This is a genomic window from Sphingobacterium sp. NPDC055431 (genome assembly GCF_053644255.1).
In genome coordinates this window covers 1-56,435 of record NZ_JBSHLH010000024.1, presented here as the reverse complement: position 1 = coordinate 56,435, position 56,435 = coordinate 1, and the positions used below count along the sequence as shown (strand labels likewise).

Genomic DNA, 56,435 nt, shown 5'->3' with positions numbered 1-56,435 from the left:
GATATAATATTTAATCCGATTAATCGAAATATACCTTTAGGTATAGATTAGCAAAACTATTTGCATATTAGTTTCGCTAACCACAATTGTTAGGAGACATCATACCCCGTATAATAATATGAGTGACCAAAAAACAAATTTTCTAATTAATATAGCGAAAGATGATACTCAAAAGGATAATTATCTATCAATTATTTTAGCTAGAAATCCTGATTTAAATTTATCTAAAAAGGAAACATTTTTTGAAATTGTTAGGCCTTTTTATAAAGAATATAATTTAGTAGATAGGCAAACACTTCTGCAATTTGACTCCCCAAAAGAAACTGATTCTGTTTCTAATTGGGAAAATAAAGATTATAGAATATCTCGCATATATATAAGTAATTTAAAAGCCTATCCTAAATCTGAAATTCCTTTCGGAATAGATTTCACAGATATTGATAATAATATAACCAGTCATATTATAATTGGAAGTAATGGTGTTGGAAAATCTACGATTTTTAATGCATTAGAATATACTTTTACTAAGAGAATTGGTGAAGCAGAGTTACGGACAAAAAAAACTCCATTAGAAGATGGAGATAGGTATTTTAAAGATTACTTATGTCATTTTTCTAATACGTATGAGGATTGTGTATTCAAGGTATTAACCAAAAGTGGAGATACATTATATTTAGATAGGGAAAATATTCCCTCGCAAATAAGAAAAGTATTAAATCCAAATAATCATTTCATTAGTGAGTTTGATATATCTTCAAATTGTAAACTTGATTTTGAATCAAATCAATTAGATTCGTTTAACAGTTTAATTGCGAATAACATTGGACTATCAGATCTAGTGGATTTAGACAAGCATATTTATCAATTTTCAACATATAATCGACTTACAGAGTCAAATAATTTAAAAAAAGCAAAAAGTTCATTAGATGACAATAATTCAAAATTATCGACATATATGAATCAAATAAATGAACTCCAAAAAAAACTGAAAATATTACAACAATCCAATGAAAATATAAAAGAAAAGTCAAATTTTGAATTAAAGGATAAATTAAAAAGCTTTATTGAAACTAGTTATGATTTTGATGTTAACTCGAATGAGTTAAGGGAAAAAATATTTTTTTATAATGAGCTAAGAAAAGAAATCAAAAAAATATCATCAAAGATAAATAATGTTTCCGAAATAGATTTTTTACAAGCTGGTTTAAAATTACTCGACCGCAAAGAAGATTGTCCTTTCTGCGAAAATTCTAATTTTTCAAAATATGTGATAAGAGCTCAAGTTGAAGATAAAATTCAATATTACGAAGAATATTCGAACAAAATTAAAAAATTTGAAAATGTATCCTCTGAAATATATGAAAAATTAAATATTATTATTAATAAACTGTTTCAGTTAAGAAATTCATTAGAAAATGAAGTCGAATTCTCCAATAAATTCTTTGTAAAAGAAGGCTATAATGAAACTTTAACTAAATTAAGGAATATACTAATTAATTCTACATCCCATGATTTAATTGCAGATTTTGAGATTAATAAGAATAAATATAATAGTTTATCTTTTCAAAAAAGTGCGTTTGTAGGATTTGTTATTGAAAGAGGTTATGACTATTTATTTGATTATTTACCTACATACGTTTCGGAATTAAGGGAGCTAGATGAAAAAAGGAAATTCTATTTAAAAACTAAAGTAGAAAATCTTTCAAAATATGATATTGAGTCAGATGCAATCGTAAAAAAATCACTTCTTGAAAAAGAACTTGATCAATTAATCTCTCAAATTAATACATTAAAAGAGAATTCGTATAGCCTAGAAAAAAGCTATGAATTAGCCCTTAAAGAACTAGAGTTTTTTAATAAGGTTAAAGATGAAGCTAAAGAGCTCTACAAAATAATCCATAAACAAATAACTGATGAGATATCTAAAGTTTTTGAGCCACTAAAGGATATTATTATTGCTGTTATAAATGATTATTTAATTAATTCTCGAAAAGAAGACATAGAAATAATATTAGATAATGAGCCCGATGAAAAGGACTTAGAAACCGGAGAAATAATCTCTACTAAAATTGTAGCCTATATTCGAATAAAGAAAACTAACGAAAGAATTTCTGTAAATAGATATTTTAATACTTTTCATTATAAACTATTTTCAACAATGGTCGCAATTAGTATTGCTATTGCATCAAGAGAAAAAACTAGAATTAATTTGCCTTTAGTATTAGACGATATTTTTTATTCAAGTGACTTCGGGAACAGAGCAACTATTGAAAGATTTTTAGATAACCTTTTTGAATTATTTAAGAAGTATACTCCTAATCTACCATTACAATTAATAATGTTTACACATGATAATATGATATTTGATTCTGCAATACATTCATTATCTGCATCTGAAAAAAATAACATCCAGTTTGGAAAATTATTCGATTCTTCTGAAAGTATAATTCAAGATGATTACAGAAAAATACTTACAAAAATACCTACGAAATTACCTTTCAAAATTTTATCCAAAGTTTACGCATAATGACAAATAATAAGAAAAAGTGGTATCAATGCCAGTACAGAACGTTTGGAGTAGCACTAATTATTATATTGATATTAACAATACTTGGAAACGTATTTACTTATTATATAAATAACAATCATAACAAGACAAATGAAAAAATAATTTCAGAAATTTTAATTAATGCATCAAAAGATAAAGCACTTTTACCTGATTTTATTATTATTGAAAATCAAGATTCTTTAGGGGAAAATAGTATAAATAATGACTCGATATTGAAGAATGAAATCATAAAATTTATTGCGAACAAATATTCTAAATCCAATAATGAGGGGGTCTTTAATATTAAACCTTATATAAGCTCTTCGGATATTAAAGATGAAGATAAAATCATAAAACATATTGAATTTCTTAATTCAACAGTAATCAAAGCTATAGATGACTCGAAAAGTCAATTAGATAGAGAAATTAGTAAAATAAATACTTGGATTTCTATATGGATAGGTGTAATAGGTTTTCTAGGTATTTTTTTTCCATTGATAATCAACATACGTAGTTTAGATGACATGAAAGAGGTTAAAGACTTGTTAGTAAAGTCTAATGATGATATTAAAATAATTGATGGTAAGATAATATTAAATGAAGAAAGTATTAAATTACTTGATACCAAGACTATTAATATCGAATATATAGTCAAGTCTTTAAAGTTAATATCAAAATTAAAGGATATAGATGACAAGTTTATTATTTATAATAAAAATCCAAATATGTTTGTTGGCGGAATTTTAGAAGAACTTCATAAAGAACTTACTGAGATCAGTCTTCAAGAAAATGAGATTACAATTAAAGGAGTTTTACATCAAATCAGTTATAGGCTTTACACTCTTTCAACGTATAGTTTTATTAATAAAATTAATATGGGAAAAATGTTAACACTTTCAAGTGATATTGTAAATAATTTAGAAAATTTAGATAATGATATCTTAAATTCATTACTAGTAAAATTGAAAGAATTGTCAGTTAGTCTAAAAAAAATATGATATCTCTAAGTGCGTATAAGTGTTTCGCAGCTCAGATTTTAGAATAAAACAAAAAATTTATGACCTTATTTTAGACCCTCTAAAATAGGTCTCTTTACATTAAGAACATCTTTCATCCTTCAACTTGTTATACCCATCCTCACTAACGATTATATGGTCACATATCTCAATTTCCAACATTTTGCTGTATTCAAAAGCTTTCTTAGTAAGGGCTATTTTGAGTGTTCTGGTAATCAATTTGCTGACGGATGAATATGTTCGAGAATTAATTTAGATTTAGTTGCTTTCAAGGTTATAGAAAATATGACATTCATATCAACTAGCACAAAGTCTTTACCTCCATTGCAATTTCAACGACTTTCAAAATCCTACTGCCATTGTTCAATAGTATTACTTTAAACTCTTCCAAGAAAGTCATAAAACCTTTATCCCAGACATTTTCAAATACATGAAAGGCAACCTTAGAACTGGAAACATAAGAACATTCAGATTTCTTGAATTTGGGGTTAAATTTGTATTTTGTTTATAGTAATCTATAAACACTCATCCACCACCCATGGCACTCTACAAGGCAAACTCCAGAAATTCCCGCAATTTTAAGGTGACTCTTGAAAACCAAGAAATAGGCGAATTGCTAATTAAGAAATGGTATTCTTTTGATGCTGATTTAATAATGTCTGATGGCAAGAATTATCAGCTTATCACAAAAGGTTTTTGGGACTCTAAGGTTGAATTAATTGATGGATCTCAGACCTTATTGGACTTTAAGATGGGTTGGAAGGGAATCGTGATCAAGACCTATTTTGATAATCAAGAAAGGCAGTATCTGTTAAAGTTGCAAGGTTTTATTAATAGTAAGTTTATTCTAATAGACGAGTCTGAGCGAGAAATATCGGTTGCCAGTACAGATTTCAAGTGGCTAACCCTCAACTTTAACTATGATATAGAAACGTCTGCAAGCTTTGACCAATTAAGGAATAGGGATTTACTGCTGATGACCATGTTGCATTGTATGAATTATTATATATCCTATCTGAGTGCGGCTACCTAATTACAATGGGTCAGGATATTATACTGTCGCCCTGTTTCAAATGGATTGGCTATATTTAACCTAAGCCATTACAAAATCACCTAAAACGAATCCATCTATGAACAAGCCCAGGTCTGTTTTACTTCTTGTCATTACTCTTCTTTTCTTTGCTAATCATTCATGGGCACAGAAAATACCAGGGAAATTGTCCTTAAAGTCGGCATTTTCTGGGAAGTTTGAGATTGGGGCTGCATTAAACCTGAGGCAGATCTATGAGCGGGATGAACAGGCTGCTGCCTTGATTAAAGCACAATTCAATTCCATTACGGCGGAGAACTGTATGAAGGCGATGTACCTTCAGCCTAAGGAAGGGGAATTTAATTTTAAGGATGCAGACCGATTTGTTGAACTGGGTGAAAAGTACGGTATGCAACTTATTGGGCACACCTTGATCTGGCATTCGCAAGCTCCAGATTGGTTCTTTATTGGCAAGGATGGCAAAGAGGTTTCTAGGGAAATATTGATCGAACGGATGCGCAAGCATATACAAACCGTAGTATCGAGGTACAAGGGCAGGATAAAGGGCTGGGATGTAGTCAATGAGGCCATACTGGATAATGGGGACTGGCGGCAGAGCAAGTTCTATCAGATCATTGGAGAAGGATTTATTGAATTGGCCTTTCAATTTGCACATGAGGCTGATCCGGATGCAGAACTGTATTACAATGATTTTTCCATGTCCCAAAAAGGGAAAAGGGATGGCGTGGTTAGGATGGTCCGCAAACTCAAGGATAAAGGGGTTCAAATAAATGGAATAGGAATGCAAGGGCATTTAAGCCTAGATTACCCTTCCCTTGCTGACTTTGAAGCGAGTATCTTGGCGTTTTCCAGTTTAGTGGTACAAGTAATGATTACGGAGCTTGATATCTCTGTGTTGCCGATGCCTGGTCATTCACAAGGAGCTGAGGTCAGTACCAATTACCAATATGATAAAGTACTCAATCCTTATGCGGAGGGATTGCCGGTGGAAGTGGAAAGTAAATTGGCCAATCGCTATAAGGAGTTTTTTGCACTGTTTGTAAAGCATCATGATAAAATTGACCGTGTTACCCTGTGGGGGGTAACGGATGCTGACTCTTGGAAAAATAATTGGCCCGTGAAAGGAAGGACTGATTATCCTTTGCTGTTTGATCGAAACTATCAGGCAAAGCCTTTTGTAAGGGAATTAGTTGAGATGGCTAAGGAATAAAATTGGTTTCTTAAAGCATCATAAACTTCAACCTATACTCCATAGGTGTCATTCCAATAAAAGTCTTGAATTGTTTATTGAAATTGGATAGGGTATTAAATCCTGAATCATAGCATATCTGGGCAACGCTCTTGGATTCGGCAACGGATAGGAGCTTGCAGGCATGCTTAATGCGCAGCTCGGTGATAAAATAGGAAAAGGTCTTGGAAGTCTTGGCTGTAAAATATCGGCTAAAGGAAGTAGGTTTCATATTGAGCAGAGCGGCTACTTCTTCCAAGGTTATTTTATTCCTGAAATGGTTCAGGGCATAATTATAGACGATATTGATGCGGTTTGTTTCCACATCTTTGGACTGATACTGGAATTCATCATAGTGCAAAAGCGCATAATCCTTCCCCTTAGCCAGTACATTCAAGATCTTGAATAGATGAATGATGCTTTCCATGCCATGCAGGTTGAGGAGTTCATGCATCAATGCGATGATTTCCTTTGCTGTGGCACCTTGAATCTCCATGCCATGTCTCACTTTTTCCAACAGGACCTTTAATTGATTAAACTCCTCTTTTTCAGTGAATTTCTCTAATTCTGAACCATTGAAGTAAATGACCAAGCCTTCGCTACTTTTTTTGGATTGGGGATCAAAGTAAATATCATCACTTCGCCATAGGTGGGGGATATTGGGTCCAATAAAAGAAAGGTCCCCTTTTACAAAGGATTTCATGGTATTGCCGATAAACCTGGTTCCGGAACCCTCTACGACAAGGAAAAGTTGATACTCGGAATGGGCATGCCAAGTGGTATCAAAATGTTTGTCGGAAAGCTTTCGCACAAAGAATATGCGCGAGGAGGGTATCCTTGTTTTCTGGACTGCGGTTTTTTTGAAGTTGATATCCATGGATGGAATATAAATGGTCGTCCCCAAGTCTGCTGGGGCTCATATCAAAAGTAAGGGTTTAAGGGGCAATTCGCAAGGTTTGCAGCGGGTAAATGTCTGATTGTTGTCCAATGTTCTGCTATTTGTCTGTAAACTGTGGTAAAATACAGTCATCATTGGGTATTTAATAGGTATGTAAAATTCTTCATGAATCTTAATTTAGGGTTCTAGGATTAACCATTTTAAACCAACCTTGGATAATGCAATAGGCAAGCTCTATTTCATTTGATCAGGGGCAATGCTAAAGTGTATGGCCTATAAACCTTTAAGAATCATCAATTTATTAAAATAATTATATGCAATTACCTGTAAAATTAGGCGTTAGCACCTGGCTATGGACTTCTCCTTTCCGTACGGAGGATGCTGCTGGCCTGTTTGAGAAAATAGCAAGCTTGGGATACGAAGTTGTGGAGATAGCGGTGGAAGACCCTTTGTTGATCGATACCCAAAAGATTGCTAAGGAGCTTGAAAGGAATGGTTTGCAAGCACTGGTATGCGGTGCGTTTGGACCGACTAGGGATTTGACCAGTGATGATGAGTCCTTGCAAAAGACCGGTCTTCAGTATATCGAGGATTGCCTAAATATTTCCAATGAATTGGGAGCCAGTTTTTTCGCCGGTCCTATGTATTCTGCCGTGGGCAAGGCGCGGATGGTTCCGGATGCACAGAGACAAATCGAATGGAATAGGGCGGTAGATAATTTGGGGAAGGTCTGTGAGATGGCGGCTTCCAGAGCGTTGGAGCTTGGTTTGGAACCTTTAAATCGCTTTGAATCGGATCTGATCAATAATGTAGATGATGTTTTGCGATTGATCCATGACTTGAATCACCCAGCAGCCAAGATCTGTCTGGATATGTTCCATATGAACATCGAGGAGCCGGATCCTGGATTGGCGATCCGAAAAGCTGGAGATAAGTTGATCCATGTGCAGGTATCGGAGAATTATCGTGGTACTCCGGGCACAGGAAATGCCAGTTGGGGCGCCTTCTATGAGGCACTTTTGGCAATCGGCTATAAGGGTGCCGTATCGATTGAAAGTTTTACACCAGAAAATAAAGAGTTGGCAGCGGCAGTTTGCATTTGGCGCAATCTAGCCGAGGATCAGGATGCATTTGCGCGTGATGGGCATGCGTTTTTGCAGAAATGGGCGGCCAATAAATTAGACTAACATAATCAATGAACGAAATGATGAAGAAAGAAAAAATTAATGTAGCTATTATCGGGTTAGGATTTGGAGCGGAGTTTATTCCTATTTACCAACAGCACCCTCATGCAAACCTATATGCTATCTGTCAACGTAATGAAGCTAGCCTGAACGAAATTGGAGATGCCTTTTCGATAGAAAATCGCTATACCGATTATGATGAGCTGCTGAAGGATGAAAATATTGATGCCGTACATATCAACACACCTATTCCAAACCATGCGGAGCAATCGATCAAGGCATTGCGTGCCGGCAAGCACGTGGCCTGTACCGTTCCGATGGCTACGACGGTTGAGGAATGTAGGCAGATCGTGGAAGCGGTGGAGGAAACTGGACTTACCTATATGATGATGGAAACCGTGCTGTATGCGCGTGAATTCCTGTTTATGAAGGAGCTGTACGAGAAAGGTGAGCTGGGCAAGATCCAATTCCTTAAAGCGAGCCATCAGCAGGATATGGATGGATGGCCGAACTATTGGCCGGGTCTTCCGCCGATGCATTATGCTACGCACTGTGTAGGGCCGGTTTTGGGCTTGACACGTAATGAAGCGGAGTATGTGTCCTGCTTTGGCTCTGGTACCATCCGTGAGGACTTGATTGGGCATTACAATTCTCCATTTGCCATAGAATCTGCACATATAAAATTCAGGAACTCTGACCTAAGTGCTCAAGTGTACCGGTCGCTATTTGATACGGCTAGGCAATACCGCGAGAGCTTTGAGGTATATGGATCCAAGCAGTCGGTTGAATGGCCATTGATTGAAGGCAAGCCATTGGTTTTGCATGTGGCCAAACGTCCGGAGCCTGAAATTCCTGAAGAAGTGGACTGTCCGGATTATGCTCATTTGCTACCGGAACCGATTCAGCATTTTACAAGGGCCGGAGTTTATGATGAAGGCGAAAACCAACACCTTTCTTTTCTACAGGGAAGTGGGCATGGGGGTTCGCATCCGCATTTAGTACATGAATTTATCAGTGCATTGGTAGAGGGTAGACAGCCATTCCCAAATGCTAGGCAATCTGCAAATATAACCTGTGTGGGGATTTTGGCGCATGAGTCTGCCCTGAAAGGTGGAGAGATCATTCCTTTACCTGATTTTACTTGGGAAACCAATTAATGGTTTTGCTTCCTGAGGAACCTTTATCTCAATAATATTAAGATGAATAAGATTTTAAAATTTTGCGTTCTGTTCTGTGTTGTTCTGTCGGTACTGGGATGTGCCGATGATAACAAACCTAGAAGACTGGAACTGTTTTTTCTGGGTCATGATAGTAAACACCATGACTCGGAACTATTGGCGGACATCTTGTCAAAAGAGTATTTCGCTGATGGAATAAACATTACCTATTCTATCGATCCCGATGATTTGACTCGTCCGGACCTCAAGAAATATGATGGTTTGATCTTATATGCGAACCACGATACGATCAGTCCGGCCCAGGAGAAGGCCTTGTTGGATTATGTAGCCTCCGGTAAAGGCTATATTAATATCCACTCTGCATCCTACTGCTTTCGGAACTCGGATGATGTCGTGGCCTTGATCGGTGGCCAATTCAAGAGCCATGGAGGTGGTTCTTTTGGTGCTGAAATCATCAAGCCTGATCATCCGGTGATGAAAGGACTTTCGCCATTTGTGACTGAATGGGATGAAACCTATGTGCATCATCTATTGGCGAAGGATATCGAAGTGTTGATGGAACGTGTGGATAGCACGCATAGAGAGCCCTATACCTGGGTAAAAGAGCATGGTAAGGGCCGGGTATTCTATACGGCATTTGGCCATGATGAGCGAACTTTCCGTAACCCTGGATTTTTACAATTGGTAAAGAACGGTATTCTTTGGGCTGTCGGTGATAAGGCAGTGGAGCGCATGAAGAAGTATGAGATTGCGAAGCCTCAATATGAGGAAGCCCGCATGCCTAATTATGAACGCAAAGATCCGGCACCACGCTATCAGCACCCATTAACGCCGGAACAATCGCAGACCCTGATACAGGTGCCTGTTGGTTTTCGCCTGGAGCTGTTTGCCAGTGAACCGGACATAAAAAAGCCGATTGCAATGGATTGGGACGAACAGGGAAGGCTTTGGGTCATCGAAACGGTGGATTATCCGAATACCGTAAGAAATGACAAAGGGGAAGGTGATGATCGAATCACCATCTGTGAGGATACGGATAATGACGGCAAGGCGGATAAGTTTACCGTGTTTGCTGAAGGTCTTAATATCCCGACTTCCTTTGTGTTTTCTGATGGCGGGATTATCGTTGCGCAGGCCCCTCACTTTCTGTTCTTAAAAGATACCGATGGTGATGGTAAAGCGGACGTTCGCAAGGTATTGATTGATGGTTGGGGAACCTTTGATACGCATGCTGGTCCATCTAACCTGAAATATGGAATGGATAACAAAATCTGGGGAACCGTTGGTTATTCTGGATTTGAAGGTAATATTGCGGGCAAACCTTATAAATTTGGTTCAGGAGCATATCGTTTTAATCCAAAAGCTCAAGATTTTGAATTCCTTGGCACCACGACCAATAACACTTGGGGATTGGGATTCTCGGAGGATTTTGATGTATTCCTGTCCACGGCCAATAACGAGCACAGTAACTTTCTGGCTATTCCTGCTCGCTACTATGAAAATGCTAACCTGAATGAGCGGGGGATCGAGAAGATTGATGCCCACTACAAGATACATGAATTAACTAAAGAACTGCGCCAGGTGGATGTATTTGGCGGATTTACCGCTGCAGCTGGCCATAATCTCTATACAGCACGGGCCTTTCCTCAAGAATATTGGAATAGGGTAGCCTTCATTGCTGAACCGACCGGACGCCTGATCCATAAACATATCTTGGAGCCTTCGGGATCTGGATTCAAGGAAAAGGGCGATGGCTGGAACATGGTCGCTAGTTCTGATAACTGGTTTGGACCTGTGGAGGCCAAAGTAGGTCCTGATGGTGCGCTGTGGTTCTTGGATTGGTACAACTTCATCATACAGCATAATCCAACTCCTCAAGGCTTTGACAACGGACCTGGAAATGCCTATATAGACCCATTGAGGGATAGTACTAAAGGACGTATTTACCGATTGGTGCATGAAGATGCGGCCAAGCAAAGGAAGTTTAAATTGGATGGCAAGAAAGGACGTGAATTGGTCGACGCATTGACGAGCGATAATATGTTCTGGCGTACGACCGCTCAACGTCTATTGGTCGAAGGCGCTGATAAGTCTGTTGCCAATGACCTTAACAAACTGATCAGTGATAAGTCGGTGGATGAGGTCAACATCAATGGGGGTGCCATTCACGCAATCTGGACTTTGCATGGTTTGGGTTTATTGTCTGATGGGGAGAACGCTAGCTTTGATGCGGTTCTAAAGGCTCTTAAGCACCCAGCCGCAGGGGTGAGAAGGGCAGCTATTCAGACCTTGCCTAAAAACGCAAAGGTGATCGATGAGTTGATTTCCGCAGGTGTCGTGCAGGATAAGGACTTGAGAGTTCGCTTAGCGGCCATATTGGCTTTATCTGAGGCGCCGCCAAGCCCGAAAGTTGCTAAGGTGATCTTTGATGCGGTACAGAACCCTGAAAATGAAAAAGACAAATGGTTATTCCATGCCTTGATGATTGCCGGTGGTATTCACCAGAAAGATTTTATGCATGAATACCATACGAAGTTTGGACATCCTGACTTTTCAAACGCCAATGGCTCCTTAGCGGAAAGGATCATTGCCGGAAATAACATGAACGTCCTTGCGCTGAATACGGCAAGGAACGGAGTGATTGGGCCAAGGCAAATTCCTGATCTGATGAATAGGGAGATCCATTTTGTGGGTACAGTAAGTCAGAAAGATAAGAAGCCCCTAAATGGAGCCTTGCTTTCCTATGGCAACAAGAAGGATGGATTCGCAGTTTCTTTCAAAGATGGTAGACTGGAATTTAGGGTCAACCAAAAAGGAAATAAAGCTGTCATTCAGTCTGAGATACTAACAAAACCTACATTTAAGCTGAGGACTTCCTTACTGTCTGATGGCAAGATGCTAGTGTTCATTGATGATGCGAAGGTAGCAGAAGGCAAGACATTAGGTCTATTCCCTGAAAAACAAGATGGTTTCCTACTGGTTGGGAAAGCCAGTGCAACTAAGGATGCTGAACAAGGGCCAAATGATAGCCCAGGAGATTTTGCTAAGGATTTTGACTTTAATGGAAACCTAGAGGATGGGCGATTGGTGGCTATGAACAAAACGGTAGTGGCTGAAGGCAGTACCGTAGAGGCGGATAAGGTCTTAAAAATTAAGGCTATCGTTGGGGAAATGAAGTATGATATCACTAATTTTTCTGCGAAGGCGGGATCAAATCTGAAGATCATTTTTGAAAACCCTGACCATATGCAGCATAATCTACTGATCCTGAAACCGGGTAGTCTGGACCGTGTTGGACAGGCCGCTGATAAGTTGGCCACTCAAAGCAATGCAGCCGAGCTACAGTATATTCCAAATACACCTGATGTCTTATTCAGCACCTCCTTGATTGATCCGGAAGGTTCTTATGAATTGAACATTAAAGTGCCTTCGGAGCCGGGAGATTATCCATTTGCCTGTACTTTCCCAGGGCATTGGCGAATAATGAACGGGGTCATGAAAGTGACGAAATAATAGAAAAGGGGAATAAGCTTCAAGGTTTATTCCCCTTTTTTAATGTCTTTGGATTTAGGCTGACATAGTTCCTAGTTGTAGCTAATATGAATAATGAAACGTTTGAATTGTCGTTACTATAGGAATAAATGACCTGATCATAAATCGAATGCCATGATGAAAAAGCAAGATATCCTGACCCTTGAAAACCAACTTTATGATGCCATGAAATCGGCCAACCTCGAAATGTTGGATAAGCTGTTGCATAAGGATTTGCTGTTTATTATACCGAGCGGAGAGATTATTGGCAAAGAGAAGGATTTAGAAACCTATCGTTCTGGAGTTCTTAAAATCATTGATCTCAGCCCAGATGTTGAAAACCTAAATATCATTGATGACGTTGCCATAATCACCTTAAGAATGAGGTTAATGGGAAGTTATTCCGGAGAACCTTTTGAAGCCCAGTTTCGATATATCCGTTTTTGGAAAGAATTCGAAGATGGAATAAAGGTTATCGGTGGAAGCGGAATTGCCCTATAATTTAAGCTTAATCACTTGGTACATAATCCAAGGGCAACATATAGGCTAGTTTAGAATAGCCAACGGCATAGCCGCTCAATATCCAGTTAGCTGTTGGAAAATAGGAGCCTTGTGGCTCAATGATAATTCCATCGGTCTCGACGATGGACAGTTCGGAAACTTCGCTGGCGGCTTTCTGTAAGATCTTGTTCTTGGATTTTGAGAAATCTGCAGGATAGATGATATAGAGATAATCAGCATAATTAAGCTTCATAAGCCCCTTCTCTTTATCCTCAGCTGCAATAATTTCATTGGGCTGCATGATCCCCATCAAATAGCTGATTTTCTCAGGTTGAGTCATCTGCTTTCGTATGGTTTTTACCTTGTCTTCCGTGTAGTCCTTTTGAGAGACATAGAATAGGTTCCAGTTTCCTCGATATTTCTTCTGAACGCTGTCTAATATGGCATTATATTTTTGTCTGGCCTCTAGGCGAACTGCATTGTCTTCCTTTACCAATTTCCTGACGATATAACCGTCCTGTTCCCATTGTTTGTTATAGGTACTCCGCACAAACCTGTTCAGGGACAATAGGTAGGACACATTTCGGTTCTTTTTATATTTAGACCGTCCCTTGCCTACATCCTTAAAAAAAGCATAACCCTCGAAAAGAAACATCCTGCTTGCAAAGTCCATTCTAAATCCCCCTAGGTCGTAGGTCAGCTCATAACCCAAGGCATCATTACGAATCTTAAGGGGCTCGGTACAGATTGCCGTCAAGACATTAGCCTTTTTGTCAAATCGGAATTTTACGACCTCATGGTTGAGGATTTTGCATTCCTCGGCAAAGTCTCCTTGTCCTATTAAATTCTCAATAAAAAAGTCGCCCCATTCCTTCCAGCCATCTTTTAGGTAATTGGTAACCACAACTTCTTCTATAGCTGTAGACTTTTCCTTGATCGCGATGACCAGCTCGTGCTGCAAGGGAAGCTGGATTTCCAAGACCCTTTTTTCAAAGCCCATATTGCTCACCACCAGTTCAACATTCCTGTTCGGCGAATGGAGGGTAAACAGTCCTTCCTTATTCGAGCTGGTTCCCAATGAAGAATTATTGATATAGATTGAAGCACCGGCAATAGGGCTGCGGTCATCTGCATTGATGATTTTCCCTTGGATGCTATGTTGGGCCAATAGGGGATGGGCAAAGAAAATAGACGCAAGAAATAGGTAGAATCGGATCATGTTACGACATTTTCGTAAATATACTGAAAAGCAAGAAGAGATTTCAGTAGCATTAAGGCTTTAATTTGCAGCTAGTTGGTCTTTAATCTTTTTATAAAATGCTATATTTAGTTCTATGAAAAAGGTAGTTTCCCTAGTATGGACATTGCTATTAGCCGTGAATTGTCTAATTGCGCAGGTTCATTATTCCAATGATATTATTCAGACCGGCGCTGAACGCACAGAAAAGTACATGCCACAGCTACAGGGTAAAAGAGTTGCCCTGGTTGCCAATCAAACTTCCATAATAGGGGATAAACATCTATTGGATAGCCTCGTGAATGCTGGGATAGAGATTGTCAAGGTCTTTGGTCCAGAACATGGTTTCCGGGGGAATGCCAGCAATGGAACGTCTGTGGGCGATGAGGTGGATCCGAATACAGGGGTCAAGATCATTTCGCTTTATGGGAAAAAGAAAAAGCCTTCAATGGAGGATCTTGCAGATGTAGATGTGCTGCTCTATGATATACAGGATGTGGGCTGCCGTTTCTATACCAACATAAATGTCTTACGGGATGTGATGCAGGCAGCGGCAGAACATGGAAAGGAAATGCTTATCCTGGACCGACCTAACCCTAATGCCTACTTTATTGATGGGCCTATTTTGGATATGAAGAACAAATCTGGAATCGGGCAGTTTCCAATTCCCATAGTTCATGGACTTACGGTTGCCGAATTTGCACTTATGGCAAATGGAGAGGGCTGGCTGGGTAATGGCCTGAAATGTAAGTTAAGAGTCGTTGAAAATGCCAACTATAAACACAGCCTAATGTATAAGTTGCCGGTTAACCCATCACCGAACCTCAACACTCCTGAGAGCATTCTTTTATATCCGACAACCTGCCTTTTTGAAGGGGTTTCATTAAACCATGGACGTGGTACTGATTTTCCATTCACCGTTGTAGGCGCACCAATGTTCAAGGGAATCTATGAATTCAGTTATACACCGGTTTCTATGCCTGGGCGTGCAGAGAACCCATTATATCAGGACCAAGTTTGCTATGGTCTGGACTTGCGTGGGACAGATTTCGAGGAGTTGGTCAAATCCAAGAAGATTAATCTGAAATGGATGATTGAGCTTTATGCTAAAAGCCCAGATAAAGCTGCCTTTTTTGAAAGGTTTCATCCACAGATCGGTAATATCGACTATCTCGTTGGGGTGTCAGTTTTTAAGGATCAGATCCGTGCCGGTATGACGGAAGACCAGATCCGTAAAACTTGGGAGCCCGGTATTGAGAAATATAAGAAGATGCGCAAAAAGTACTTGTTGTATAAGGAATAGAGATCTTCTTTAGATCCTAAAAACAACATCGCTTTCCTCGTAATCCTCTTGAGTAGCCTGGAAAGGATCGTTTTGGATACTCTCCACAGTCCCGATTTTAATGCCTGCTATCGAACTTTTATCTGTAGCATTCGTGAGAAAGAAGTGGTATTCCAGTTCTAGATAGCCTAAGTCAAGTGCTCTGAACCCTTCCTTTGCCAGGTCGTATCCTAATACCGCCGAGGTTGGTCCTAGGGCGAGAATGATTAATTTATTGGTGCCGTATTTTTTTGCTGCCGATAAGATTTCATTATAATACTTAAAGCTGTTGCTATTCGGGCATTCAATCCTTTCTATGCTTTTAGCATTGTCATAAAAGCCTTGTCCCTTGCCTAGATTGCTGCCTTTGCCCTCGATTATTAATAAATCCTGATCTTCCCAAAGTCTTTTCCAATGCGCTATCTTTTTTTCAATGGCCTCTTGATCCTTGTTTCTGTCATCAAGATAGAACCTGCTGATCTGCGCATTGAGGTAAGTGTAATCCTTCCTCAGAAACGATGATATTTTGTAGAATAACTCGTGTAAATAATGTTGCCAAAATCCTATTGAAGAATCCGTCAACTTGTTGTTATCTAGGTCTACTAAGGTTCGAGGAACTGCAATTTTTAAATTGTATTGATCGGTGCTTCTATCCTTCAGAATTTCCAGCAACCTCTTTTTGAGATCAGGGTCTGCTTCCTGATGCTTTAATGAGACGTTCCTTGGACACAGGAACTCTCCATTTAGCATCAAGGTAAATTCTCCGTCCCCAAATCTGGATAATGAACATTTGGAATCAATCAAAAAGTCAAGGCTTTCATCAAAGGTCAGTACCTGCAGTTTGTTGTTCTGAAGTTCTTTGCTGGACCTGGAAACATTGAGTTTCCAATCTATCTTGTTCAATAGCTTATGAAGGATGTTCATTTAATAATTAGTTTGGTTACTGTGATGCTGTAAATGTACTATAAAACATTCAGGATTAGGGATGAGTACGCCCAAACTATTGTATTTGTAAATGGATATCTAATCTTTTGTTTATATGTCGAACATGGCGATTCTAATACTTTACATGAAAATATAGGACTGGGAAAGTTTATTAAATTATTATATCCACAAGGGATTATCCTGTATATTGCAGGCAAATCATTCCTAAAACCAAAATGAAAAAAGTTGTTTATCCTATTCTGTTTGCATGTTTATTGTTTTCTGGCTGTAAGAGCAATTTATCCCAAAAGGGAAATGCTGATTGGAAACCCTTGTTTAATGGGAAGGATATCGATGATTGGTTTGTCAAGATCCATCATCATGAGGTAGGTGAGAATTTTGGAAATACCTTTCGTGTGGAAGATGGTATCATCAAGATCAGGTATGATCAATACGGCGATTTCAACGATCAGTTTGGCCACCTGTATTATAAGACGCCGTTTTCCTATTATCACCTGAAATTTGAATATAAGTTTGCTGGTGAACTTCAACGTGGGGCACCGGAATATACCTTATTAAACTCTGGCATAATGTTCCATTCTCAAGATCCTCGTGGGAGGCTAAAGGAACAGGATTGGCCTATTTCTGTCGAAATGCAATTGCTTGCCGGACTTGGCGACGGCAAACCTAGACCGACGGGTAATATGTGTTCTCCAGGGACCAATGTGGTTTACCAAGGTAAGATTGCCGAATCACACTGTTTGAATTCGACGTCTAAGACCTATGATAAACACCAGTGGGTCAAAGGAGAATTGATCGTTTATGGAGACTCCCTGATCCAGCATATTATTGAAGGAGATACTGTGCTGCAATATTCTAAACCGCAGATCGGGGGTGGTACTGCAAATGGTTATGATCCGAAAATTAAGATTGACGGCAAACTATTGAGTAGTGGTTTTATTGCTTTGCAGAGTGAAGGACAGCCGGTAGATTTCAGGAATATTTATATCAAAGATCTTTCGAAGTCCTTTTAATAGCATAGAGCGGAATGCCCACGAGGCATAATACTACGGTTGCAATGGCAGCTACCATAAGTCAGCTTTACTGGAGATAAAGTCTAAGGAAAAGAGCAATAGTGCGATTAAAAACAGGGAAAATGCGTACACTTTAAGGCCAAATAGATTCTGTTTTTTATTATTTTGTTCAGTGAGATGACCCCTGCGGCTGCTCTTGACCCATATTTGGCCGCAGAGGCTGCATCTCTTAATACGCTTATACTTTCAGCATCGTTTTGATTTACATCATCGATGCTATTATTGGCGACAGAACTTACAATAATTAAAGGGACATTGATTGAGCGACTGGTCTTATTGTTTGTTCCAACCACCTGCTCCTTTACGGAACCAATGGGCCCTTGGGTAACAGTATGTAGGATGGCCTCCCTTATTTTTGTTTTTTTGTCCTTGCAAATCGTTAATGGAAAACAGCAACGAGAAAATGGTTAATAATAATTGTTAGGATTCTGTTCACTTGATTCTTTTTTATTCGGTAGGAGATTTGGGTTGATTCTTTAATTAAATGGGTCTGATGATTATCTCCTTTATAACCTATTTCTTTTGCCTTTAAAATTATGAATGTTTCCTAATATTATGGGTCAGCTATGCATTGGTTACATTCAAATATAGAAGCACTATTTTATTCTTGCAAATTTATTTTTTAATTAATAGTAATTTTTACCGCTAAATATATCAACAAAGTAAAAAACGTAATGAAAACATTTAAATTAAGCCTGTTAGGATAAATTAAATTTTCTTATTGCGTTAAATGAATGACTTGTGGTTTATTTAGTGTTTTAAGGCGTTATTTTGAACTAGGCGGATTTAGGATTGTTTATCTGTCTTGCTTTGGTATGCTGATATTAAATACTATTTTTAATCTAAACCGTAATGTAACCTATGGGAGAAACAAATTCAAGTACTCTAGCCTTAAGTAACATATGTAGACATCGATATCGATGTCTACTCCAAAGATCTTAGAATTTCCGAACACCTAACACTTTCTAAATGCTATATGGTCTTCAATAACTGCATTCCAAAACCCGGTAGGTCAGGCGGAATTAATTTTCCATCTTTTACCGCGTAGGCTGTGAGGTCCATATCGTCTGAACTGCTTGTTACCCCTTCAATAGTGACGGTATTTCCCAGGCCACCAGCCAAATGCGCCGTATAATTCGTTTTCAGTAATGAGCCCCAAGCATGCGGAGAGGCGAGGGTGCCGGTCTTGACCAGTTCAGGCATCATCCTTCTCCAATTAGTAAAGCCCAGACCTTCGATGTCAGTTAATTGCACGTCCAAGAGCTTCTGTTCAAAGAGTTTCTTGAGGAAGGCTTGGTCTGGATCCGCTTCACCATCGGCCAATAAGGTATCCAACTTTTCCTGTTGGACAAATTCCCGAAGCTTTTTATAGTCATCTACCGTTTCATGGAAAGGCTCTTCAATCCAGAAAAGCTTAATCCCAGCAATCCCTTTTAAATATTGGATAAATTCATCACTTGTAAATCCATTGTTTCCATCCACCAAGATCTCACAGTCTGGAAATGCAGTAGCAACGGCCTTTGTAACTTCAATATCCCTTTGCATACCATCAGCTTTCGGCATCCATTTATGACCACGACCTATTTTTAATTTAAACTGTCTGTAACCCACTCCGTAATCAAATCGGCACTCCTCCAGAATTTTATCAATTCCGGCGGGCTGATCCTTAGGTTCTAGATCGTCAAAATAGATCATGCCGCTATAATACTTGGTAATAAAGGGGTCCTTTTTGCCTAATAGAGCATATACTGGCTTTTGAAGGACGACACCGGCCAAATCATGCAAGGCCATGTCAAAAGCGATATGTTTTTCAGAAAGTGTCCCAGCTTTTGGGGTAAAGAGATCCGATATTTTTTTACCAACTAACCCAGGGACCAACTGTTCGGCTTCTTTTTTTGAACCTCGGAGGGACGCCCAACCCATTGCACCTTGATCCGTCCTCAAGCAACAGATGTCCAGCTCAGGTCCATGACCATGGAGGTCTAATCTGGCATTTTTTCCAACCAGTCTGGGATAGTTTAGTTTTACTTTTGAAAATACTATACTATCTATTTTATGTTCGGCAAGTTCCCTTTCGTCTGCTGCCAATTCGAATAGATCCGCCAAAGGACTACCATATCCATTGGAATTTAAGAGTAGGGAAGAGGCAAAGCCAATACCTAAGGAGTTGATAAAGGTTCTTCTTTTCATAGGTTTTTGTGGTAAGTTGATAATACAAAATTACAACAAAAAACATTTCCTTATGTTTGGTTATTAGTGATTTAGGTTAGGTCTTTTGATCTGCAATTCCTCCAGTAGCTCATCCAGGTTTCCTAGACTGGCAGACATGCCTGCCAAACTAAATCGACCTCAGCATCTGGTTTCGCAAGTATTTTGAATAATTTCTTTTATCTATTTTTCTAAATTTGACTCCATGAATGATCTTTTGCTTGATATCCGGCAAACCCTAATGGACAATGTCGATAAAACCACTTCTGACTCCATGGCTCGTTTCTTTAAAGGAGGAGAAGGTGCAACGCGCTACGGCGTGCCCATTGAAATTGTTCGAAAGATAGGCAAGGAGGTTTATCAGGATATCAAAAAGAAGCCAAAACAGGAGATCTTTACCTTATGTGATGAGCTTTGGAAATCCAAGATCTTTGAAGAAGCCTATATTGCATGTATCATCACTAAATCCATTCGTAAACATTATGAGGGGGAAGACATGAAGATCTATGAAAACTGGGTCAATCTATATGTCAACAATTGGTCGGATTGTGATACGCTTTGCTGTACGACCATTGGCTATAATCTGATTCAATTTCCAGAAAATGTAAAAATGCTGAAGACCTGGGCAAAGTCCAAAAATCGCTGGACCAAGCGTGCCGCAGCGGTTAGTTTAGTGGTTCCTGGCAAGAGAGGCTATTACTTGGCTGATGTTTTTCAGATTGCTGATATCCTCATGATGGATCCTGATGATATGGTGCAGAAAGGCTATGGCTGGATGTTGAAAGAAACCAGCAAAGCCTATGAAAAAGAGGTTTTCGACTATGTAATGAGGCACAAGGCAAGGATGCCAAGGACTGCCCTGCGCTATGCCATTGAGAAAATGCCGGATGACCTTAAGGCTGCGGCCATGAAAAAAGACTAATTCTTTACCGGTTGCTGCAATGAAAATGGTCTTGCTTCTTTACTGGTTCCTCGGCTTTTATTTGGAGTACCGCTCATCTCAAAGACCATTTCACCGCCTTTATTGATGTCATCAAAAGTAATATAGTTCTTGTCCAAGGGTTTGCCGTTCAGTTCGGCCGATTGAATATAGACATTCTCTGCATTGTTGTTCTTTGCCTGGATAACAAAAGTTTTTCCATTCTCTAAACTGATAGTTGCCTTTTCAAATACGGGGCTCCCGATCACATATTGGTCCGTTCCTGGGCATACACTATAGATTCCTAAGGCACTAAGGACATACCATGATGACATCTGTCCTTGATCTTCATCGCCTGGATAGCCTTTTTCCGTGGCATTGTATAATTGCTTGCAAACCATTCGCACCTGTTTTTGTGCTTTCCAGGGCTCTCCGCTAAAGTTGTAAAGGTAAGGGACATGCTGGGTAGGTTGGTTGCCATGTGCATATTGCCCCATCTTGGCCAATAGCATTTCTCGCATTTCATGGATCTCCTGCTTATAGCTGCCGTATTTTATGCTTTGATCCATCGTGAAAAAGGAATCCAACTTGGCATTAAATCTCTCTTCGCCACCTATCATGCCGATTAAATCCTCAATATTGTGCAAGACCGACCAGGTATATTGCCAAGCATTTGCCTCTGTAAATGGACCTCCCCATTCAACAGGATCAAAATCTGGCCTCCATTCTCCATTCGCTAATCTCCCTCTCACAAAATTGACCTGAGGATCAAATACATTTCGGTAATTGTACATCTGTCTTCCAAACACATTTTCGAAAAAGGTGTTACCGGTCAACTTCGCCAATTGATAGGCACAAAAATCATCGTATGCATATTCCAATGTTTTTGCAGTGCTCTCATGGATGTCACCGTAAGGAATATATCCTAGGGTATAATACTCTTTCCAGCCTTCTCTTCCATTTGATCCTCCATAAAATCCTTTGTTGGTGGTTTCATGGTAATAGGCTCTCAGAGCTGAATCAGGATCAAAGGTCCGGATTCCTTTCACCCAGGCATCGGTCAGTAAAGAGATGGCATGGTTTCCGATCATGACACCGGACATGCCCGGATTGGACCAAGTCGGGTAAAAACCTGCTTGCTGCTGTGCATCCAATAAAGATTGCATATACCTTCCTTGCATTTGCTGATGTAGAATGTTGCTCAATGGAAATTGAGCCCTAAAGGTATCCCAAAATCCATTGTCCGTATACATGTATCCAGTGTGGATTTTGCCGTCATAAGGACTGTAATAATAGGGATTGCCCTTGGCATCTATTTCATAGAACTTCCTGGAGAATAGGTTTGCCCGAAACAGGCAGGAATAGAATGTGGCCTTGTCCTCCTCGGAACCACCTTCCACCAAAACCCGATTCAAAAGCTCATTCCAAATCTCAAATCCCTTTTTCTTGGTTACCTCTAAATTTTTATGGTCAGCTAATTCCTGTGTTAAATTGAGTTCTGCCTGGTTCGGACTGATATAAGAAGACGCCATCTTGACTTCTACCTTGGAACCCGGCTTAAACTCCAAAAACGCTCCTACGCCTTTACCTAGATCCTGCTTATTATTGGCTTTAATCGTCCCTTTCTCGTTTTCCCAAGTGCCGTAAGATTTAAAATCTTGATTGAACTCAAGGACAAAATAGCTCTTAAAGTTTTCCGGTACTATCCTTCCATTGTTTACATAGCCAATTATTTTCCTTTCTTCTGGTATGATCTTGATTTCACAGTCTTTGGTATAACCATCAAACACCAAGTTTGCTTTTCCATTTTTTGGAAAACTGAAGCGCATGTGTGCCCCCCGTTCCACCGGACTGATTTCTGTCTATATGCCGTTGTCAAATTTTACAGAATAGTAATGTGGTTTGGCAACCTCATTTGCATGTGAAAATTTTAACGCACGCTGATCTTCATTGACGGTCAATTCCCCAATTCCCGGCATCAATGAAAACACCGCATAGTCATTCATCCAGGGTGAACATTGATGCACCTGCTGGAAGCCCCTGATTTTATCTGCTTGGTACTGATACTTCCAGCCATCGCCATTTTTTCCGGTCTGCGCAGAAAAGAAATGTACCGCAAAGGGTAGTCCTATGGTCGGGTAAGTGTTTCCATAAGAAAGGGCATATTCTGAATGTGTCCCTTGTAAGGTATTGACGTATTTTACTAAATCTGGTTTTTGAGCCAAGAGAGAGGCTGCATGGAATAGAAAAGTCAGGAGCGATACAAAAGATTTAAGCTGCATGGGATTTTATAATTGGTGATTTTTGATGATTAAAAATAATCATTTTTGGAATGGGAATGTTGATGGAAATGAAATAATGTTTGGGCACTAGTTTTCCATCACAAATAAGGGTTATGAGGAATATCTGTTAATTTATATCCATCTTTCTTTAATGCTCTTCTCAACTCGGGAGAAGGAGTGGTTTTAAAAACTGCGATACAAAGGGTTTGGCTAGGAGCCAAGCCAAACTTGGTCAACATATCCCGGAAAAACTTTTTTATTTGGATTGCCATAAATTTATGATTTGTATTCTTAGCTTGTATTTTTTCGCAGCCAAGAAACCAAAAATTAGGATTTAACTGTTTTACAGCAATACATGGGAGGTTGAGTGCTGCTGCATATTTTTCAAATTCTCGCTCAGAAACTTTATAGACATAATTGCCAACAGGTTCGTATGAAAATCGGTTTTTCCATATTTTATTGATCATGCCTGGGCTTAATTTTTCCAATATATTCGTGATGAATAATAATGGAGACATTCTAGAAATAGGATCTTGGGGTTCAATTACAATAAAACCATGGTTGGCTACCCTGATCATTTCGTACAAGGCAGCATATGGTCTTGGGAAATGATGATAACTTTCCTTGCAAAGGATATAATCCACGCTATTATCTTCCATTAATATACTTTCTGCATTCTCTGATTTATATTCTGTAATCAACCCAAGCTTTTTAGATATTTCCAATAAGTCAGTCGAAAGGTCTGTCGCAATCACTTGCTTCACTCCACTTTTCAGCAAGAAAGCGGCGTCATGTCCATATGCGTCGCCTAAAGTCATCCAAATTTTTTCCTTATCAATAAGAAGGGGTGTTAGGCTGTCAAAAAATATAGACTGTAACCAATGATTAATACTACCACTGTATTTGATAAACCTGTTCAATACTTCGTGTTTCTTTTCCGGAGATGGAAAGGTGTTTTTGTACCAGTCCGCATGATTGTTATAGCTGTCCTGATGAAATGGGGATACTGGCATATTGCAACTAGATTTGTATTCTAAAGTAAATAAAATTTAGTAAAAAGAAATACCTTTGTTCTGAGTATCTTCTGAAGAATTAAAATTTAATTTAAGAGTTGTTCTTTGGCTGTGTGTCTAAAGGCTTAGATGAGAGTTTTTAATGGTTAACATTCCTTAATCTAAAACTCAACCAATACCTCATACGACTTCGTCAAGGAGTCCTTAGGACTATCGATATAAAAAGTCAGCTTGACTTTATCGTTATCCAGCAAATCAATCACCGAAAAACCTTGTTTATTATAGCCATATTTCAAGGGTTCCCTTTGATGGATATCCGATTGTTTCGACCCAGAACCACTGACCACCTGTCGAATTTTGTCCTGTTCGATATATTGTAGACCATGGTCATGACCTGCGACAAACAGCACTTTTGGATGTTCTGCAGTGGCATCTGTCACCGTTTTGATCAAATCTTGATAGATAGGGTGTTTGAGGTCTTCTGCAAATTTGACTACATGCGTCCGTAATAAGGGGTACAGAGAGCCAATACCGGGTAAAGGGATATAGAGAGAGGACTTCACATCAGTTAACGGGAAGATATGGTCTTTCCAATTATATATTAAGCTATGGTCACCAAAGGATACCATGGGGTGATGCGAAATCATGAGGACCGTTTTATCCCTGTTCTCCTCCAATATCTTCTTGATATCGGCAATGAACTGATCTTTTTCCGCTGTTACATCACGGTTATGATGAGGAAAGAGCCAAAATTCACTGTCATATAAAACGGCTATGGTTTTTGGATTTAGCGTAAGTACAGTTGGACCGATTTTTCCAGCTTCCGGTAAGTATTTTAGACCAGGGTCGCCATAATTATTCAGAAAATCAGCTTGGGCCTTAATTTTTTCCAGACCTTCTTTTCCAGATCTATCCCAATCATGGTTTCCAGCTAAGAAATAAACAGGAACCTGAAGTTCCCTAAAGCCTTCAAATTGTGATTTTAGGATTTCCTGTGTTTCTTCTTTTTTCTTGCCGCTGAGGGCCATCCCTGTAGGGTAGATATTGTCCCCTATAAAAAAGGCCTTGGTCTTGGTTGGGATTTGAAGTCCATTGGCATTCTTGATCAGAAAACTCTGTTTGTTGTTGATTTCTCCGGCATCCCCAAAAATGATCAATCTTTGCTCAACTTGCTGGGCGATAGCAACTTGGATAAAGAACAGAAAGGCAATAAAAAGTATTTTTCTCATGATTATTTCATGTTGATCTGATAAATAAATGCATTGTCTGCTTTTCCTTTTTCGCTGCTGATAAACATTTGATCTTGATTGTTGAAGCTGATGCCTTCAGGTTGTTCAAACTGTTTCTTTTTAAAGTGATGAACTTCCTTGGCTTGGAAGCTCTCATCGAAGATCAGTATAAGTCGGTCAACCGAGGAGAGGAGAAACCACTCATCCGAAGAGTTTCGCTTGCTTAAACCTGAAGGTTTCAGGGAGTCTTTTATTTTAGGGGCAATGTTCGCAATGCTGTTCAGGTCGATGTTAAACTGTTTATTAAGGCTTAGGTCACCTTGGTCCAGAACGTTTAGAACATATCCTGTTAGCCTTGTATTTCCTTTATCGGCTTTGCAGGATTTGCAGAAAACAATAAGATTGTTGTTCTTCTGGTCATAAGCCATAGACTCATATTCCCCTTTTTCTAACTGACCTCTGAAAGTACTGACCTTTCCTTGGTCAACATCCATGCTCACTGGGAAACTATGGATATCGCCATTGCTTTCCAGCACATAGAAATAATTTCCATCCGTCGTGATTTCCTCGTAATCGCCTGCGGGGCCGAATTCAAATTGAGAACTGATGTTGCCGTTTTTGAGGTCGTAGGTGAAGACAATTCCTTCTTCATCTTGCAGCACATAAGCAATGTCTTGGCTGTTTGGAAGAAATGTCAAGCCTGATATTTCATTTAATTCTGTGGGTAGGGTATAGGTCTTTTTTGCATAGAGCTCTGCTGAACTGGATTCTGATTGTTCTTCTTTATTATCTGTGTTCTGTCCTGTTTGGTTCTGGCAGGAAATAAAGGTAGAAAGCAATAGCAAAAATGGTAATATTTTATATATCATTGTTATTTCAAGTGAATTTTGATCATTTCAGCAAATTAAGCTACGGAAAATTTCAAAAAGCTGGATAATCTATTGGTAATATTTATTCGAATTTGGAAAACACTTCTGGACGTAGATTAGATATTATATTGACCTCATTCGAGACATATTCCGAATTTTCCGAACGTGTCTCGAATATGGGTAAACTAATATTCAAGAGATCTTCTGAAAATTATGGTTGTAGACAGCCGGAATATGGCTCTCAATAGAGAAGATTTTAACCATATAGGAACAAAAAAGGACTGCCTCATGAGGCAGTCCAACTATTTTGAGAGATGTATTGATTTTGTTCTGATCTCTTATTTATCAATCTTAATGAAGTTTCCATCCAGATCGAAATCAAGGTCCGTACCATCTGTCAATTCGATTTCATAGCCATCATCTTCAATTTCGATGCTGTTTACACCTAAGTTGGGGTAATTTAGGGTCACATAAGCAAGGATCTTTGCAGGAACAAATTCATTTGGGATGGTTCCATCGTCTTTTACGGCTTCAATTTCTACCCAATTGCCATCTTTGTCGAATTCTACTTTGATTCCATTGTCAAGGATAACTTCGAATTCTTTCTTGGTTTGGTTATCATTCACCTTGGATAGTTTTACGATGCTAGCACCTTTGAACCTGGCTGACAAAAAAGTGTTTGCTTTGCTCGGTAATACTACTTCATTTACATTGTCATCTTTGCTACAAGAAACTGCAAATACTGCAATGGCCAATAGGAACGATAATCCCAATAATAACTTTTTCATAGATCTTTTTTTTGTTATCAATAATTGTTTTTAATGATTGATCCCGCATGTGTTATTGTCATACAGAATCAACCTAGGCTATCGATATCAATGCCAGTGCTCAAGACCTTACCACTTATCGATATTTAATCATTAAACTATTTTTTAGAAAGTTGTTAAAACATTGAATTATAGCGGTTATGCGTTTAACAAATAATTTAATCCACTATTATTGTAGTGTTAAATTAATGTTACGCCACTCCTAAAAGGCTGTCCTTATTAATATTCAAATTGTATCATTTTGAATACAATCGGACGGTTGGCAGGTCAAAAATGCTGTTTTTGAGCGATAGAGGCCTTTTTGGAGATTTAGCCTACTGCTTTTTCCTTTTAGCAAAGAGAGGCTGCCTTTCAGGGGCAGCCTCTCTTTTTTAGCTTATGTGCTTCATGTTATTTTTCCCACCATACTTTGGTATGGAAGGTATCACCGCCCATTTGCTGGACAGCTTTTGCATAGTTGTCCGGATTAAATCTTCGGACTTCATTTTTATACATAAAGCGAGTTGGCATGACAGCATCATGCAACATAAATTCTGTTTTTGGCAGTTTTGGGAATCCAGTTCTGCGGTATTCAAACCATTGTTGATAATCGACCATAAACAGGGAAAGGTATTTTTGGAGCATAATCCTTTCGAGCGTACCATTGAAAGCTGCAGCTGGATTGTCGAAATAATTCGCTGGCATCACACCACCATATTGTTCGATAGAAGCTTTCACCCCTTTTTCATAGGCTGCTTTCGCCTCTGCGGTCAACCCCAAGGCATTATAGGTTTCTGCTTTGATGAATTCTACTTCGGCATAGGTCATGATCAATTCCTTGATCGGGGTGCCAACCACTTCCGGATACATCAAATCCCCATTTGGTGTACTTGGGCTATAGCTGATGCCTGAAAGATCGCCAGAGTGACCGGCAGGGATACCTTTATATCCGATAGGGACAATTTTACCGTCAACCAATTCCGTTGCTTGGGTCATGATAAACGGTCTTCTAGGATCTTCTAAGCTGTTCAAGTTATCAACAAAGAAAGAAGCCATCGCAGTAAAGTTTACATAATCTTGGCGTCTACCCCATGCATAGTCGTAAGGTGAAAGACCGGTGATACTCAAAATCGCTGCATCATCATTGGAAGTGAAGATCGGGTATTTTTCAGGATCATCTAAAATGGTCTTGATCTTCGCATATACATTCGAACGTTTTGAGGTTCTTAAGATATAGCGCAATAACATGGAGTTGTTGAATTTACGCCACTTATCTTTTTTGTTATTGTACAACAGGTCGTTCCCATTCATTTCTGAAGGGTCGGTATACTGTAGATTGGCTTTTTCTAGGGCAGCAATCATGTCCGTGTAGATCTTTTCCTGTGTGTCAAAAACAGGTTGGTCCACACCATCTTCCGCTTTCATGGCCTCAGAAAGAGGGACATCACCAAAACTATCGGTCAGGATGCCTGCTATATAGGCTTTCAATGTAGTTGCAACTGCCTCGTATACCGGAAGCTTGGTGTTGCCATTGATAGCTGCACTTTCCATTTCACGGATATTCCTAAGGTACCTGTAGCAATTGTTCCAAGTTCCATCACCAGATTGTTCCGTAAAATAATAGCGGTGGATACCATTGGCAGCGCTGGGATTTGCAAGGCCATCCTGCATGATTTCCCAAGTGAAGTCATTGCTTCGAACGGTAAAATAAGTGGCCATTCCATATACTGTTGGAGTTACCAAGGTGCCGGGAGCAACAAATTCCAATTTATTGGGATTATTGTTGGTCTCGTCAAAGTCTTTCGTACATCCTGTCAATCCTGCAGAAAGAACAAGAGCGATAAGGATATTTTTATAGTTGATTTTCATTGTTTTTCAGCTTAGAAGTTTACTTTCAAATTCATTCCAAAGGTTCTTGTACTTGGCATTTGGCCCATCTCTACACCAGGCATAATGGTGGCACCATTTAATGCTGCGGTTTCTGGATCGTACATTGGGAAGTCGGTGATCATGAAAAGATCACGTCCAAAGAATGCGATGGAAGCATTGTTCATTTTCCATTTTGAAACCAAAGATTTTGGCAAGGCATATTCAAACCTCACTTCACGAAGCTTTAGGTAAGAAGCATCGAAGCTATTGGTTTCTACGTTTGCTCTCCTGTAGTAATCACCATAGTAAGTGTTGATCGCTACTTCTTTGGTATTGGGACTGAAAGAACCATCTGCATTTTGGATTACCCCATCACCTACGATCTTTCCGGTTTCACGCCCACGAAGGGTGTGCTCCAACTTACCTTGTTCAGACATTTTGTGGTGTGTCTGTGAATAAACGATACCACCATACTGCCCATCGATCAATGCACTTAAGGTAAAGTTCTTGTATCTGAATTCATTGTGGAATCCACCTCTCCAATCGGCATAGGCGTTTCCAATTTTCACTTTATCAGCAGGGCGAACCGGCAAGCCTGTTTTTGCGTCATAGATTACCTGACCTTGATCGTTGCGTACCAATCCGTAACCCCAAAGGTCACCTGTAGAACCACCGACTGTCGCGATGATTTCCGCTGCACCCGATCCGCTCGATGCAATGACTTGTTGTGGTGTTTCCACACCTTCACTTAACTCTAGGATCTCATTGTTGTTCTTTGCCCAGTTTGCCGTAACGTTCCATTGGAAGTTTTCGTTTCTCACTGGCGTTCCGGTCAAGCTGACTTCCCAGCCTTTGTTCTGGATCAGACCTCCGTTGATAACTTCAGAGCTGAAGCCTGTAGTGACGTCACGCGGAACAATGAGGATTTGGTTTCTGGAGCGGTTGAAATAATAGTTAACATCGGCAGTCAAGCGATTGTTAAAGAAGGCAACATTCACCCCCGCTTCTGTAGAGGTTGAAATCTCTGGTTTAAGGTCTGCATTATGCAAAAGGGAAGGAGCTTCTGCAGAACCAGGGAAAATGGAATTGTTGAAATACTTGATCGTCTGGTAAGGATCGGCATCATTACCAACCTGGGCCCAAGATAGGCGAAGTTTGGCAAAGGAGATCTGACTTGGCATTTCCATCATCTCGCTCAGTACAAAACTACTGCTCACCGATGGGTAGAAGTAAGAACGGCTGCTGTTTGGCAGGGTAGATGACCAGTCATTTCTAGCGGTCACATCGACAAAGATCATGTCTCGCCAGCCTAGGTTTACCATTCCGAACACACTCTGGATCTCTTTCTGCGTCGCTGTATTTTCAGCAACAGGAGTCGTCAAGGCATTCGCTAATTTGTACACCCCGGGGGAAGTCAATCCTCTGGCCACACCTATATCTTCCTTGATGTCACGTTTCATGATGTTACCACCAAGGGATGCACGGATATTGAAATCTTCATTGATCTGATCATTATATGAAAGCAATGCATCGGTATTGGATTCCATGTAGAACAGATCCTGTTGTTTATAATATCCTTTCGGGAAGTTGGCGGTATCCCATGGACGACGCTGTTCCCTGATATCCGAACGCATGGAAAGACCCGAACGGAGCATGATTTCCCATTTAGGGTTGAAGGTATAAACCCCCTGTAACATACCATCGATTCCATGGCTCTTTAAGCTATTTGTCATTTCATAGGCAATGACAAATGGATTTTCTATATAGGAGCTGAATGGATGGATCTGTTCGATATCCTCTCTGTCCTTTTTCCACATCGGTCTGTACCAGTCTAGGCTGATGCTAGGATTTTGGAAAATCATGAAATAGCCAATGGATTGGTTGTTATAACCTGTTCCTGGAAGGTTATCACTGCCTTTGTTTGTATAATTGGCTTTCATGTTGATCTTCAATTTATCACTTAGTTTTGCAGCTGAATTGATAGAGGCCACCAATCTCTCAAAACCGGTATTAGGCATGATCCATGAGTTTTTGGTATGGGTCAATGAAGCTCTTGTGGTGAAGTTTTCATTTCCGCCATCGAATGAAACACTGTTCATGTAGGTTTCTCCGACGTTGAAGAAATCTTTTACACCGCCTTTATATGGAACCCATGGCGTTCTGCTGGTGCCGCCCATTTCGGTGCTTGGGTCATATTGAAAATATTCCTGACCGTCGAATTTTGGTCCGAAGGCACTGGAGGTTGATCCCGTGTTCTTTCCGTCTTCTGTCAATCCGTATGAATAGTATTGTTCACCTGCAGCATTACGCTCCAAGTTTCCTTGTCCATATTCATATTGGAATGCAGGCCATTTCAGGACTGATTGGAAGCTGGTATTGGAGTTAATGGAAATACCGATTCCTTTTTTGCTATTTCTTCCTGATTTGGTGGTGATGATCAATGCCCCGTTACCGGCACGGCTACCGTACAATGCGGTAGCGGCAGCACCCTTCAATACCGAGATGGATTCAATGTCATCGGGGTTGATATCGCCCAGGCCATTTCCAAAGTCGATAGGAATATCTTTATCTGCACCACTGGAGCCTGCGCCGTAAGCATCTGTTACACCCGAACTGAAGCGTCCAGTCACCATCGGTATACCATCCACCACGATCAGCGCTTCGTTTTTGCCCGGATCTAAGGAACGGTCCCCTCTTAAATTAATTCTTGCAGTATTTAAAGGGCCTGAACTCGCTTGTGTGATGTTCAATCCGGCAACCTTTCCTTTCATTGCGTCTACCCAGTTGCTTGGGGTAGCTTCGGTCATTTGCTCAGCAGTTACCTTACTGACTGCATAACCCAAGGATTTTTCCTCTCTCTTTATCCCTAAAGCAGTTACTACCACTTCTTGGATGGATTCATCAGAAGGAGTCATGTTGATTCGAACTGATTTTGAATCGCTGTTCCATTGTTGGCTATGCGTCTGGAAACCTAAGCTTTGGAAGCTGACCGGTTTTCCTGCATCCACCTGAATGGAAAATTCTCCATTTTGATTACTGGTTCCTATTGCTTTCCCATCAGCAATAATGGTTACACCACTGATCGCTGTATTGCTGCTCTGATCGTAGATGATACCTGAAACTGAAATTTTCTGTTGTTTGTTCCATTCAGCTGTTGTTGCTGTTGAATGGAAGGAATAGGACATTGCTGGTGAAAAACCAAGTCCGAGTAGGAGTAAGAAAGTACATGAGGTTCGTTTAGAACTTCGATGAAAAGGAGTAAATACTTTTTTCATATTTTTTTCGATGTTAGATGTCGAGGAATCATGGGTTCTTCCTCGGATGGTCAAAATTAATTAGGCTATGTTAACGTAATGTTACGCCATGGTTAACAATTAATAAATCAATAACTGTGAAAAATGTTTCTTATTCCAATTCATTTAATTTTTAGGGGTATTGGGGAAGTAGTTTTACGCTGATATAAAATAAATGTTAAAGGGAATTGCTGTTTATTTGAATGCCGGGAGCAATAACGGACAATAAAATGAAGGCTATTTTACTGTTTATCGCCTGTTAAGCGAAAGGAGATATACATGCTGTTTTTGATGGGACTATCAAAGACAGCAATTGTTGGACAAGAATGATTGGTTCTCGCTAAGGGATGTGTCTTTTAGAAAATGCAATAGGGAAAATAAAGAGGGGAGGTTCAAAACAACGGAGCTGATCAGGATAGGACTTGATCAGCTCCATTGTTTAATTACAATAATCGCGCTACTATCTTATTATAGATTCTTTTTAGAATCGGTTTTTTCCTTTTAGATTCATCATAATTATCCCAAGCCATAGAGTCTTCGCTTGAATTTTTTCTTTTGACGAAGATTGAATTGTGGCCATCTTTGAAAGCGACAGCTTCAGCCTCAGGTCTTCCATAAGAATAAAAATATAAAGCCAATGATTTCCGGCTCATGTGCTCAGGGCAATTCAAAGGATTTGGTAGGCCATGGTAAGATACAGAAGTGGTAGAAAACATGGCAATGGAATTGAAATTCGGAGCAAACTTATCCACACAACCGTTCATCTCTTCATCCCAAAGTTCAAAATGACCCCCATATTCATCTTTCCAATCTTTATTTAAGTAAACAATTAAGTTTACACGACGGTCAAGACCATTGATAGGGTGCTTATTGAAATCGGCATGTACCTTTAACAAACCACCACGCTTGGTTTCATGAAGTCCCGCTCCAGAGAAATAAGGGTCTCCAAATAGGGTTTCATCAATACTGGTTACTTCCTTAACAAAATTCAAAAAAGGTTCTGAATTCAAGAAATGCATCAACAGTTTGGTTTTGGGACCAAAAAGTTCTTCTCCGTTTCCTGCTAATTTTTTCTGTAATGGATCATTATAGACAATATTGTTGCCTTTGGAAAGGTCTGGGAATTCTTCTAATACCTCAGTTAAAAAATCTGGATTGAAGAAATTGTCAAATGAAATAGAAGGGAATGGGTTAGCATTCTTGTACTTGGCCTTATGCTTCCTAGCATAATCCATAAGATCTTGATTGTGGGAATTAAGATAAGGATTCATCGTAGTAATTGTAATAAAGGCGGTTAGCCAATTAAGTTAATAATGATTTGATAATGTAAAGTTCGATAATATTATTTCTTCCGATTGTGATATAGCTATACTAAACTTAGAAATGTCGATTTTTTACTACATCGGGCGCAGGATAAAATTAACCGAAGTTTAAATTTTGTCGGAAATCGTGAAATAGTTGACTTTTGGCTATAGTTGCCTATCGTTTAGGTAGTTTATTTTAAATAAAAACATTTGTTGTCACAAACTGTTATTACACAAATTATAAACTTTTAAAACATCAAATATGAAAGGAAATTGGATCATTAAGTTTCGTCCAATGGCAGTTTTAATGCTGTTGTTTGTGTCTCTTCAAACTTGGGCACAGGACAAAGGGTTAGATATCAATGTGGATATCGACAAAGGAGATGAAGGTATGTTTTCAAAGCCTTGGGTATGGGTAGTTGGAGGGGCTGTCTTTATTTTGCTATTGGTTGCCTTGTTGAGAGGTGGCGGAAAGAAATAAGCATAAACGGTAATAGACAAAGGCCTCCAAAGTTGGGGGCCTTTGTTTTTATGAATTAACTTATAAACAGTTCGTGATTTCCCATCCGAAAGATGAATTTACTTTTCTAGTCCTTTCCGTTGGGTTTTGTTCCATTGCATTTTCATGCTGTGATTGGTTGGTCCGTTCACCTATAGCCTGAAAATAGATCAAGGTTTTGGACCCCATGCGTTCTAGGCTGCTCTGAAAGTTAAAGGATTGTGCCTGCGATGCCGTCAAAAGAAATGAACCCATCAAAATAAAAACATTCAATCCTTTTCTGTGATTTATTTTTCTCATTGTATTTCTCCTCCATTGTACTCGCTAAACCAAAGATGAAGGAAAGATCCACGCCTATCAAATAAAGGGTTTGTGGAATTATATATAATGAGGAGAAATAGCGTTGAATTGCTGTTTAAATTATATAAATTGAATAGAAAGGGAAGCCAGAAGGCCGTTTGATGGCTTTTTTATTATAATGCTGTAACCGATACGATCCTGACTCCATTGAAAGGAACGTCTTCATAAGGTTTTAATTTTATCCCTACCAAGGAGATTATTCCCTTATTGTCCGTTTCAAAGATGGCTTCGCTATCTTTGGTTGGAACCAACCAGGTGTCTTTTGCTTTTTGATAGATTTGGTCGATGGTCATCGCAAGATCCTTGGGGTCATATTTTCCTAAATTATTTTGATCCTCTTCCCAATCCATATTGGCAATAAAATCGGCTGTAAGCATCTCCTCGATTCGTGCATTGTCCATGTTGGTAGAAATCAACGCTTCTCGTATATTTTCTTTGGTCCAGCCTGACTCTGGCCGTTGGACCGCAAATAGATCCATTTTATATCCGCTCCTTTTCGTTAATATTCCATTTTCTACCGTTAGAGTGATCCTAGAGGGGGGTGAGGAAAAAAATCGATAAGTTTCAATGACATAAGTATAGCTGTTATTGCTTTCAGACTTGAAGGTTTCCCATTTTTTTAGACTCTTTTTATAGGCTGATTCGTGGTCAATGGACAAGGAATTATCTTTGCTGCAGGAAAAGAATAGCAACATCATGGAAATTAAGGTGAGTAGGTTTTTCATAATTACGTGTTTATTGGTCCGAGGATAATCTCGTTTTTAAGAAACGACTATTATTTTCATTCCGCTACGTTATTTGTTAAAATGTTTTGAATCTGTATTTTGTGATAATTTCATTAACTTAAATGAGCAAATGCTTATGAAAATCTGAATTGTCCTTCTAAAACCTATACCATGAGAATTACAACTATCTTTAATTTAAAAACATTCCTTATCTCCTTCTTGTTCATTTTTATTGCACAATATACTGTGCTTTCCAAACCATTTCCAACAGATTCTGCTAAAGTTAAGATCATATTTGACACGGATATGGGGCCGGATTATGATGATATCGGAGCCATTGCACTGTTACATGCTTTTGCCAATCAAGGCAAGGTAGAAATTTTGGCTACGGTTTCTTCCGATGGCCATAAGGACATTCCCGGGACCATCGAGGTATACAACAGATATTTTAAACGTGGGGATATCCCCGTTGGACAGACTTATAGCCCCTTGGCTCCCAATTTTACGGCGGCAAACAATTGGAATGAACAGATCATCAAAAAGTTCGCTCCAGAGCTCTTGACTAAGAAGTATGAACCTTCAGTTTCGATTTATAGAAAGGTATTGGCAGAACAGCCGGATAATAGCGTCACGATAGTCACCGTTGGGTTTATGACGAATATCAGTGATCTTTTGCAGTCAAAAGCAGATAAATATTCAAATCTAAATGGAATGGAGTTGGTGAAGAAAAAAGTGAAGAATTGGGTGGCGATGGCAGGTGGCTTTCCGCAAGGCAAGGAGTTTAATGTCCACAAGGATGCTGAATCTGGGGTTTATGCCTTCGAGCATTTTCCAAAACCAATCTTGTTCTCAGGGTTTGAAATAGGGGACAAGATCAAAACGGGAGGCCTAATAGCAGGAAAAAAGCTGGAAAGCAGTCCTGTTTCTGTTGGTTATCAGATCAATTTAGCGAGCTATGCCAAGGAAGAGGTAAAGGCAAGGAGTTCATGGGATCAGACAGCTGTGCTTATTGCTGCTGAAAATCCTGAAAAGTACTTTTATTTAAGTGGACCTGGGACGATGAAGACTGAAAAGGATGGGGCAAATTATTGGGAACCATCGGTAGAAGGGAAGCACAAATTCATAATCCATAAATATCCGTATAAGAAGTTGGAGGAAGCTATCGATGAATTGATGTTGGAACAACCAAAATAAGCTTTGGCAAAACTATCCCCAATCCCATCATTTTGGGTGATTTTATGCTGAAAGCTGTGATAGTGAATTCAGCAAATTGGACTCTAGAGTATTGATCGAAGACTAATCTGAAGATCAAGCACCAGGCGATGGATTAATCTGAGAATCGGTCTGACAATAAATAGATAATAGAAAGTTTGATTGTAAGGATTTAACGAGCGCTAGTGTGAAAACTCATTAATCTCTTTCGCGTAATACATAAGAGGATTTATGGCATTGATTGCACGAATACCTCTTGACCGGCAAGAAAAACAAAAATGACTTGACCCACCACGGTCTACGAACTCGAGAGTAGAGATATGCTTCTCCACAATGAGGACATAAAGGGTGAGATTGACTCATAGCAGTCGTTTTTAAACTAATAATTTTCATACAATAGTTTCAAATAGTTTTGTGAATTAATTAATTAAACATCATCCCAGAAAAGAATGGTTTAGGGTCTAGTACTCAAATAAACGGCCAAACCTTGTTTTTATTTTGTCTTCTATAGGGAGATAAAAATAACATGTATCGACATGTGGGGTTAAACTCTTTGAATGCTAGTGGTTTAACCTGTCGAAAGTTACTTCTTTGATATTAATACCCTGTTAAGAAATCTGTAATGTTAAATTAATTGTTTTTTGTTAAAATAAGTTTGGTTACAGAAAGTGTGTGGCGGAATAGTATTGAAAAACAAATGTTTAGCCAACTATTCCTAGCAATTGCAAATAGTTTTGTGTGATTTTGATAATACTTTTTAAAAATAACAAAAAACAATGAAATTTGTTCTGTTAACAATTAAAATAGATTAAAGATATATGAGAAAAATCCTAATAGTCCTTGTCATGTTGTTTTTAGGGCAGCAATCTGGCTTTTCGCAAGAAAAGAGCAGGAAAGCAGATGGTTGGATTTTTGGTCCTTCCATCGGTTACCAATATCAGAGCGGTAACTTCTTGAAAGCGTCAGCTTGGGGGTTATTTGCGCCGAACCAATCTCAGTACATCAAGTTTGATGCTGGTGCCAACTTTACTTGGATGATGGATCAGTCTACTGTAATCCCTGAATTTGGCGTAACATATTACCTCAATAACGTTGCTGTTTGGCCATTCATCAAGGGGGAAATTACCCCGTATACCGCTACGGCTAAGGCAGGGATCAGCGTTTTTTCTATTCTAGAACTTTCAGCTGGCTATGGATTTGATATCAATACCAAAAAATTTTAAGCCAATCGATGGGTTTACCTTTGGCGTTGGCCTTAATATTCCCTTGAAATTCCACCTGTACTAAGGTTATTCCAACCATTCTTTAAAGTCGCTGACTCTTTCTCGGCTTACGATAAGTTCCTGTGAAGGGCAGTTGTTCAGTTGTACCCGCAGTCGGGAACTCGAATGGACCGATATGCTCTGAATGGAATTGATGTTCACGATGTTTCCTCTGCTTATCCGGAAGAATTTATCAGGGTCCAAAACTGTTTCGATCTGTTCCAATGTTTGGTCCAATAGATATTGGCTGTTATTGTCGCAATAGGCGTATGTGCCCTTGTTTTCTGAAAAGAAACATTCGATTTCTTCAATGGGGATCAATTTGATGTTATTGCCTACCTTGATGCTAAACCTTGTCTTATATTGATTTTTATCGGGACTGATCAGCTTTTTTATTTGCTGTAAATCGATGCTGGGCTGCTGATTCCTTAATCGTTCAAACTTACCAATTGCAATTTCAAGTTCTTCCTCGGCAATCGGTTTCAAGAGATAGTCGACGCTGTTCAACTTAAACGCGCGGATAGCAAATTCATCATAGGCAGTAGTAAAGATAATGGCGCTATTGATTTCCAATCCATCAAAAATCTCAAAAGACAAGCCATCAGATAATTGGATATCCAGAAAGATGAGGTCTGGAGCCTGATTTTCCATAAACCATTTTCTTGCCCGTTCAACCGAGTGCAGCATCTCGATGGCCTGTATCCCTATGCTGTTCAATTTCCTGGATAATAGCCTGGCTGCAGGTTTTTCGTCTTCAATAATTAGGGTTCGGTAATCTTTCATGAAACTAGGATTGGCAATTTAACGGTGAATTTCTCTTCGGATTTGATGATTTGGATATCCTTCTTGCTTGTCAGGAGATATCGCTCCCTGATGTTTTTGAGTCCAACCTTGGTAGAGGAGCTTTTGTTTTCTTTTTCTTGAAGATTGTTCTCTACAACCAGTAAATCGCCTTCCTGAAAGATTTTAATCTTCAATGGATTTTGTTCAGTGGCCTTATTGTGCTGTATACAGTTTTCTAACAGGAGCTGTAAGGCAAGGGGGATTGTAAACTCGTTTTCCTGAAGGTTTTGCACTTCCATTTTGTATTCTATGGCATCTTCAAAACGGATTTGAAGTAGGGAAATATAGTTGTTTGCAAATTCCAGTTCCTGCTTGATGCTAACATATTCCTTGTCCTTATGCTCAAGGATATAGCGATAGATCTTGGAGAGCGATTTGGTGTATGCAATAGCGTTCTTTTGATCTTCCTCGATCAAGCCGATCAGCACGTTCAGGCTGTTGAAAAGAAAGTGGGGGTCAATTTGGTTTTTTAACGATTCGAGTTGAGCCGTTGCTTCCCCAGCGATCTTTTTCTGTTGTGCAATCTGTTTGTTCTTGGATTGTTTGAAATAGTAGAAGGCATAGAATCCTAATCCAATCAGGATGGATATTATGGTCAAAGGAATGTAGGCAAACCAGTTTTCATCGGATACAAACTCACTGAAAGTTTTATTCAGCATCAGTTTTGATATCAGCATGTTGATGATGAAAATAACGATTGGCGCTTGGATGCAGGTAAGGATGATGAAACCGAAAACCCGATTGAAAACTTTGGTTTTGTCCGGAACAAAAAGATTCAAAACACGGTCTGAAGAACTTCCGGAAAGGAATAGGCAGATGCCATAAGCCAGGCCAGCAATGGATTCTGGAGCTTTGATAAAAGACATTTCTAAGCTCCCGGTATGGAACAGTACATAGATGGCAATGCTGCTGTAGATCGCCAAACTGATGATTACTGCCAAGATGATGGATCTTAGAAATGGCTTCATTTAGTGTTTATTTACATTCTTTTAGGAGTGCCTCTGCTCTTTCTTTTCCCCATGAAGGATAGAAGGCAGGCTCAGTTTTTTTAGTGTCAAATAAAGGTAATGCTTTTTGAATACTTTCACATTCCTCCTTGGTGTCGCCGCCCATAAATTTCTTTGATTGCATGCTGAATTCAGCTAATCCAATGATAGCACGTGGATTATTAGGATCCATCTTGATTGCAGTTTCATAATCAGCCATGATAGAAGGGCTCAAGATAGCGGCTTTGCTCATAGGGTCGGTAATCATATCGGAGGTGGTAGCCAATGCCCTTACAACCAACCATTCTGAATTGAGGTCTTTCTCGTCTTTCGGAATTAATTCACCGATTTTCTTTAATGCATTAGCCTTTTCCGTCTCATCTTGCAGATGAAAAGAGCTTGTCACCAAGGTCAGTGCCTGGTAGTATTTTGGAATCCAGTTGTCTTTTTCTACTTGTGCTATTCTCTCAAATTGAGCGCTTGCTTCCTTTACCTTGCCATCTTTCCATGCCTGAAGGGCTTCACCCATTGCTTTTTCATAATTGCCTTGTGCAAATACGGAAAAACTAATTAATGTCAATAAAGTGCAGATTAAAGTTTTCATGTCGTGTATATTTTAGTTTATATAAAAATCAGTTTTTTGAGGTTTCTCATAAAATCCAATGGGATGAACTGTTGAATTCACTGGATGAACGGTTATAATTGATCCAATTGGTTGTCTTTTTTGTTCTTGCTGATGGTCCAAAAGAAGCCTACAAATGCAAATCTTTTGGCGGTTGGAATCATGGCACGCCCTTCGAACTGTCCTGTAGCGTTGCGAGATGGGCTATACTCATAACCATAGATGGGATTGTTTCCCAAGATATTGGTGATAGAGAAAAAAAGGATTTTTTGCTGGGTCAATAGAAATGACCAACTGAAAGATAGGTCATTTTGAGCTTTGGTCATCGATTGCATAAATCCGCTTAGGTTGGGATTGTTATATGGTCTTCCTGAAATGTAGGTATTTGTCAGGCCAACCTGGGATCGCCAGCTGGATATCCAATATTTACCAACGATGGAGAAGTAATGCTTGGCCAAATAACTCGGCTGCACGGCATATTCGTAGTTTCTTTCGAGTTTCTTGGGGTCGGTATAGGAGTAAGATATCCAATATTGAAGGTTCGGGATGGTATTGCTATCCTTCCAGAAAAAGTCGATTCCCTTTACTTTTCCGTAGCCATTGTTGGCAAAGGTTGAGTTGTATTGCGGAATTAAGCTGTTATAGGTAATTAGGTCGTGATAGTTTTTTAGGAAGCCTTCTAAGCGCAGCATCTGCCCTTTTTGATTGAAGGTGTAGTTAAAAATATAATGTTCTGCTGATTGCCATTTCAGGTCTGTGTCGAACTTGAAAATGTCCGGATTAGGATCCTGATGATATTTGCCATAGGAGAGAGAAAGCATGTGGTTTGTTGATGGAATATAAGCCAATGCTGCCCTTGGCTCCAGAAAACGCTGGTTTTTGAAGTTGTCTACATATCTCAAGCCAAGGTCTAAGGTCATTTTTGAAAACAGCCTATATTGTCCTTCCGTGAATATAGCTGCAGTAGACCGATTGAATCCGTAAGAAAAGGGATTGTCTTCATTTTGCTGGAACTTTTCATCGACCGCATTGTAAAAATGTTCTGCTCCAAACATGAAATTCCATCGATTCGCATTCTTCTTGAACAAGGCCTTAGCATGGCTCCCTTTTTCCTTTGTTGGTATGGTGAATTCATGGAAATGCAAGCTGCGGTCTAGATAGCTTATCCCTAAACCTGTTTCCAATTTCCAGTTTGAAGGCAGATAATACACTAAATTGCTGTTCAGATAATAGTTGTTGGACTTGATCGCAGTTTTGATATCCTGGGAATATTGAACGCTATAATCCGTAAAACTGAAGTCTTCAGCAGCAAATGATGCATAGAGATTAAAAAAATGATGTTTGCCCTTGTTTCTGAAGATGGCCTCTCCAGAAGCCTGCTCATAAGGTTTATGCCAAGTAATGTTCTGGTTGATTAAGCTGTTATATGGCTTGAGATTGGTATAACTGGCATTTAGGCTCAGGGAACTGTTTCCCCATTTCTGCGAATTGCTCAGCCCTAGACCCACTGTAGAAAAGGAAAGTTCAGTTTTAGGCTCTTCAATAACCTGGGGGCTTGTCAGATTCAGTATTCCTGAAAGAGCATTTCCAAACTCCGCACCATAACCTCCTGTGGAGAAGTTGGTCCCTTTGAAAAGGAAAGGGGAGAAGCGGCCACGAACCGGAACGCCATTGGCTGATGCGGTGTAGGGCTGGCCGACCAGTATGCCATTGATGTAAGTCTGGGTCTCACTAGGATCGCCACCCCGAACCATTAGCCTGCCGTTTTCCCCTGCAATCTGAGCTCCCGGTAATTTTCCTAAGGCCGCCACTATATTTCCCATGCTCCCCGCTGTCGTTACGATATCCAACGGTGAAAGAACTGCGCCGTTCTGGTTCCCAACGCTCAACTGACCTGCCCTGACCGTCACTGCCTCGATCTGATTGTCCTCGGCAGCCATGCTGACTTCGATAAAAAGACTGTCTACAATCTCAATTTCAAGAGATTTGCCTATGTAACCAACCGAACTGAATTGCAAAACTTGTTTTCCTGTTGTTTCAGTCTTGAAGGAAAATCCACCAAGGGAGTCTGTTGAGGCTCCGTCATAACTGCCGACTATAAAAACATTTACATTAGAAATAGGCTTTCTTTTCGTGTTAATTACTTTTCCGCTAATGATTTGTGCCTTTGAACTCGTGGAAATAAGGATGAACAGGGCTAGGGCTATTAATGGTTTCATGAGCAGTTTTTATTTCAATTTTAAGCCTATTCAAACAAATGGAAAACAATAAATAGCTGAACGGTTGGAAATAAAGGATGAATCGTAAAAATGGGAGTTTGAAAGGTTTTTGTACATTTGCTTTCTGATAACATTTGCCATGACCTCCTTTAGAAATCTTCAACAAACTACAGGAAGAATTATTAGCCTAGACGGTACAGATTACCACTTTTTTGGTGGTACGGCCTATCTTGGATTACTGGATAATCCAGAATACATCGAACTTTACAAAAAAGGGATCGACCTGCTTGGGCTCAATAATGGAACCTCCAGGACCAACAATGTCCAACTAGGAATCTATCAGGAAGCTGAGTGCCATTTGGCAGATCGTTTTGGCTTTGAAGCGGCAGCCTTGCTTTCGAGTGGTTATCTTGCTGGGCAGGTGGCGGTTCGTGCCCTCTCTAAAGGCAAGACCGTTCTTTACGCGCCAGGAAGCCACCCCGCACTATGGCTAGATGAAACTCCTCTAGTGGATGGGAGTTTTGACGAGTGGGCTAAGGCCACGGTTGAATTTATTAATGATGCCGAGCATGATGATGTCCTGGTAATTTCCAATTGTATTGATAACCTAACCCCTTTACATTTTGATTTTTCTATCTTCAGGGAAATAAAGCCAGACAAAAAGGTTCTCTTGATCTTGGATGACTCCCATGGGATCGGCATTTTAAAGAAGAACCAAGTTTCAGCTGATCTATCAGCTTTGAAATTCGACAATATCGAAATCGTTGTTTTAGCATCATTGGCAAAAGGTCTTGGAACTGATGCCGGAGTTGTTTTTGGAAACAAGGGCACTGTAGAAAAGATCAAGAAACATCCTATTTTCAATGGAGCTTCGCCGACAGCACCGGCAGCACTCTATGCGCTGGTTCATGGGCAAGATCTTTATGAAAAAGCTTTTGAAAGGATGCAATCCAATACGAGTTTGTTGGCATCGATTACCCGAGAAACTTCATTGAACCATATAGAGAAATTTCCGGTTTTCAGCTCGACCCAGCCGTTACTTTACAAGCATCTGTTGCAGAAAAACATTGTGATATCCAGTTTTCCATATCCATTAGCGACAAGTCCCCTGTTAAATCGGGTTGTTGTATCTGCTTTACACTCAGAAGCTGACATTCGTCATATAGGAGAAATATTGTGTTCAGAAAGTTCATTAATACTTTGATAGTCAATAAAATAATTGTAGCTTTGCAAGCCTTTTGAAATGTAAAATTGGGGAGTGTTGTACTAAATCATTGAATGATAGTGGTTTGGATTTTAAAAAATCACAAAAATATTTCCATTACTCATTTTAAAAAGATACTTTTGCATCCCCAAACGGGCTGATAGGCTTAGGGTATAGATTAATTAGAGTAAAAATAGATATGACTAAAGCAGAAATTATTGCAGAGATCTCTAACAAGACTGGTTTAGAGAAGGTTGATGTACAAGAAACCGTTGAAGCATTCTTCAAAGTAGTTAAAAGCGCTATGATTGGCGGTGAGAATGTGTACGTAAGAGGTTTTGGAAGTTTTGTAGTAAAAAAGAGAGCTGAAAAGACAGCACGTAACATTTCTAAAAACACAGCTATTATCATTCCTGAGCACTACGTGCCTAGCTTCAAACCTGCAAAAGTATTTGTAGAGAAAGTTAAGAACGGAAATAAGAAATAATTCATTTTCATGAAAAACACCAAGCAAATCCAGATCATCGTTGTAGCAGCAGTAGTCCTTGTTATTGGATTCCTATTGTTTAAACCTGTGAAGGGCTTGGTAGATGAAGAAGAAAAAAATGCAGCAGCTACAACTTCTCAAGCTGAAGCTGCTGCATCTCAGTTTAATCTGAGTTCTGTATCTGAAGCGGCTAAGCGTGGATTGAACCCAGCTATTGTCAATGAAATCACAGATCTAGAGGCAAAAGCCAATAAAGCAGAAGGTTCCGAACGCGTGAAAATCTATCAGCAACTTGCTGATAAATGGAACGACGTGGAAAAACCTGCTCCTCAAGCTTATATCTATGAGGAAATGGCTAAGATTGACCCTAAATTTGAGTTCTACTTGAAATCTGGAGACAATTTCCGTAAAGGATATACTAATCTTCAAGATACCGTCCTAGCAAGTGCCTTAAACCAGAAAGCTATTGAAGTTTATCAAAAAGCTGTAGATTTAAACGGCTCGAGCTTAGATGCAAAAACAGGATTAGGGGCTGCAATGGTTACTGGAACCAACAACCCGATGGCTGGTATTGCTATCTTGAGAGAAGTTGTTCAAGCTGATCCAAAAAACCTGGAGGCTAACAAAACCTTAGGTTTGTTCTCATTACAGTCTCGTCAATTCGACCGAGCAATCGATCGTTTCAAAATTGTAATTGAACAAAAACCTGATGCCGAAGCATATTTTTATTTGGCAACAGGCTATGAAAATATAGGGATGAAGAACGAAGCTATTGCTGCTTTCCAAAAGAGCAAAGAACTGGCTGCCGATCCTAGTCTCTCCCAGTTCATCGATCGCAGGGTTGAAGAACTAAGTAAGTAATTAACAATTTTTTTTAAAATCATTTAAAAACATTAAAGCTATGCCAAGCGGAAAAAAAAGAAAAAGACACAAAATGGCTACTCACAAACGTAAAAAACGTTTAAGAAAAAATAGACACAAGAAAAAATAGTTATAGGGCATTAGCCTTATAAATCATGTGATACAATCTATGATCGATTATCCATCATCATAGATTGTTTTTTTTCATTAAACGGTTTTATGTTTAACCGGACAACATTCGTTGTGGAGCGAGTCCACAACTGTCCTTAATTAAGTAGCTGTTGGTAAAGGAATTAATTATCGATTCAGTCCCCGATAAGGGGGTGACTATTGCTTTACTACAGGACAAACAACTAGTTGAACTAAACAGGGAACAAGCTGGCAATCATTATGCCGTGGGTGATATTTACTTAGGGAGAGTAAAGAAAATCATGCCCGGACTGAATGCCGCATTCGTAGATGTAGGCTACGAAAAAGACGCTTTCCTGCATTACCTCGACTTAGGGCCTCAAGTACAATCCTTGATCAAATTAACAAGGGTAGTAAAGAATGGCAGTTATCAAGAGAAACTGCTCAATAGTTTGAAGCTTGAAAAGGACATTGACAAGGCTGGAAAAATATCTGATGTTTTAAGCCGTAACATGTTATTGCCAGTACAGATAGCGAAAGAACCTATCTCGACTAAAGGACCAAGGTTAAGTTCCGACTTATCCATCGCTGGTCGATTCGTCGTCCTGGTACCATTTTCAAGTTCGGTTTCCATTTCCAAAAAGATCAAAGGCAGTGCCGAGAGAAATAGACTCAAGAAAATTGTAGAGAGCATTAAACCTGCAAATTTCGGCGTCATTATCCGTACGGTATCCGAAGGTAAGGGAGTTGATGAACTCCAAAAAGACCTTCTTGACCTGATCTCCAAATGGGAATTGTTTACCAAACGCCTTAAAACAGCTGAACCCCCTCAGAAAGTACTGGGTGAGTTGGACAGAGCGTCCACCATCCTGCGTGATATCCTCACCGATGAATTTACTCATATCTATGTTAATGATAATGAAATCTACGAGGAAGTAAAATCATATATTCAAGAGATCTCTCCGGATCTGGAAAAGATAGTCAAATTCTATAAAGGAAAAGAACCTATCTTCGACCATTTCGGAGTAGAAAAGCAAATTAAGGCGTCGTTCGGCAAAACTGTAAACCTGCAAGGTGGTGCCTACCTGGTGATTGAACACACCGAAGCACTCCACGTCATCGACGTCAATAGCGGAAACAGGATTGCCAACAAAGAAAATCAAGAAGATAACGCGCTCCTTGTAAACAAGGAAGCAGCAAAAGAAATTGCCCGTCAGCTTAGGCTGAGGGATATGGGCGGCATCGTCGTCATCGATTTTATCGATATGCACAAAGCCTCCAACCGGAAAGAACTGTATGGTTTCTTGAAGGAATGTATGGCCAGCGACAGGGCACGTCATACCATTCTCCCTCCTAGTAAATTCGGATTAGTCCAGATCACTAGGCAAAGAGTCAGACCTGAAATGAGCATTGTGACCAATGAAAAGTGTCCTGCTTGTGACGGAACCGGCGAAATTAGATCCAGTATCGTTTTATTGGATGATATTGAAAACAATTTGAGTTTTATTCTTCAGGAACAGAACGAAGTAGGGGTTACCCTTTGTGTACACCCTTATATCGCTGCCTACATCAAATCTGGTTTTATCTCCAGAAGAATGAAATGGTTTCTAAAATATTGGAAATGGATTAAAGTGAAGGAAATGAGCTCATATCATTTGACCGAATTCCACTTCTTTAACTCCAAAGACGAAGAAATAAAATTGTAAAAAAAGCTGGTTGCATTCCGCAACCAGCTTTTTTACTTTATAGCAGGTCTATCCAATGGATCTTCAGTCCATCTTTCTCCATTTTCCTAAAGTAGGTCATCTGCCGCTTCGCAAACCGATGGATCTCTGTCCTTAGCTTTTCCTTGAATTCCTCCATGGTCAATTCACCCTGCAAATGCAAAGAAGCATATTTATACTCCAGTCCAAACCATTGCAATTGTTCATGGCTGATCCCTTGGGCCGATAGACCTTCAACTTCAGCCAACAAACCTTCCTCCATCCTGGTTTCCAGGCGTTGATCTATCCTTGCTCTCCTTGTTTCTCGATCGGGCGATAGCCCTAGGATCAAAAAATCCTTAACGGTATTAACTTCCACTTCCGGCTTAGGATGGTCTTTCAGGTAGATCAATATTTCCAGGGCCCTGACCAATCGCTTATGGCTGTTCCAGTCTATATTGAAATCTTCAGGAATGCTATATTCCTTTATCCTCGCTATGAGAATCTCTTTTGGCAATAGGGAAAGCTCATTTTGCAGGTCTTTATCCTTAGGGATCTGACTATAGGGCTGCTCTTGCAATAAACTCTGTATATATGAACCGGTACCTCCACAAAGGATGGGAAGTTTTTTTCGACTTCGGATTTCTACAAATGCTTGTTGAAAGGCCTTCCTGAACAAATCCACATTATAATGCTCATGTGGATCAACAATATCGATAAGATGGTAGGGGATATCTTGGTATTCGATCAGGTCCTTTCCCGTACCGATGTTCAACTGCCTGTAAACTTGCCTGGAATCGGCAGAAATGATCTCTCCGTTCATGGCTTGGGCTAGTTTGACTGCCAATTTGGTCTTTCCGGAGGCCGTAGGCCCTAAAATGATCAAAAGAAAATCAGGCGAAAGAAACTCTTCCGCCTGATGTATAGATTCAATAAGTTCTTGAATATGGGTTATATCACGAACTTGGTCCATTTTTCATTACTTGCGTTGCTAGCTACAACGGTATCAATAAATGCCATACCGCGAACTCCATCGTTTACATTCGGGAAATCCAATTGCTCCGGAGTAGGGGTTTTACCGTCCTTTTTAGCCGCTACAGTTGCGGCAAAATTACGGTAGATATTGGCAAACGATTCCAATAATCCCTCAGGGTGACCCGCTGGAATTCTAGTGTTATGAGTTGCAAATGAACTCAAGGTATATGGTGCTGCATAGGCATTTCCAGTACGGTAATACTGTCTCGGCTGATCCAACATTTTCACGATCAGGTTGTTAGGGTCTTCATTTGCCCATTCAAAACCACCTTTTTCGCCATAAATTCGCATTCTTACTGCATTTTCCTCTCCAGCGCAGATCTGCGAAGCCGTCAACACCCCTTTAGCACCTTCGGTGAAGTGCAACAATACCGAACCGTCATCATCCAATTGGCGGCCTTCGACAAATGAAGTTAAATCAGCACAAACCTCCGTGATCCTAAGTCCAGTCACATATTCAGCCAAGTGGGCTACGTGTGTACCGATATCACCCATGGCCAAAGATTTTCCAGAACGTTTCGGGTCTGTACGCCATGCTGCGCCAGCATTTCCTTCGCGCTCCGTCAAACGGCTTAACCAGCCTTGAGGGTATTCAACCAATACTTTGCGGATCTTGCCAAAGTGACCATCTTTAACCATAGCCTTAGCCTGTTTTACCATTGGGTAGCCAGAATAAGTATGCGTCAAACATAGTGTACGGCCTGTACGTTCCACAATCGCCTGCAATTCCAATGCTTCTTCTAGGTTTAAGGTCATAGGTTTCTCAACTACAACATCAAAACCATTTTCCAAAGCAAGCTTTGCTGGTTCAAAGTGCAAAAAGTTCGGTGTTACGATCGTCACGAAGTCCATGCGCTCTCCTTCTGGAAGCTGTGATTCCTTCTCGATCATTTCTTGGTACGTCAAATAGACTCTTTCTTCAGGAACAAATAAGTCCTCGCCCGATTGTAAAGAAATCTCTCTATTTATACTGAATGTACCACATACTAATTCTATTTTGCCATCCATAAAGGCAGCAATTCGGTGTACAGCTCCTATAAAGGCATCGTTTCCACCACCGACCATGCCCATGCGAAGTTTTCGTTTCATAAGGAATAAATTTCGATTGATTAAGCAATAAATATAATAAAATAAAGCTGTTTTTAAACAGCCAATACTAATTTAATGCTTCCTGAATTCTGGGATAGATAACCATTGGGATGGTTCTCAGCCATTTCCAACAACTGCTCCTCACTTTCTATCAGATGCTGCTGCTGCTCGGCAATCCAAAATCTCGCACCTTCTCGGGATCCCATTTCCTGGAAGCCAATGGTCTTGAGCGATGAGTCCTGGGACCAATCCTTGTCCACATAGGTCATGATATCGCCTGGATGGAAATCCTTGATAAAGGCTTGGATCAATTTGGAGAGCCCCCCGATAATGAGCTGGTCAGATTTATGGCAAAAACGTAACAGTTCAAACGAACGATAATCCTCTGGTTTGTCCTTCATCCGGCGTCCGCCGCTAAATACCGCTATGGAAACCAACTCACCTTCATAGAAAAGACCGTATCTATATTTGCCCGGCAAGGGCGCCTGCAAATGATGCTCCTCCAGAAAGGACATACTTTGGTTTTTGTCCAATCGCGCAACCACGGTCGACCGTGCGTGTAGCTTTTTGGCCTTTCCGGCCAGTACTTTCAGTCTGTGCTGTATTTTGGAATCCTCCTGCTCCAACTGTCCCAATGAAATCAGGATATATTTCTTCATCGAAGTGCTCGGTATTTCCATAAACTTTTTGTAGACATAAATGTCAAAGGATAGGGAAGGGCAGATGAGTTTCGAATAATGTTCCAGCTCTTCCTGATGTGAATCAGGATCTAACTCCTGTTGAATATAGCCTAGTAGCTTGTTGGTAGCTGGATTTTCCATCTTGCAAAAATAAGGCAAATCATTCAATATGCTAGCTGTGCTAAATTATTAATACCTTTGTACCGTAAACAATAACAGATGAAATTACCAATAGTAGCATATGGAGATCCGGTTTTGCGTCAGAGAACGGAAGAGATCGATGAGGATTATCCAGAATTAAAACAATTGATAGATAATATGTTTGAAACCATGTATGCAGCAAATGGTGTAGGCCTTGCAGCTCCGCAAATTGGTTTGCCAATCCGATTGTTTGTCATTGATGCCACTCCTTTTGGCGAAGATGATGAAGACGGACCGGGTGACCCAACGGCAAAGGATTTTAAACGTGTTTTCATCAACCCCATCCTGGTGGAAGAAAGTGGTGAGAAATGGCCATTCTCTGAAGGATGTTTAAGTATTCCGCATATCAATGAGGAAGTATTGAGAAAGAAAGACGTTGTCATCAATTATTTAGATGAAAACTTTGAAGAACAGGAAGAGGAGTTGACTGGTTTGGCTGCCCGTGTTGTTCAGCATGAATATGATCATATCGAAGGAAAACTATTTATCGACAAACTGGGGCCTTTGAAAAAAGCCATGTTAAAGGGTAAATTAGATTCTATTTCAAAAGGACAGATAAGAGTTTCTTACAAAATGTCCTTTCCGCAAATGAAAAAGAAAAGATAAAAGAAAAGCCAGATCCAGATCTGGCTTTTCTTTTAATAGGTTATTGCAGGTCCTCAAAATAGTGAAAGGCATCGATGATATCCAGGTATGCCCCATCAAATCCAGCATCCAATATATTTCTCAGATAGCTCTTATCATTTCCATAGATGATGGACTGCCATTCCTTATCCCAATATTTCACCTTAAAATTCCCCTTCCAGTCCGGGTTTTCTGCAACGATCCAACTTGGCCGGTTCTTTTGCCAAGACGCATCCCAATAGGGTCGGTAATCTTCTGCTTCCCCAATGGACATATAGGAGATCAATAAGCGACTCCCGCCGTTTGCCTTTTTCCTGAGCTGTGCAATTTCCTGATTATTGAATTTCTGTCCATCCGTAAAGTACAGATCCATGATCAGTACATCATAGTTGGTTGCCGTTACGGCCTGAATAAACGCTTGCTTGGAAGTAAAACCATTCGGATTGATGAGATAGAGGAAGTTTTTGGCTTCTGAAAGATTTTTGATGTTCAGTTTGTTCTCCTCCTGTACAGCGATTTTTGGGATAATATTTAATTCCCGTTCTGTTGCCGCAAAGGAAATAAAGCCATTCTCCCGGTTCCAAGAATAGGAATTGCTGATGTTTTTTGCTGTAGAGCAATAATCGCTGACCAAAATGCTGTTGCCAGCTTGTTTTGAGATATTTAAATATTTGATCAGCCTATTGGTTTCCGCCGGATCAGTTGCCCGGTCATCTTGGTCATAACCAAAGAATAGATCTTCTTGTCCATTGCCGTCAATCGCCGCAAGGTAATCATTGGCCGCAGGTCCAGTAGGCTCTCCGCTTTGGGAGACCAATTCAATTCCATTCTGCGGTATGATCAGAAATTCAGGCCTCGTTTGTTTCGCATATTTACTCAGCCCCATCACAAATTTTCGCATCTCCTGTCTAAAATCTTGATCAGGTTCCGGTGTAAAGCCTTCGTCTTTTGTGCAAGAAGTCAATAGACCTAAGCCCAAAAAGATAACTAGCAATGGTTTCTTTATCCTCATGAATGATTATTTATTCGGTATTTGAATTAAACGGAATAAATAATGATTTAATATAAATGGACTAAAAATATAGCTTTTCTTAACAAATTAATTTATGGGCCGAACCGTTGGTAAGGAAAGATTGTAACGAACCGAAAGGAAACGGATGCCGAACACGACCGTTGCGCTGATAAAGGCGTTCAAATTTTGGTGTAGCGGGACAAAGGTGAGCAGCACATAGGTTATGGCGCCCGCCAAGCAGGCCGAAGCATATATCTCCTTCCTCAATATCAGCGGGGTGACATTCATCAGCACGTCACGGATCACTCCGCCCATACAGGCTGAAAACATCCCCAGCATCACCGCTGCCATCGCACTGCTCTCATAGGCCAAAGATTTTTCAACCCCTACCACCGTAAAGAAACCGATCCCTAAAGCGTCAAATAGGAACAAAGTGCGGGCAAAACTGTCCAGATGTTTGTTGAACAGAATGGAAATAAAGACCCCTACAAAGATGGCAATGAGATAATTTCCATCTTCTACCCAGACTGGCCGGATATTCAGGAAGACATCGCGCAACGAACCGCCCCCAATTGCTGTAACAAAGCCCATAAAGGTGGCACCAAAAATATCGATCCCATATCGGTTTGCGGCCATTGCACCTGAAATGGCAAATACCATGGTCCCCAATAAATCAATGTAATAAATCAATTCCATTCCATTCCGTTTACATCCGTCTGCAATAATACATAAAATATGAAATTCTCTAAATTAAATAAAAAAAGGCCTCGAGCGAGGCCTATTAAACTAAACAACGAAACAATGATTTCTATATTAAATTTTGGAAAGTCCTTTTTTAGCTTTCAACTCCTCGAGTTCTTTCTGGTATTTTTTGTTGATCTCTTTGAATTCTTCTGAATCCTGCAGCTCTTTCCACTGTTTGGTTTTTTCTTTCCATTCAGGGCTGTTGAAATACTCTTGGATCTTCTTGCCGTCCTCCTGTAATTTTTGTATCTGTCCTTTCCATTCAGCTGAATTGAAATGGTCTTTCAACTTGGCAGATTCCTTTTCTATGTTGGCCATCTGTCTCTTCCAATCCTCACTTTCAAAGTATTTCGAAACATTGGCAGACTCTTTTTGAATGCTTTCCATCTGTTTTTTCCACTCCGGAGAATTGAAATATTCATTCACTTTGCTGGATTCCTTTTCGATATTGGCCATCTGTCTCTTCCATTCTGGGGAATTGAAATGTTCCTTTACCTTGGCAGATTCCTTTTCAATTTTAGCCATCTGCTGTTTCCATTCTGGGCTTTCAAAATAGGCACTTACCTTTTTACTTTGCTCTTCAATATTTTTTACCTGGTCTTTCCATTCCGGTGAACTGTAATATTCTTGGATCTTTTTGCCCTGTTCCTGTACAGACCTGATGGTATTGCGGACATCTAAAGGCAGTTCATTGGTGTCCCGGATCACGTTCCCTTGATAGACCAGCTCCGATTTTACCTTGGCTGGTACAACTGGTTTCTGTGCCGGTTGCGGGCTTAGCGGTTTTACCGTATCGATGATCACATCAGTCGATTGATCGGTCCAACTCCAATCATCCTTTATTTCCTCTGCCTTTGCCTCATTCGTTGGGATAACCAACGCTAAGGTTAGTATTGCCAAACCGCTAAGCAATACAGCCAATAATTGCGGCCTTACGTTTTTATAATTAGTTTCCATTTTGGTGATTCTTTTAATTCGGTTCAATAAATGATTTTTGTTCCCGGTAGCTGCCAAGGTTAAACTTGGATTCATGCTCATGCGCAACTCTTCCAACTCAACCAATGCCTGGGCATAGGAAATAGGGGTGGATACATGTTCTACGACCATGTCATCACATGCATGTTCCCTTTCTCTTTCCAGTACTTTGGATAGGGCCCAGATAAATGGATTGAAGAACATGACCGTTTCAATACCGACCTTCAATAGGTTGAACAGATAATCCTGGCGTTTTACATGGGCCAGTTCGTGCAATAAGATAGCTTCCACCTGTGCCAGCTCCATTTTATTGGCATAAGCAATGGGGAAAAGGATAAACGGTCTCAGATGACCCAAGGTTATCGGTACGCTGATCTTATTGGAAAGATAGATCCCAACGGACTGTCTGATATCAAGTTTCTTTTTTGCTTGGTAATATAGGTTAGTCCATGATTCCGGAATGGAGTCCAGACCTTTATATTTTAACCTCTTCAATTGGATCAAGCTATTGGTCAGCAAAATTAATTGAACAATAAATCCAAAAATGTATCCTGCCACGACATAAGGTAATAGACTTTCTAATCTAAAGCCATCCTGTTGTATGTTGGCCATAATGTTTTTCAGGTCTTCCGGATTTAAGGTCCTTAGGTCGATGAATTGACTGCTGTTTTGGAAGAAGTAGATAAAAGTCGCAATAAAGCTGATAAATATAGATACCTGGGTGCCTAATGCTGCGTTATGTTTCGCTTTGGCACTGATGTTTGATTTTGAAAGTGTATATATACTATATATAATATACCAAATTGCAGCTTGCCATATAGAATGCAGAATGCTCCAGCCTAATGCATTGCCTATATTGAGTGTTAGATTTTCCATGGCTAGTTTTGTTCAAGTTTCTTTAAAAATGCTTTGATTTCGTCAAGCTCTTCTTTGCTGGCCCTTTCATTTCCCAGTGCCTGCATGACAAGTCTTGCGGTCGATCCATTGTAAACCGAATCGATCATCCTGTCCAACATCTTTTCCTGGATTTCCTCCTTCACCAATTTCGCTTTGTATAGATGGGTCTTTGAACTGGTGTCTCGAGTCACCATCCCTTTGTCGTGCATGATCTGCATCAATTTCAGGATTGTTGTATAGCCCACATCTTTTTTGTCCAAGGTTTCAAATACGTCCCTTACACTGCTTTGCCCCTTGTTCCAAAGGACTTGCAATATTTCCATTTCGCTTTCTGTTGGTTTCATACGATGATTGTTAGTATCTACGAATGTTTTCGTATTCAAATGTACGAAGCGTTTCGTATAATCCAAATATTTTAAGAAATATTTAACATTTAAATACCATAATTAATTGATAACTAGCCTTTAAAATTCGTTTTTATCTGGTTTTTTAAATCAAAAATGTTAAATTGAAAACAATAGTCGCCATCCTTTTATCTTATTTAATGATATGAAAGCTATAGTATATAATGAATTCGGAAGCTTATCCAAAGGGGAGTACAGCGATGTAACTGCTCCGGAATTAAAATCGGGCACCCTGAAAATTAAAGTAAGCTTTGCTGGGGTAATTCCTTTCGACCTCAAGGTCCTTGACAAAACCATTCCCATGCCGCAGTTAAAATTTCCCTTTATCCCCGGCGCGGAGTTCGCCGGAGAGGTTGTGGAGCTGGCTGATGACCTCAATGGATGGGAGAAGGGCGACTTGGTCTGTGGTAATCCTAAGAAATATGGCGGAGCATTTGCCGAGGAGTTTGTGGTCAAGGCCGACGAGATATGTAGGGTGCCTACTGGAATGTCGATGTCCTTGGCAGCTGCCTGTCCCGTTTCGGCTCTCGCCGCTTGGCATGGGTTGTTCGATGCTGGCAAATTAGTTGCGGATCAAAAAGTGCTGATCGTAGGTGCATCTGGAAATGTCGGCTCCTTCGCCGTACAGTTTGCCAAACAGAAAAACGCAACCGTCTATGCGGTCGGCTCTTCCCGGTATAAGTTTGATGTACTCGACCTGGGCGCTGATCATTACCTGGATTATAAGGATGAAGGTTACCTTAATGACCTACCTGCCTTTGATCTGGTCCTCGATATGGTTGGTGGGAAAGATCAGGAGAAATTGATTCCCTTATTAAAGAAGAATGCAACGATCGTTAGCCTAGTTCAGGAACCAGATGCCGCCTTGATTAAGGAATATCAGGTCCATGCGCACATGCTGAATTCAGGACCTAATCCAAAGGAACTTGAAAGGATACTGGAACAGGTCAGTAAAGGTATTATCAAGGTAAACGGTATTGAGGAATATTCCCTTCAAGCTGCCGTTCAGGCTTTCGAGGCAATGAATGATAATAAAAGTAATGCTAAATACCTACTGAAATGCTAAGGAAGGATGGATTGGTTCTTTGCATGACAGCTTTACCCTTATATAATATATATGGCATACGATGAAAGATTAGCTGACTCGGTCCGGGCATATCTTGCTGAACACACCTCATTAGAAGTTGAAGAGAAGGCAATGTTCAGTGGAATTGCTTTTTTAGTCGATGGCAAAATGTGCATCAATGTGGGAGATGACCAATTGATGTGCCGTTTCGACCCCCAAAAAACAGAAGAGTATAACAAAAGACGTGGCGTGCAGCCGATGGTCATGCGCGGTAAGCTGCTCGATGGTTATTGTTATGTTGATCCAGAAGGCTATAAAAACAAAGAAGATTTTGAGTTCTGGCTGAATACCTGCCTAGATTATAATCCCCTGGCCAAAGTCTCGAAAAAGAGGAAGGCCAAATAAACCTGTACTCCGTACCTATATCATGGATTGATTTGAGGTGTTTTTTTGGAGGTTTCCTTCGGGACTCGTTCGGGGCTTGTTCGGGAATGGTCCGGAGAGAACAGGTAAACCGGCCGGAGCGTACCCGAGGGCGCACAGGGGATTTGGTCGCTTGCTTTGCGAATTTTCGGAATGTGGGTCGAATGAGGTCAGGTGGAAAGGGGAGGGTGTTGGACCGGGATCAAGGGGATGGGAGGATGGGCCAAGACCATGGAATGGCCCGGGAAGCCTCCCGGTTGCCCCCTTTTGGCGGTATTTCCCCGCCTTTTGGAAAAATTATCTGGCAATGCTACAGCGAGTTAGCTGGCGGCGGTAAAAATACTTTGGCCTCCCCCTTGGAAGTGAACGTATTTTGTCCCTATCTTTGCACCACTCCGCAAGGGAGGGACGGCCCCACGGCCACTGAAACACGGGAAGGAAAAGGGATGAGGAAGGGCCGCGACCGGCACGACCGAAACCGCCGAAAAAAGGGCCTCGAAAATTATTTTAAAAAAGATTTTGCGGTTTCGAAAAAGGTTCCTACCTTTGCAGTCCCAACCAAGGGAAACAGCGAGGGACGCGATGTCCGGAGCGAAAGAAAATGACAGATTGCGACCTTCCGATGCGGAAGGGAAACAACATAAAAAAGCCGAAGCGAGATGCCCAGGCG

At 40.1% G+C, this 56,435-nt stretch carries 46 protein-coding genes and 1 pseudogene; 21 read left to right on the top strand and 26 right to left on the bottom strand.

What is annotated here, in order from left to right:
- The first annotated feature begins 118 nt into the window (after nt 1–118).
- The 4 genes from ACWIB3_RS16840 (at nt 119) to ACWIB3_RS16825 (ending at nt 5,825) form a co-directional block, all read left to right on the top strand.
- Nucleotides 119–2,527 (top strand): AAA family ATPase, encoded by a 2,409-nt coding sequence (locus ACWIB3_RS16840; protein WP_454292195.1) that lies wholly within the window; start codon nt 119–121, stop codon nt 2,525–2,527.
- Nucleotides 2,527–3,546: a hypothetical protein gene (locus tag ACWIB3_RS16835; protein ID WP_454292194.1), complete on the top strand. Its 1,020-nt coding sequence runs from the start codon at nt 2,527–2,529 to the stop codon at nt 3,544–3,546. The genes ACWIB3_RS16840 and ACWIB3_RS16835 overlap by 1 nt, the downstream gene beginning before the upstream one ends.
- Nucleotides 3,547–4,102: 556 nt before the next feature.
- Nucleotides 4,103–4,597, top strand: a complete 495-nt coding sequence (locus ACWIB3_RS16830; RefSeq protein WP_454292193.1) for a hypothetical protein — start codon at nt 4,103–4,105, stop codon at nt 4,595–4,597.
- Nucleotides 4,598–4,694: 97 nt separating this feature from the next.
- Complete coding sequence (locus ACWIB3_RS16825) at nt 4,695–5,825, top strand: endo-1,4-beta-xylanase (RefSeq protein WP_454292192.1); 1,131 nt, start codon at nt 4,695–4,697, stop codon at nt 5,823–5,825.
- 10 nt (nt 5,826–5,835) lie between these two features.
- Here the strand turns inward: ACWIB3_RS16825 and ACWIB3_RS16820 are convergent, their stop codons facing one another.
- Nucleotides 5,836–6,720, bottom strand: coding sequence for an AraC family transcriptional regulator (locus ACWIB3_RS16820; RefSeq protein ID WP_454292191.1), 885 nt, complete (start codon nt 6,718–6,720; stop codon nt 5,836–5,838).
- Nucleotides 6,721–7,055: 335 nt separating this feature from the next.
- On the opposite strand from ACWIB3_RS16820, the gene ACWIB3_RS16815 reads away from it, so the two are divergent.
- From ACWIB3_RS16815 to ACWIB3_RS16800, 4 genes are all read left to right on the top strand, one after another.
- Nucleotides 7,056–7,928 (top strand): sugar phosphate isomerase/epimerase family protein, encoded by an 873-nt coding sequence (locus ACWIB3_RS16815; protein WP_185212689.1) that lies wholly within the window; start codon nt 7,056–7,058, stop codon nt 7,926–7,928.
- Nucleotides 7,929–7,945: 17 nt separating this feature from the next.
- The gene (locus tag ACWIB3_RS16810) at nt 7,946–9,082 is read left to right on the top strand and encodes a Gfo/Idh/MocA family oxidoreductase (protein WP_454292190.1); all 1,137 of its coding nucleotides are present in this window, start codon (nt 7,946–7,948) and stop codon (nt 9,080–9,082) included.
- 42 nt (nt 9,083–9,124) lie between these two features.
- Nucleotides 9,125–12,616, top strand: coding sequence for a PVC-type heme-binding CxxCH protein (locus ACWIB3_RS16805; protein ID WP_454292189.1), 3,492 nt, complete (start codon nt 9,125–9,127; stop codon nt 12,614–12,616).
- A gap of 153 nt (nt 12,617–12,769) precedes the next feature.
- Nucleotides 12,770–13,135: a nuclear transport factor 2 family protein gene (locus tag ACWIB3_RS16800; protein ID WP_454292188.1), complete on the top strand. Its 366-nt coding sequence runs from the start codon at nt 12,770–12,772 to the stop codon at nt 13,133–13,135.
- Between the two features lie 7 nt (nt 13,136–13,142).
- Here ACWIB3_RS16800 and ACWIB3_RS16795 read toward each other — a convergent pair whose 3' ends face one another.
- Nucleotides 13,143–14,354, bottom strand: coding sequence for a carboxypeptidase-like regulatory domain-containing protein (locus ACWIB3_RS16795; protein WP_454292187.1), 1,212 nt, complete (start codon nt 14,352–14,354; stop codon nt 13,143–13,145).
- A 115-nt stretch (nt 14,355–14,469) separates the two neighbouring features.
- Here ACWIB3_RS16795 and ACWIB3_RS16790 point away from each other — a divergent pair, with 115 nt between their 5' ends.
- Complete coding sequence (locus ACWIB3_RS16790; RefSeq protein WP_454292186.1) at nt 14,470–15,675, top strand: exo-beta-N-acetylmuramidase NamZ family protein; 1,206 nt, start codon at nt 14,470–14,472, stop codon at nt 15,673–15,675.
- Nucleotides 15,676–15,684: 9 nt separating this feature from the next.
- Here ACWIB3_RS16790 and ACWIB3_RS16785 read toward each other — a convergent pair whose 3' ends face one another.
- Nucleotides 15,685–16,617: a GT-D fold domain-containing glycosyltransferase gene (locus ACWIB3_RS16785; RefSeq protein ID WP_185212684.1), complete on the bottom strand. Its 933-nt coding sequence runs from the start codon at nt 16,615–16,617 to the stop codon at nt 15,685–15,687.
- A 236-nt stretch (nt 16,618–16,853) separates the two neighbouring features.
- Here ACWIB3_RS16785 and ACWIB3_RS16780 point away from each other — a divergent pair, with 236 nt between their 5' ends.
- Nucleotides 16,854–17,651, top strand: coding sequence for a 3-keto-disaccharide hydrolase (locus tag ACWIB3_RS16780; RefSeq protein WP_454292185.1), 798 nt, complete (start codon nt 16,854–16,856; stop codon nt 17,649–17,651).
- Nucleotides 17,652–17,758: 107 nt separating this feature from the next.
- Here ACWIB3_RS16780 and ACWIB3_RS16775 read toward each other — a convergent pair whose 3' ends face one another.
- Nucleotides 17,759–18,004, bottom strand: coding sequence for a TonB-dependent receptor plug domain-containing protein (locus ACWIB3_RS16775; protein ID WP_454292184.1), 246 nt, complete (start codon nt 18,002–18,004; stop codon nt 17,759–17,761).
- A gap of 679 nt (nt 18,005–18,683) precedes the next feature.
- Entirely contained in the window at nt 18,684–19,901 is a 1,218-nt protein-coding gene (locus tag ACWIB3_RS16770; protein WP_454292183.1) for an enolase C-terminal domain-like protein, read from the bottom strand.
- Between the two features lie 223 nt (nt 19,902–20,124).
- On the opposite strand from ACWIB3_RS16770, the gene ACWIB3_RS16765 reads away from it, so the two are divergent.
- Nucleotides 20,125–20,841 carry a DNA alkylation repair protein gene (locus tag ACWIB3_RS16765; RefSeq protein ID WP_454292182.1) on the top strand — a complete coding sequence of 239 codons (717 nt, stop codon included), beginning with the start codon at nt 20,125–20,127 and terminating at the stop codon, nt 20,839–20,841.
- Here ACWIB3_RS16765 and ACWIB3_RS16760 read toward each other — a convergent pair.
- From ACWIB3_RS16760 to ACWIB3_RS16725, 8 genes and pseudogenes are all read right to left on the bottom strand, one after another.
- Nucleotides 20,838–23,120, bottom strand: a pseudogene (locus ACWIB3_RS16760) (GH92 family glycosyl hydrolase). The gene ACWIB3_RS16765 and the pseudogene ACWIB3_RS16760 sit on opposite strands and share 4 nt — an antisense overlap.
- A gap of 98 nt (nt 23,121–23,218) precedes the next feature.
- Nucleotides 23,219–24,040 (bottom strand): class I SAM-dependent methyltransferase, encoded by an 822-nt coding sequence (locus ACWIB3_RS16755; RefSeq protein WP_237235596.1) that lies wholly within the window; start codon nt 24,038–24,040, stop codon nt 23,219–23,221.
- A gap of 254 nt (nt 24,041–24,294) precedes the next feature.
- A complete protein-coding gene (locus ACWIB3_RS16750; RefSeq protein ID WP_454292181.1) occupies nt 24,295–25,362 on the bottom strand; it encodes a metallophosphoesterase in 1,068 nt (355 codons plus the stop codon).
- Between the two features lie 2 nt (nt 25,363–25,364).
- Nucleotides 25,365–26,231, bottom strand: coding sequence for an SdiA-regulated domain-containing protein (locus ACWIB3_RS16745; protein WP_185212678.1), 867 nt, complete (start codon nt 26,229–26,231; stop codon nt 25,365–25,367).
- A 338-nt stretch (nt 26,232–26,569) separates the two neighbouring features.
- Nucleotides 26,570–27,019, bottom strand: coding sequence for a PepSY-like domain-containing protein (locus ACWIB3_RS16740; RefSeq protein WP_185212677.1), 450 nt, complete (start codon nt 27,017–27,019; stop codon nt 26,570–26,572).
- A gap of 429 nt (nt 27,020–27,448) precedes the next feature.
- The gene (locus ACWIB3_RS16735; RefSeq protein WP_185212676.1) at nt 27,449–28,906 is read right to left on the bottom strand and encodes a SusD/RagB family nutrient-binding outer membrane lipoprotein; all 1,458 of its coding nucleotides are present in this window, start codon (nt 28,904–28,906) and stop codon (nt 27,449–27,451) included.
- An 11-nt stretch (nt 28,907–28,917) separates the two neighbouring features.
- Nucleotides 28,918–32,181: a SusC/RagA family TonB-linked outer membrane protein gene (locus ACWIB3_RS16730; protein WP_237235595.1), complete on the bottom strand. Its 3,264-nt coding sequence runs from the start codon at nt 32,179–32,181 to the stop codon at nt 28,918–28,920.
- 461 nt (nt 32,182–32,642) lie between these two features.
- Entirely contained in the window at nt 32,643–33,434 is a 792-nt protein-coding gene (locus ACWIB3_RS16725; RefSeq protein ID WP_185212675.1) for a 2OG-Fe(II) oxygenase, read from the bottom strand.
- A gap of 331 nt (nt 33,435–33,765) precedes the next feature.
- Here ACWIB3_RS16725 and ACWIB3_RS16720 point away from each other — a divergent pair, with 331 nt between their 5' ends.
- Nucleotides 33,766–33,984 (top strand): hypothetical protein, encoded by a 219-nt coding sequence (locus ACWIB3_RS16720; RefSeq protein ID WP_185212674.1) that lies wholly within the window; start codon nt 33,766–33,768, stop codon nt 33,982–33,984.
- A 60-nt stretch (nt 33,985–34,044) separates the two neighbouring features.
- Here ACWIB3_RS16720 and ACWIB3_RS16715 read toward each other — a convergent pair whose 3' ends face one another.
- Both ACWIB3_RS16715 and ACWIB3_RS16710 read right to left on the bottom strand, forming a co-directional pair.
- Nucleotides 34,045–34,302: a hypothetical protein gene (locus ACWIB3_RS16715; protein ID WP_185212673.1), complete on the bottom strand. Its 258-nt coding sequence runs from the start codon at nt 34,300–34,302 to the stop codon at nt 34,045–34,047.
- Nucleotides 34,303–34,475: 173 nt separating this feature from the next.
- On the bottom strand, nt 34,476–35,087 hold the full coding sequence (locus ACWIB3_RS16710; protein ID WP_185212672.1) for a hypothetical protein: 612 nt from the start codon (nt 35,085–35,087) through the stop codon (nt 34,476–34,478).
- 171 nt (nt 35,088–35,258) lie between these two features.
- Between ACWIB3_RS16710 and ACWIB3_RS16705 the strand changes: the two genes are divergently transcribed.
- Complete coding sequence (locus tag ACWIB3_RS16705) at nt 35,259–36,281, top strand: nucleoside hydrolase (protein ID WP_185212671.1); 1,023 nt, start codon at nt 35,259–35,261, stop codon at nt 36,279–36,281.
- 836 nt (nt 36,282–37,117) lie between these two features.
- Nucleotides 37,118–37,522 carry a hypothetical protein gene (locus ACWIB3_RS16700; RefSeq protein ID WP_454292180.1) on the top strand — a complete coding sequence of 135 codons (405 nt, stop codon included), beginning with the start codon at nt 37,118–37,120 and terminating at the stop codon, nt 37,520–37,522.
- A 66-nt stretch (nt 37,523–37,588) separates the two neighbouring features.
- Here the strand turns inward: ACWIB3_RS16700 and ACWIB3_RS16695 are convergent, their stop codons facing one another.
- The 4 genes from ACWIB3_RS16695 to ACWIB3_RS16680 all read right to left on the bottom strand — a co-directional run bounded on the left by ACWIB3_RS16695 (nt 37,589) and on the right by ACWIB3_RS16680 (nt 42,231).
- Nucleotides 37,589–38,344: a LytR/AlgR family response regulator transcription factor gene (locus ACWIB3_RS16695; RefSeq protein ID WP_185212669.1), complete on the bottom strand. Its 756-nt coding sequence runs from the start codon at nt 38,342–38,344 to the stop codon at nt 37,589–37,591.
- On the bottom strand, nt 38,341–39,372 hold the full coding sequence (locus tag ACWIB3_RS16690) for a sensor histidine kinase (protein WP_185212668.1): 1,032 nt from the start codon (nt 39,370–39,372) through the stop codon (nt 38,341–38,343). Before ACWIB3_RS16690 ends, ACWIB3_RS16695 begins: the two co-directional genes overlap by 4 nt.
- A gap of 7 nt (nt 39,373–39,379) precedes the next feature.
- The gene (locus tag ACWIB3_RS16685; protein WP_185212667.1) at nt 39,380–39,994 is read right to left on the bottom strand and encodes a tetratricopeptide repeat protein; all 615 of its coding nucleotides are present in this window, start codon (nt 39,992–39,994) and stop codon (nt 39,380–39,382) included.
- 92 nt (nt 39,995–40,086) lie between these two features.
- Nucleotides 40,087–42,231, bottom strand: coding sequence for a TonB-dependent receptor (locus ACWIB3_RS16680; protein WP_454292179.1), 2,145 nt, complete (start codon nt 42,229–42,231; stop codon nt 40,087–40,089).
- Between the two features lie 139 nt (nt 42,232–42,370).
- On the opposite strand from ACWIB3_RS16680, the gene ACWIB3_RS16675 reads away from it, so the two are divergent.
- The 4 genes from ACWIB3_RS16675 (at nt 42,371) to ACWIB3_RS16660 (ending at nt 46,618) form a co-directional block, all read left to right on the top strand.
- Nucleotides 42,371–43,435: a PLP-dependent aminotransferase family protein gene (locus tag ACWIB3_RS16675; protein ID WP_185212665.1), complete on the top strand. Its 1,065-nt coding sequence runs from the start codon at nt 42,371–42,373 to the stop codon at nt 43,433–43,435.
- A gap of 199 nt (nt 43,436–43,634) precedes the next feature.
- Nucleotides 43,635–43,922 carry an HU family DNA-binding protein gene (locus tag ACWIB3_RS16670; protein ID WP_093099732.1) on the top strand — a complete coding sequence of 96 codons (288 nt, stop codon included), beginning with the start codon at nt 43,635–43,637 and terminating at the stop codon, nt 43,920–43,922.
- A gap of 9 nt (nt 43,923–43,931) precedes the next feature.
- The gene (locus ACWIB3_RS16665; RefSeq protein ID WP_454292178.1) at nt 43,932–44,783 is read left to right on the top strand and encodes a tetratricopeptide repeat protein; all 852 of its coding nucleotides are present in this window, start codon (nt 43,932–43,934) and stop codon (nt 44,781–44,783) included.
- A 281-nt stretch (nt 44,784–45,064) separates the two neighbouring features.
- Complete coding sequence (locus tag ACWIB3_RS16660) at nt 45,065–46,618, top strand: Rne/Rng family ribonuclease (protein ID WP_185212663.1); 1,554 nt, start codon at nt 45,065–45,067, stop codon at nt 46,616–46,618.
- A gap of 37 nt (nt 46,619–46,655) precedes the next feature.
- On the opposite strand, the gene miaA is transcribed toward ACWIB3_RS16660, so the two are convergent.
- The 3 genes from miaA to ACWIB3_RS16645 are packed head-to-tail and all read right to left on the bottom strand — an operon-like array spanning nt 46,656 to nt 49,560.
- Nucleotides 46,656–47,588 carry a tRNA (adenosine(37)-N6)-dimethylallyltransferase MiaA gene (miaA, locus tag ACWIB3_RS16655; protein WP_454292177.1) on the bottom strand — a complete coding sequence of 311 codons (933 nt, stop codon included), beginning with the start codon at nt 47,586–47,588 and terminating at the stop codon, nt 46,656–46,658.
- The gene (locus ACWIB3_RS16650; RefSeq protein WP_185212661.1) at nt 47,567–48,739 is read right to left on the bottom strand and encodes a Gfo/Idh/MocA family protein; all 1,173 of its coding nucleotides are present in this window, start codon (nt 48,737–48,739) and stop codon (nt 47,567–47,569) included. Before ACWIB3_RS16650 ends, miaA begins: the two co-directional genes overlap by 22 nt.
- A gap of 53 nt (nt 48,740–48,792) precedes the next feature.
- Nucleotides 48,793–49,560 carry a hypothetical protein gene (locus ACWIB3_RS16645; RefSeq protein WP_454292176.1) on the bottom strand — a complete coding sequence of 256 codons (768 nt, stop codon included), beginning with the start codon at nt 49,558–49,560 and terminating at the stop codon, nt 48,793–48,795.
- Between the two features lie 78 nt (nt 49,561–49,638).
- On the opposite strand from ACWIB3_RS16645, the gene def reads away from it, so the two are divergent.
- Complete coding sequence (gene def, locus ACWIB3_RS16640) at nt 49,639–50,226, top strand: peptide deformylase (protein ID WP_185212659.1); 588 nt, start codon at nt 49,639–49,641, stop codon at nt 50,224–50,226.
- Nucleotides 50,227–50,266: 40 nt separating this feature from the next.
- On the opposite strand, the gene ACWIB3_RS16635 is transcribed toward def, so the two are convergent.
- The 4 genes from ACWIB3_RS16635 to ACWIB3_RS16620 all read right to left on the bottom strand — a co-directional run bounded on the left by ACWIB3_RS16635 (nt 50,267) and on the right by ACWIB3_RS16620 (nt 54,216).
- Complete coding sequence (locus tag ACWIB3_RS16635) at nt 50,267–51,256, bottom strand: endo alpha-1,4 polygalactosaminidase (protein ID WP_454292175.1); 990 nt, start codon at nt 51,254–51,256, stop codon at nt 50,267–50,269.
- A gap of 87 nt (nt 51,257–51,343) precedes the next feature.
- Nucleotides 51,344–51,952 (bottom strand): trimeric intracellular cation channel family protein, encoded by a 609-nt coding sequence (locus tag ACWIB3_RS16630; protein ID WP_185212657.1) that lies wholly within the window; start codon nt 51,950–51,952, stop codon nt 51,344–51,346.
- A 117-nt stretch (nt 51,953–52,069) separates the two neighbouring features.
- Nucleotides 52,070–53,851 (bottom strand): M56 family metallopeptidase, encoded by a 1,782-nt coding sequence (locus ACWIB3_RS16625; RefSeq protein ID WP_454292174.1) that lies wholly within the window; start codon nt 53,849–53,851, stop codon nt 52,070–52,072.
- 2 nt (nt 53,852–53,853) lie between these two features.
- A complete protein-coding gene (locus tag ACWIB3_RS16620) occupies nt 53,854–54,216 on the bottom strand; it encodes a BlaI/MecI/CopY family transcriptional regulator (protein ID WP_185212655.1) in 363 nt (120 codons plus the stop codon).
- Nucleotides 54,217–54,421: 205 nt separating this feature from the next.
- Here ACWIB3_RS16620 and ACWIB3_RS16615 point away from each other — a divergent pair, with 205 nt between their 5' ends.
- Nucleotides 54,422–55,342 carry an NADP-dependent oxidoreductase gene (locus ACWIB3_RS16615; RefSeq protein WP_454292173.1) on the top strand — a complete coding sequence of 307 codons (921 nt, stop codon included), beginning with the start codon at nt 54,422–54,424 and terminating at the stop codon, nt 55,340–55,342.
- Between the two features lie 51 nt (nt 55,343–55,393).
- Complete coding sequence (locus tag ACWIB3_RS16610) at nt 55,394–55,747, top strand: TfoX/Sxy family protein (protein WP_454292172.1); 354 nt, start codon at nt 55,394–55,396, stop codon at nt 55,745–55,747.
- Nucleotides 55,748–56,435: the final 688 nt, after the last annotated feature.

Coding starts and splice junctions, on each gene's coding strand:
- ACWIB3_RS16840 (WP_454292195.1), top strand. CDS start 119: ATGAGTGACCAAAAAACAAATTTTCTAATTAATATAGCGAAAGATGAT.
- ACWIB3_RS16835 (WP_454292194.1), top strand. CDS start 2,527: ATGACAAATAATAAGAAAAAGTGGTATCAATGCCAGTACAGAACGTTT.
- ACWIB3_RS16830 (WP_454292193.1), top strand. CDS start 4,103: ATGGCACTCTACAAGGCAAACTCCAGAAATTCCCGCAATTTTAAGGTG.
- ACWIB3_RS16825 (WP_454292192.1), top strand. CDS start 4,695: ATGAACAAGCCCAGGTCTGTTTTACTTCTTGTCATTACTCTTCTTTTC.
- ACWIB3_RS16820 (WP_454292191.1), bottom strand. CDS start 6,720: ATGGATATCAACTTCAAAAAAACCGCAGTCCAGAAAACAAGGATACCC.
- ACWIB3_RS16815 (WP_185212689.1), top strand. CDS start 7,056: ATGCAATTACCTGTAAAATTAGGCGTTAGCACCTGGCTATGGACTTCT.
- ACWIB3_RS16810 (WP_454292190.1), top strand. CDS start 7,946: ATGATGAAGAAAGAAAAAATTAATGTAGCTATTATCGGGTTAGGATTT.
- ACWIB3_RS16805 (WP_454292189.1), top strand. CDS start 9,125: ATGAATAAGATTTTAAAATTTTGCGTTCTGTTCTGTGTTGTTCTGTCG.
- ACWIB3_RS16800 (WP_454292188.1), top strand. CDS start 12,770: ATGATGAAAAAGCAAGATATCCTGACCCTTGAAAACCAACTTTATGAT.
- ACWIB3_RS16795 (WP_454292187.1), bottom strand. CDS start 14,354: ATGATCCGATTCTACCTATTTCTTGCGTCTATTTTCTTTGCCCATCCC.
- ACWIB3_RS16790 (WP_454292186.1), top strand. CDS start 14,470: ATGAAAAAGGTAGTTTCCCTAGTATGGACATTGCTATTAGCCGTGAAT.
- ACWIB3_RS16785 (WP_185212684.1), bottom strand. CDS start 16,617: ATGAACATCCTTCATAAGCTATTGAACAAGATAGATTGGAAACTCAAT.
- ACWIB3_RS16780 (WP_454292185.1), top strand. CDS start 16,854: ATGAAAAAAGTTGTTTATCCTATTCTGTTTGCATGTTTATTGTTTTCT.
- ACWIB3_RS16770 (WP_454292183.1), bottom strand. CDS start 19,901: ATGAAAAGAAGAACCTTTATCAACTCCTTAGGTATTGGCTTTGCCTCT.
- ACWIB3_RS16765 (WP_454292182.1), top strand. CDS start 20,125: ATGAATGATCTTTTGCTTGATATCCGGCAAACCCTAATGGACAATGTC.
- ACWIB3_RS16750 (WP_454292181.1), bottom strand. CDS start 25,362: ATGAGAAAAATACTTTTTATTGCCTTTCTGTTCTTTATCCAAGTTGCT.
- ACWIB3_RS16745 (WP_185212678.1), bottom strand. CDS start 26,231: ATGATATATAAAATATTACCATTTTTGCTATTGCTTTCTACCTTTATT.
- ACWIB3_RS16740 (WP_185212677.1), bottom strand. CDS start 27,019: ATGAAAAAGTTATTATTGGGATTATCGTTCCTATTGGCCATTGCAGTA.
- ACWIB3_RS16735 (WP_185212676.1), bottom strand. CDS start 28,906: ATGAAAATCAACTATAAAAATATCCTTATCGCTCTTGTTCTTTCTGCA.
- ACWIB3_RS16730 (WP_237235595.1), bottom strand. CDS start 32,181: ATGAAAAAAGTATTTACTCCTTTTCATCGAAGTTCTAAACGAACCTCA.
- ACWIB3_RS16725 (WP_185212675.1), bottom strand. CDS start 33,434: ATGGATTATGCTAGGAAGCATAAGGCCAAGTACAAGAATGCTAACCCA.
- ACWIB3_RS16720 (WP_185212674.1), top strand. CDS start 33,766: ATGAAAGGAAATTGGATCATTAAGTTTCGTCCAATGGCAGTTTTAATG.
- ACWIB3_RS16715 (WP_185212673.1), bottom strand. CDS start 34,302: ATGAGAAAAATAAATCACAGAAAAGGATTGAATGTTTTTATTTTGATG.
- ACWIB3_RS16710 (WP_185212672.1), bottom strand. CDS start 35,087: ATGAAAAACCTACTCACCTTAATTTCCATGATGTTGCTATTCTTTTCC.
- ACWIB3_RS16705 (WP_185212671.1), top strand. CDS start 35,259: ATGAGAATTACAACTATCTTTAATTTAAAAACATTCCTTATCTCCTTC.
- ACWIB3_RS16700 (WP_454292180.1), top strand. CDS start 37,118: ATGAGAAAAATCCTAATAGTCCTTGTCATGTTGTTTTTAGGGCAGCAA.
- ACWIB3_RS16695 (WP_185212669.1), bottom strand. CDS start 38,344: ATGAAAGATTACCGAACCCTAATTATTGAAGACGAAAAACCTGCAGCC.
- ACWIB3_RS16690 (WP_185212668.1), bottom strand. CDS start 39,372: ATGAAGCCATTTCTAAGATCCATCATCTTGGCAGTAATCATCAGTTTG.
- ACWIB3_RS16685 (WP_185212667.1), bottom strand. CDS start 39,994: ATGAAAACTTTAATCTGCACTTTATTGACATTAATTAGTTTTTCCGTA.
- ACWIB3_RS16680 (WP_454292179.1), bottom strand. CDS start 42,231: ATGAAACCATTAATAGCCCTAGCCCTGTTCATCCTTATTTCCACGAGT.
- ACWIB3_RS16675 (WP_185212665.1), top strand. CDS start 42,371: ATGACCTCCTTTAGAAATCTTCAACAAACTACAGGAAGAATTATTAGC.
- ACWIB3_RS16670 (WP_093099732.1), top strand. CDS start 43,635: ATGACTAAAGCAGAAATTATTGCAGAGATCTCTAACAAGACTGGTTTA.
- ACWIB3_RS16665 (WP_454292178.1), top strand. CDS start 43,932: ATGAAAAACACCAAGCAAATCCAGATCATCGTTGTAGCAGCAGTAGTC.
- miaA (WP_454292177.1), bottom strand. CDS start 47,588: ATGGACCAAGTTCGTGATATAACCCATATTCAAGAACTTATTGAATCT.
- ACWIB3_RS16650 (WP_185212661.1), bottom strand. CDS start 48,739: ATGAAACGAAAACTTCGCATGGGCATGGTCGGTGGTGGAAACGATGCC.
- ACWIB3_RS16645 (WP_454292176.1), bottom strand. CDS start 49,560: ATGGAAAATCCAGCTACCAACAAGCTACTAGGCTATATTCAACAGGAG.
- def (WP_185212659.1), top strand. CDS start 49,639: ATGAAATTACCAATAGTAGCATATGGAGATCCGGTTTTGCGTCAGAGA.
- ACWIB3_RS16635 (WP_454292175.1), bottom strand. CDS start 51,256: ATGAGGATAAAGAAACCATTGCTAGTTATCTTTTTGGGCTTAGGTCTA.
- ACWIB3_RS16630 (WP_185212657.1), bottom strand. CDS start 51,952: ATGGAATTGATTTATTACATTGATTTATTGGGGACCATGGTATTTGCC.
- ACWIB3_RS16625 (WP_454292174.1), bottom strand. CDS start 53,851: ATGGAAAATCTAACACTCAATATAGGCAATGCATTAGGCTGGAGCATT.
- ACWIB3_RS16620 (WP_185212655.1), bottom strand. CDS start 54,216: ATGAAACCAACAGAAAGCGAAATGGAAATATTGCAAGTCCTTTGGAAC.
- ACWIB3_RS16615 (WP_454292173.1), top strand. CDS start 54,422: ATGAAAGCTATAGTATATAATGAATTCGGAAGCTTATCCAAAGGGGAG.
- ACWIB3_RS16610 (WP_454292172.1), top strand. CDS start 55,394: ATGGCATACGATGAAAGATTAGCTGACTCGGTCCGGGCATATCTTGCT.